Source organism: Paenibacillus daejeonensis DSM 15491, assembly GCF_000378385.1.
GTDB lineage: Bacteria > Bacillota > Bacilli > Paenibacillales > Paenibacillaceae > Paenibacillus_D > Paenibacillus_D daejeonensis.
This window is the reverse complement of the sequence record NZ_KB899660.1, coordinates 576193-633539: the sequence shown is the minus strand read 5'-3', so window position 1 is coordinate 633539 and position 57347 is coordinate 576193. Positions and strand designations below refer to the sequence as shown.

At 52.1% G+C, this 57347-nt stretch carries 60 protein-coding genes and 1 riboswitch (2 of these 61 only partly in view); of the genes, 55 read left to right on the top strand and 5 right to left on the bottom strand.

Annotation, left to right across the window (positions count from 1 at the left end; genetic code table 11):
- The 12 genes from nusB to spo0A all read left to right on the top strand — a co-directional run.
- Nucleotides 1-152, top strand: partial view of a transcription antitermination factor NusB gene (nusB, locus tag F556_RS0109895; protein ID WP_020616785.1) — the 3' end only. 298 nt of this gene lie to the left of the window's left edge; 152 of the gene's 450 nt are visible here — the last part of the coding sequence; its start codon lies off the left edge, out of view; it ends in the stop codon at nt 150-152.
- Nucleotides 153-175: 23 nt separating this feature from the next.
- Nucleotides 176-1036: a bifunctional methylenetetrahydrofolate dehydrogenase/methenyltetrahydrofolate cyclohydrolase FolD gene (gene folD, locus F556_RS0109890; protein ID WP_020616784.1), complete on the top strand. Its 861-nt coding sequence runs from the start codon at nt 176-178 to the stop codon at nt 1034-1036.
- 2 nt (nt 1037-1038) lie between these two features.
- A complete protein-coding gene (gene xseA / locus F556_RS0109885) occupies nt 1039-2409 on the top strand; it encodes an exodeoxyribonuclease VII large subunit (protein WP_020616783.1) in 1371 nt (456 codons plus the stop codon).
- Entirely contained in the window at nt 2396-2653 is a 258-nt protein-coding gene (gene xseB / locus F556_RS0109880) for an exodeoxyribonuclease VII small subunit (RefSeq protein WP_020616782.1), read from the top strand. The genes xseA and xseB overlap by 14 nt, the downstream gene beginning before the upstream one ends.
- 8 nt (nt 2654-2661) lie before the next feature.
- The gene (locus tag F556_RS0109875) at nt 2662-3564 is read left to right on the top strand and encodes a polyprenyl synthetase family protein (protein ID WP_040716310.1); all 903 of its coding nucleotides are present in this window, start codon (nt 2662-2664) and stop codon (nt 3562-3564) included.
- Nucleotides 3565-3681: 117 nt separating this feature from the next.
- Complete coding sequence (gene dxs / locus F556_RS0109870; protein WP_020616780.1) at nt 3682-5577, top strand: 1-deoxy-D-xylulose-5-phosphate synthase; 1896 nt, start codon at nt 3682-3684, stop codon at nt 5575-5577.
- Between the two features lie 21 nt (nt 5578-5598).
- A complete protein-coding gene (locus F556_RS0109865; protein ID WP_020616779.1) occupies nt 5599-6429 on the top strand; it encodes a TlyA family RNA methyltransferase in 831 nt (276 codons plus the stop codon).
- 217 nt (nt 6430-6646) lie between these two features.
- The gene (locus tag F556_RS0109860) at nt 6647-7105 is read left to right on the top strand and encodes a hypothetical protein (RefSeq protein WP_020616778.1); all 459 of its coding nucleotides are present in this window, start codon (nt 6647-6649) and stop codon (nt 7103-7105) included.
- A 23-nt stretch (nt 7106-7128) separates the two neighbouring features.
- Nucleotides 7129-7587 (top strand): transcriptional regulator AhrC/ArgR, encoded by a 459-nt coding sequence (ahrC, locus tag F556_RS0109855; RefSeq protein WP_020616777.1) that lies wholly within the window; start codon nt 7129-7131, stop codon nt 7585-7587.
- Nucleotides 7588-7799: 212 nt separating this feature from the next.
- Nucleotides 7800-9500: a DNA repair protein RecN gene (gene recN / locus F556_RS0109850; RefSeq protein WP_020616776.1), complete on the top strand. Its 1701-nt coding sequence runs from the start codon at nt 7800-7802 to the stop codon at nt 9498-9500.
- Between the two features lie 120 nt (nt 9501-9620).
- Nucleotides 9621-10943 (top strand): SpoIVB peptidase, encoded by a 1323-nt coding sequence (gene spoIVB, locus F556_RS0109845; protein WP_026297212.1) that lies wholly within the window; start codon nt 9621-9623, stop codon nt 10941-10943.
- A 282-nt stretch (nt 10944-11225) separates the two neighbouring features.
- On the top strand, nt 11226-12035 hold the full coding sequence (gene spo0A / locus F556_RS0109840; protein ID WP_020616774.1) for a sporulation transcription factor Spo0A: 810 nt from the start codon (nt 11226-11228) through the stop codon (nt 12033-12035).
- A 94-nt stretch (nt 12036-12129) separates the two neighbouring features.
- On the opposite strand, the gene F556_RS0109835 is transcribed toward spo0A, so the two are convergent.
- Entirely contained in the window at nt 12130-12918 is a 789-nt protein-coding gene (locus F556_RS0109835) for an alpha/beta hydrolase (protein ID WP_020616773.1), read from the bottom strand.
- Between the two features lie 254 nt (nt 12919-13172).
- On the opposite strand from F556_RS0109835, the gene F556_RS0109830 reads away from it, so the two are divergent.
- From F556_RS0109830 to F556_RS0109810, 5 genes are all read left to right on the top strand, one after another.
- Nucleotides 13173-14732, top strand: coding sequence for a response regulator transcription factor (locus tag F556_RS0109830; RefSeq protein WP_020616772.1), 1560 nt, complete (start codon nt 13173-13175; stop codon nt 14730-14732).
- Nucleotides 14733-14756: 24 nt separating this feature from the next.
- Nucleotides 14757-16514 (top strand): sensor histidine kinase, encoded by a 1758-nt coding sequence (locus F556_RS0109825; RefSeq protein ID WP_020616771.1) that lies wholly within the window; start codon nt 14757-14759, stop codon nt 16512-16514.
- Between the two features lie 117 nt (nt 16515-16631).
- Nucleotides 16632-18314, top strand: a complete 1683-nt coding sequence (locus tag F556_RS0109820; RefSeq protein WP_020616770.1) for an extracellular solute-binding protein — start codon at nt 16632-16634, stop codon at nt 18312-18314.
- Between the two features lie 100 nt (nt 18315-18414).
- Nucleotides 18415-19365 (top strand): ABC transporter permease, encoded by a 951-nt coding sequence (locus tag F556_RS0109815; protein WP_026297210.1) that lies wholly within the window; start codon nt 18415-18417, stop codon nt 19363-19365.
- A gap of 22 nt (nt 19366-19387) precedes the next feature.
- A complete protein-coding gene (locus tag F556_RS0109810) occupies nt 19388-20329 on the top strand; it encodes a carbohydrate ABC transporter permease (RefSeq protein ID WP_020616768.1) in 942 nt (313 codons plus the stop codon).
- 158 nt (nt 20330-20487) lie between these two features.
- Here the strand turns inward: F556_RS0109810 and F556_RS0109805 are convergent, their stop codons facing one another.
- Nucleotides 20488-20787 carry a DUF2627 domain-containing protein gene (locus tag F556_RS0109805; RefSeq protein ID WP_020616767.1) on the bottom strand — a complete coding sequence of 100 codons (300 nt, stop codon included), beginning with the start codon at nt 20785-20787 and terminating at the stop codon, nt 20488-20490.
- Between the two features lie 157 nt (nt 20788-20944).
- On the opposite strand from F556_RS0109805, the gene lpdA reads away from it, so the two are divergent.
- The 5 genes from lpdA (at nt 20945) to lipB (ending at nt 26585) form a co-directional block, all read left to right on the top strand.
- Nucleotides 20945-22372 (top strand): dihydrolipoyl dehydrogenase, encoded by a 1428-nt coding sequence (gene lpdA, locus F556_RS0109800; RefSeq protein WP_020616766.1) that lies wholly within the window; start codon nt 20945-20947, stop codon nt 22370-22372.
- Nucleotides 22373-22471: 99 nt separating this feature from the next.
- A complete protein-coding gene (locus tag F556_RS0109795; RefSeq protein WP_020616765.1) occupies nt 22472-23503 on the top strand; it encodes a thiamine pyrophosphate-dependent dehydrogenase E1 component subunit alpha in 1032 nt (343 codons plus the stop codon).
- Nucleotides 23504-23506: 3 nt separating this feature from the next.
- Nucleotides 23507-24490: an alpha-ketoacid dehydrogenase subunit beta gene (locus F556_RS0109790; RefSeq protein ID WP_020616764.1), complete on the top strand. Its 984-nt coding sequence runs from the start codon at nt 23507-23509 to the stop codon at nt 24488-24490.
- A 64-nt stretch (nt 24491-24554) separates the two neighbouring features.
- Nucleotides 24555-25865: a dihydrolipoamide acetyltransferase family protein gene (locus F556_RS0109785; protein ID WP_026297209.1), complete on the top strand. Its 1311-nt coding sequence runs from the start codon at nt 24555-24557 to the stop codon at nt 25863-25865.
- Between the two features lie 27 nt (nt 25866-25892).
- Complete coding sequence (gene lipB / locus F556_RS0109780) at nt 25893-26585, top strand: lipoyl(octanoyl) transferase LipB (RefSeq protein ID WP_020616762.1); 693 nt, start codon at nt 25893-25895, stop codon at nt 26583-26585.
- On the opposite strand, the gene prli42 is transcribed toward lipB, so the two are convergent.
- Entirely contained in the window at nt 26574-26669 is a 96-nt protein-coding gene (prli42, locus tag F556_RS37700) for a stressosome-associated protein Prli42 (protein ID WP_020616761.1), read from the bottom strand. The two genes, lipB and prli42, sit on opposite strands and share 12 nt — an antisense overlap.
- 110 nt (nt 26670-26779) lie before the next feature.
- Between prli42 and F556_RS0109770 the strand changes: the two genes are divergently transcribed.
- A complete protein-coding gene (locus F556_RS0109770; protein ID WP_020616760.1) occupies nt 26780-27907 on the top strand; it encodes a M20/M25/M40 family metallo-hydrolase in 1128 nt (375 codons plus the stop codon).
- 74 nt (nt 27908-27981) lie between these two features.
- Here F556_RS0109770 and mciZ read toward each other — a convergent pair whose 3' ends face one another.
- Nucleotides 27982-28140, bottom strand: a complete 159-nt coding sequence (gene mciZ / locus F556_RS37055) for a Z-ring formation inhibitor MciZ (protein WP_020616759.1) — start codon at nt 28138-28140, stop codon at nt 27982-27984.
- Nucleotides 28141-28226: 86 nt separating this feature from the next.
- On the opposite strand from mciZ, the gene F556_RS0109760 reads away from it, so the two are divergent.
- The 5 genes from F556_RS0109760 (at nt 28227) to F556_RS0109740 (ending at nt 32381) form a co-directional block, all read left to right on the top strand.
- Nucleotides 28227-28784, top strand: a complete 558-nt coding sequence (locus F556_RS0109760) for an NUDIX domain-containing protein (protein ID WP_020616758.1) — start codon at nt 28227-28229, stop codon at nt 28782-28784.
- Nucleotides 28784-29980, top strand: coding sequence for an endonuclease Q family protein (locus F556_RS0109755; protein ID WP_020616757.1), 1197 nt, complete (start codon nt 28784-28786; stop codon nt 29978-29980). The genes F556_RS0109760 and F556_RS0109755 overlap by 1 nt, the downstream gene beginning before the upstream one ends.
- Nucleotides 29981-30051: 71 nt before the next feature.
- Nucleotides 30052-30687 (top strand): stage II sporulation protein M, encoded by a 636-nt coding sequence (gene spoIIM / locus F556_RS0109750; protein WP_020616756.1) that lies wholly within the window; start codon nt 30052-30054, stop codon nt 30685-30687.
- Between the two features lie 161 nt (nt 30688-30848).
- Nucleotides 30849-31310, top strand: coding sequence for a ferric iron uptake transcriptional regulator (gene fur / locus F556_RS0109745; protein ID WP_020616755.1), 462 nt, complete (start codon nt 30849-30851; stop codon nt 31308-31310).
- A gap of 99 nt (nt 31311-31409) precedes the next feature.
- Nucleotides 31410-32381 (top strand): 2-hydroxyacid dehydrogenase, encoded by a 972-nt coding sequence (locus F556_RS0109740; RefSeq protein WP_020616754.1) that lies wholly within the window; start codon nt 31410-31412, stop codon nt 32379-32381.
- Here F556_RS0109740 and F556_RS33635 read toward each other — a convergent pair.
- A complete protein-coding gene (locus F556_RS33635; protein ID WP_020616753.1) occupies nt 32362-33543 on the bottom strand; it encodes a S8 family peptidase in 1182 nt (393 codons plus the stop codon). The genes F556_RS0109740 and F556_RS33635 overlap by 20 nt on opposite strands.
- Nucleotides 33544-33850: 307 nt before the next feature.
- Between F556_RS33635 and ald the strand changes: the two genes are divergently transcribed.
- The 27 genes from ald to F556_RS0109600 form a co-directional block, all read left to right on the top strand.
- Entirely contained in the window at nt 33851-34990 is a 1140-nt protein-coding gene (gene ald / locus F556_RS0109730; protein ID WP_020616752.1) for an alanine dehydrogenase, read from the top strand.
- Between the two features lie 87 nt (nt 34991-35077).
- On the top strand, nt 35078-35311 hold the full coding sequence (locus F556_RS0109725; protein WP_020616751.1) for a DUF4227 family protein: 234 nt from the start codon (nt 35078-35080) through the stop codon (nt 35309-35311).
- A 72-nt stretch (nt 35312-35383) separates the two neighbouring features.
- Nucleotides 35384-36316 (top strand): site-specific tyrosine recombinase XerD, encoded by a 933-nt coding sequence (gene xerD, locus F556_RS0109720; RefSeq protein WP_020616750.1) that lies wholly within the window; start codon nt 35384-35386, stop codon nt 36314-36316.
- Complete coding sequence (locus tag F556_RS0109715; RefSeq protein ID WP_020616749.1) at nt 36313-37488, top strand: phosphopentomutase; 1176 nt, start codon at nt 36313-36315, stop codon at nt 37486-37488. Before xerD ends, F556_RS0109715 begins: the two co-directional genes overlap by 4 nt.
- Before the next feature lie 11 nt (nt 37489-37499).
- Nucleotides 37500-38324, top strand: coding sequence for a purine-nucleoside phosphorylase (locus tag F556_RS0109710; RefSeq protein WP_020616748.1), 825 nt, complete (start codon nt 37500-37502; stop codon nt 38322-38324).
- A gap of 136 nt (nt 38325-38460) precedes the next feature.
- Entirely contained in the window at nt 38461-38643 is a 183-nt protein-coding gene (locus tag F556_RS33630) for an aspartyl-phosphate phosphatase Spo0E family protein (RefSeq protein WP_020616747.1), read from the top strand.
- A 14-nt stretch (nt 38644-38657) separates the two neighbouring features.
- The gene (locus tag F556_RS0109700; protein ID WP_020616746.1) at nt 38658-40007 is read left to right on the top strand and encodes a pyrimidine-nucleoside phosphorylase; all 1350 of its coding nucleotides are present in this window, start codon (nt 38658-38660) and stop codon (nt 40005-40007) included.
- 23 nt (nt 40008-40030) lie between these two features.
- Entirely contained in the window at nt 40031-40642 is a 612-nt protein-coding gene (locus tag F556_RS0109695; RefSeq protein ID WP_157272691.1) for a hypothetical protein, read from the top strand.
- Entirely contained in the window at nt 40642-41481 is an 840-nt protein-coding gene (locus F556_RS0109690; RefSeq protein ID WP_020616744.1) for a sugar phosphate isomerase/epimerase family protein, read from the top strand. Before F556_RS0109695 ends, F556_RS0109690 begins: the two co-directional genes overlap by 1 nt.
- 185 nt (nt 41482-41666) lie before the next feature.
- A complete protein-coding gene (locus F556_RS0109685) occupies nt 41667-42845 on the top strand; it encodes a D-alanyl-D-alanine carboxypeptidase family protein (RefSeq protein WP_020616743.1) in 1179 nt (392 codons plus the stop codon).
- A 155-nt stretch (nt 42846-43000) separates the two neighbouring features.
- Nucleotides 43001-43354, top strand: coding sequence for an anti-sigma F factor antagonist (gene spoIIAA, locus F556_RS0109680; RefSeq protein ID WP_020616742.1), 354 nt, complete (start codon nt 43001-43003; stop codon nt 43352-43354).
- A complete protein-coding gene (gene spoIIAB / locus F556_RS0109675; RefSeq protein WP_020616741.1) occupies nt 43351-43797 on the top strand; it encodes an anti-sigma F factor in 447 nt (148 codons plus the stop codon). Before spoIIAA ends, spoIIAB begins: the two co-directional genes overlap by 4 nt.
- Before the next feature lie 21 nt (nt 43798-43818).
- Entirely contained in the window at nt 43819-44571 is a 753-nt protein-coding gene (sigF, locus tag F556_RS0109670) for an RNA polymerase sporulation sigma factor SigF (RefSeq protein ID WP_020616740.1), read from the top strand.
- A gap of 156 nt (nt 44572-44727) precedes the next feature.
- Nucleotides 44728-45360 (top strand): stage V sporulation protein AA, encoded by a 633-nt coding sequence (locus tag F556_RS0109665; RefSeq protein ID WP_040716307.1) that lies wholly within the window; start codon nt 44728-44730, stop codon nt 45358-45360.
- Nucleotides 45353-45781, top strand: coding sequence for a stage V sporulation protein AB (locus F556_RS0109660; RefSeq protein ID WP_020616738.1), 429 nt, complete (start codon nt 45353-45355; stop codon nt 45779-45781). Before F556_RS0109665 ends, F556_RS0109660 begins: the two co-directional genes overlap by 8 nt.
- A gap of 43 nt (nt 45782-45824) precedes the next feature.
- Nucleotides 45825-47414 (top strand): spore germination protein, encoded by a 1590-nt coding sequence (locus tag F556_RS0109655; RefSeq protein WP_020616737.1) that lies wholly within the window; start codon nt 45825-45827, stop codon nt 47412-47414.
- A 138-nt stretch (nt 47415-47552) separates the two neighbouring features.
- Nucleotides 47553-48884 (top strand): diaminopimelate decarboxylase, encoded by a 1332-nt coding sequence (gene lysA, locus F556_RS0109650; protein WP_020616736.1) that lies wholly within the window; start codon nt 47553-47555, stop codon nt 48882-48884.
- A gap of 274 nt (nt 48885-49158) precedes the next feature.
- The gene (locus F556_RS0109645; protein ID WP_020616735.1) at nt 49159-49590 is read left to right on the top strand and encodes a peptidylprolyl isomerase; all 432 of its coding nucleotides are present in this window, start codon (nt 49159-49161) and stop codon (nt 49588-49590) included.
- 124 nt (nt 49591-49714) lie between these two features.
- Nucleotides 49715-49929: riboswitch (FMN riboswitch) on the top strand.
- A complete protein-coding gene (ribD, locus tag F556_RS0109640; protein ID WP_020616734.1) occupies nt 49927-51183 on the top strand; it encodes a bifunctional diaminohydroxyphosphoribosylaminopyrimidine deaminase/5-amino-6-(5-phosphoribosylamino)uracil reductase RibD in 1257 nt (418 codons plus the stop codon). It overlaps the preceding riboswitch by 3 nt.
- 29 nt (nt 51184-51212) lie before the next feature.
- Complete coding sequence (gene ribE, locus F556_RS0109635) at nt 51213-51899, top strand: riboflavin synthase (protein ID WP_020616733.1); 687 nt, start codon at nt 51213-51215, stop codon at nt 51897-51899.
- A gap of 45 nt (nt 51900-51944) precedes the next feature.
- On the top strand, nt 51945-53204 hold the full coding sequence (locus F556_RS0109630) for a bifunctional 3,4-dihydroxy-2-butanone-4-phosphate synthase/GTP cyclohydrolase II (RefSeq protein WP_020616732.1): 1260 nt from the start codon (nt 51945-51947) through the stop codon (nt 53202-53204).
- Between the two features lie 6 nt (nt 53205-53210).
- A complete protein-coding gene (gene ribH / locus F556_RS0109625) occupies nt 53211-53681 on the top strand; it encodes a 6,7-dimethyl-8-ribityllumazine synthase (protein ID WP_020616731.1) in 471 nt (156 codons plus the stop codon).
- A 25-nt stretch (nt 53682-53706) separates the two neighbouring features.
- A complete protein-coding gene (locus F556_RS0109620; protein WP_020616730.1) occupies nt 53707-54486 on the top strand; it encodes a segregation and condensation protein A in 780 nt (259 codons plus the stop codon).
- Nucleotides 54455-55084, top strand: coding sequence for an SMC-Scp complex subunit ScpB (gene scpB / locus F556_RS0109615; RefSeq protein ID WP_020616729.1), 630 nt, complete (start codon nt 54455-54457; stop codon nt 55082-55084). The genes F556_RS0109620 and scpB overlap by 32 nt, the downstream gene beginning before the upstream one ends.
- A gap of 252 nt (nt 55085-55336) precedes the next feature.
- The gene (locus tag F556_RS0109610; RefSeq protein WP_169447563.1) at nt 55337-55837 is read left to right on the top strand and encodes a DUF2953 domain-containing protein; all 501 of its coding nucleotides are present in this window, start codon (nt 55337-55339) and stop codon (nt 55835-55837) included.
- Nucleotides 55810-56304, top strand: a complete 495-nt coding sequence (ytfJ, locus tag F556_RS0109605; RefSeq protein WP_020616727.1) for a GerW family sporulation protein — start codon at nt 55810-55812, stop codon at nt 56302-56304. Before F556_RS0109610 ends, ytfJ begins: the two co-directional genes overlap by 28 nt.
- A gap of 187 nt (nt 56305-56491) precedes the next feature.
- Nucleotides 56492-57347 carry the 5' portion of a D-alanyl-D-alanine carboxypeptidase family protein gene (locus tag F556_RS0109600; protein ID WP_020616726.1) on the top strand. 329 nt of this gene lie beyond the right edge of the window, so only the first 856 of its 1185 coding nucleotides appear in the window; it begins with the start codon at nt 56492-56494; the stop codon falls past the right edge of the window.

The following is a 57347-nucleotide window of genomic DNA, read 5'->3' as shown; positions in this document are numbered from 1 at the left end:
AAATGGTATACCGCGAAGACGTACCGCCAAAAGCGGCGCTGAACGAGGCCATTGAACTGGCCAAGCATTTCGGAACAGATGAATCTGGCAAGTTTGTCAACGGTGTATTGGGTAAACTGCTCGGAGCGTTGGATCAACTGAAACAGAAATAAGCTTGTATGAGAGGAGACTGGTTATGAGCGCACAACGTATTGATGGGAAAGCAATATCCGCCGACATCCGTGGAGAAATCAGGCAGGAGGTAGAACAGCTTCACAGTCAGGGCATCACACCTGGACTTGCCGTTGTACTTGTTGGGGAGGACCCTGCTTCGCGCGTCTATGTAGCCAGCAAAGACAAGGCTTGTCAGGAGCTGGGCTTGTACTCCGAGGTTCACCGGCTGCCGGAAGACACAACACAGACCGACTTGTTAGCGTTAATTGACCGTTTGAATCGTCAAACGACCATCCATGGCATTTTGGTGCAGCTTCCTCTGCCAAAGCATATTGATGAAAAAGCCGTCATCGACGCCATTGCGGTTGAAAAGGATGTTGATGGCTTTCATCCAGTGAGTACAGGCAATCTCGTAATCGGTGATGAAAGTCTCTTGCCTTGTACACCAGCTGGTTGTATCGAATTATTGAAACGCTCCGGCGTCGAAATTGCTGGGAAGCATGCAGTGGTCATCGGCCGCAGCAACATTGTCGGCAAGCCAGTCGCCATGCTGCTGTTGCGTGAGCATGCGACGGTTACGATTTGCCATTCCCGTACAGCCAATATGGCAGAAATCGCCCGCACGGCTGATATTCTGGTCGTCGCCATCGGTAAGGCGAAAGCGATCGACAAGTCTTATATCAAGCCTGGGGCCACAGTCATTGATGTGGGAATCAATCGCTTGGAAACCGGCAAGCTTGCAGGAGATGTAGATTATGACGATGTCCTGGAAACTGCAGGTCTGATTACGCCTGTGCCGGGGGGCGTTGGCCCAATGACGATTACCATGCTGCTCGGTAATACACTGAAGGCCGCCAAACGACTGAACGGTATCGGAGAATAGTCATGGCCGAACAGCCGCGCATCTATTCCATCAAAGAGCTGAACCGTTATATCCGGATGAAGCTGGAATCGGACAAGCTGCTATCCGATGTCTGGTTGCGGGGCGAGATCTCCAATTTCACCCATCATTCGAGCGGTCATATGTATTTTACGCTCAAAGACAAAGACAGCCGCCTCAAGTGCATCATGTTCAGTTCGCATAATCAGCGTCTTCCCTTCATTCCGAAAGAGGGCATGAAGGTTATTGCCCGCGGCAACGTATCGGTTTACGAACGAGACGGCAATTATCAGTTCTATGCCATTCAGATGCAGCCGGATGGACTAGGCAGCTTGTATCTGGCCTATGAACAGTTAAAGCAAAAGCTTGAGGGAGAAGGATTGTTCGACAACACGCGCAAGCGCGCGCTGCCTGCTTTCCCAAAGGCAATCGGCGTCATTACCTCATCAACCGGGGCCGCGGTGCGGGATATTCTCATTACGCTGCAGCGGCGCTATCCGGTAATCCCGGTGTTTGTGGCACCTGTTCTTGTGCAAGGCAAAGGAGCGGCTCCGTCTATTGTCCGTGCGATCGAATTAATGAATCGGCTCGGTGAGGTAGATGTGCTTATTGTCGGACGAGGCGGCGGTTCTCTGGAAGAGTTATGGGCATTCAACGAAGAGACGGTCGCCCGTTCGATCGCTGGTTCTGGCATTCCTGTAATCTCGGCGGTAGGCCACGAGACAGACTATACAATTGCGGATTTTGTGGCGGACCTGAGAGCCGCTACGCCTACGGCGGCTGCTGAGCTTGCTGTTCCTCATCAGTCGGAGCTGCGGCAGCAGCTTCAGCGTCTGGAGCAGCGTCTGCAGCACTCGCTTCGCGGGCGGCTGGAACAGGACAAGCAGCGGCTCGCCCGTGTGCGCCGATCTCCAGTGCTAATTCATCCGCGCCGCTACCTACTGGAGCAGGCAGAGCGGCTTGATCGTCTGCGGGAGCTGCTCAATCATCGAGCCTTGCGCACGATTAGCGCTTCTGGAGAACGATTGGGACGTGCTCGTGCCAGGCTGGCCGGTCAGCATCCAGGTGCCCAAGCGACTTATGCCGGCAAACGCCTGAGCTCTCTGAAGCGTCAGCTGGAGCAGAGCATGACAGGCATCCAGCGAATGCGTCGTATGCAGCTTCAAGGCGTCATTCGGGGATTGGATGCGCTTAGTCCGCTCAAGGTTATGGCTCGGGGATATAGTCTGGTCTATGACGATAAGCAAGAGCGGTTGATCCGATCGATCACAGATGTTCAGCCCGGGGATATGGTTCAGGTGAATCTATCCGACGGGCAGCTGGAGTGTCATGTATGGTCGATGAGAGGAGCGGAGGATGAACATGGAGACAAGTGAGAATGTGGTAAGCTTTGAGGAAGCTATGGAGCAGCTGGAATCCATTGTAACGCGACTGGAGAGCGGTGATGTGCCTCTGGAAACGGCAATTGAGCTGTTTCAGGAAGGCATGAAGCTCTCACAGTTGTGTGGTAGCAAGCTGGAGCAGGTGGAGCGTCGAATTGAGGCGCTGATTGAGACACAGGACGGCCTGCAACGCCAACCGTTTGGAGATGCCGGCGAAATCAAAGGGGAAGAGGCGTGAAGCAGCTGATGACGATTCAGGATTATTTAGCAGACCAAGCAAAAATTATCGAGCAGGCGCTGCAAGATAGCCTGCCATCCGATTGGGATTTTCCTCAACAGCTGCGTGATTCGATGATGTATTCGATCACCGCAGGCGGTAAACGCTTGCGGCCCATCCTAGTGTTGGCAGCCGCCAAAGCGACAAGCGGCTACGATGAAGCGGAACGAGCAGCGCTGCCTGTTGCGTGCGCCATAGAGCTGGTGCATACCTATTCGTTGGTCCACGACGATCTGCCGGCGATGGATGATGATGATGTTCGCCGCGGCAAGCCCACCAATCATAAAGTATACGGAGAGGCAATGGCGATCCTGGCAGGCGATGCGCTGCTGACTCATGCGTTTCACTGTGTCACCACTGCGGCGGAGCACGAAATGGTCACGGCCGAAGCGGCACTGGCCATTACCCGGGATCTCGCCTATCTGTCGGGAGCAGCTGGCATGGTAGGAGGACAGGCAGCGGATGTGCTTGGCGAACAAGGCATCACTTCACTGTCAGATCTGGAATATATCCACCTGCACAAGACGAGCGACCTGATTGCCTTTACTCTGCTGGCAGGCGGCCGGGTTGGCGGTGCTACCCCGAGCCAATTGGATGCCCTCTCCGAGTTTGGCCGCAAGCTGGGTCTTGCGTTTCAAATCCAGGATGACATCCTTGACCTTATTGGGGACGAGCAGAAGCTTGGCAAGAAAACAAATAGTGATGTAGCCCAGAACAAGGTGACGTACCCTTATCTGCTTGGACTCGACAAGAGCAAGGAGCTTGTGGAGCAACTGACAGCCGAGGCCAAAAGCTCGCTGGCCCGTGCCGACCTTCGTGAACCTGCGCGCCTTGAGCAAATCGCCGATTATTTGATGCGGCGCGACCATTAATGACATGGTTCTTGCCCTGCAGATTGGGTTTATTATAGAAGTGTGCTATAATAGCTGAAAAAAAGTCAGACGTTCATGGACATCAGTGTTTTCAGTCCAGGAAAGCGAGGAAAACACGTGCTGCTGGAACAAATATGCGAACCAAAGGATTTAAAGGCGCTCTCGCTAGAACAATTGGAGAGTCTTGCTGGGGAAATCCGACAGTTTCTAATTGAAAAGCTCTCGGCCACAGGAGGTCATCTGGCCCCCAACCTTGGCGTAGTCGAGCTTACACTTGCCATGCATTATTTGTATGACAGTCCTAAAGATAAATTTATTTTTGATGTGGGGCATCAATCCTACGTTCATAAAATGCTGACCGGCCGTATGGACCGGTTTGATACGCTGCGCCAATATAAAGGCCTTTGCGGTTTTGTGAAAAGGTCGGAAAGCGAGCATGACGTATGGGAAGCCGGACATAGCAGTACGTCTCTGTCTGCTGCAATCGGTATGGCCATGGCTCGTGACCTAAAAGGGGAAGACCACAAAGTCGTTGCCGTTATTGGTGACGGTGCACTTACGGGCGGAATGGCGCTGGAAGCGCTCAACCATATCGGCCACGAAAAGCGCAAGCTTATTGTTGTTCTGAATGATAATGAGATGTCGATTGCTCCCAATGTCGGAGCCATTCATAATTATCTTGGCAAGATTCGTTCCGACAAGACATACAAGAAAGCCAAAGACGAGTTGCAATATTTGCTTAACCGGATACCGGCTATCGGGGGCAAGCTTGCCAAAACGGCAGAGCGTGTCAAGGATAGTCTGAAGTATATGGTGGTATCTGGCGTCCTGTTCGAGGAATTTGGACTGACGTATCTGGGACCAGTCGACGGTCACGACCTTCAGAAGCTGGAAGAGGCATTCCTGCAAGCCAATAATGTTAATGGACCGGTATTGCTTCATGTCCTGACAACCAAGGGCAAAGGCTATAAGCCTGCTGAAGCGGACTCCCATACATGGCATGGTATTTCGCCTTACAAAATCGAATCCGGCCAAGTGCTAAAAGCTGTTGGTCCGCCGATGTACACCCAAGTGTTCAGTGAAGCGCTTATTGAACTGGCCGAACAAGATGACCGGATTGTCGCAGTAACACCTGCGATGCCTGGCGGATCGGGTCTGATTAAATTTGCTGAGCGTTTCCCAGGTCGAATGATTGATGTGGGCATTGCCGAGCAGCATGCTGCGACCATGTCGGCTGCGCTTGCCATGGAAGGACTCAAGCCGGTCTTTGCGGTTTACTCGACTTTCCTTCAGCGTGCGTATGATCAGGTCGTTCATGATATTTGCAGACAGAACCTTAATGTCGTCTTTGCCATCGACCGGGCAGGCTTTGTCGGACCAGATGGCGAAACCCATCATGGCGTGTTCGATATCCCGTTTTTGAGGCATGTCCCGAATTTGGTACTTATGATGCCCAAGGATGAGAATGAGCTGCGTCACATGATGAAAACAGCCTTGAGTTATGATGATGGTCCGATTGCTGTCCGATACCCGCGTGTAAGTGGTACAGGGGTAGACATAGATGCGACGATGGCTCCAATTCCGATTGGTACATGGGATGTGATTCGTGAGGGTGAATCAGCCGTTATCGTAGCTGTAGGGCCAATGCTGCAAGTAGCTGAAGAAGCTGCAGAGCTGCTCAAGCGCGATGGTCTCAGCATCCGAATCATCAATGCCCGTTTCATTAAACCGCTTGACGAATCCATGCTTCTGCAGCTTGCTAATGAAGGCCAACGGGTCGTTGTATTGGAAGAGGGAGCGCAACACGGCGGCTTGGGCAGTGCGGTATTGGAGTTCTACTCGGAACGTGATATTCACGATATGGCCGTCCGCATTATCGGAATTCCGGACGAATTCATTGAGCACGGTTCAATCAAGGAACAGCGTAGAGATGCGGGACTTACTGGTGAGCGCGTGGCTGCTGAGTTGATAAAACTGATGCCTCGCCAGCATAAGAGCGTATCTACGCAGTAAGGTACGGACCAGGAGAACAACATGACGATATTGAAAGAACGAATTGATCTCTTGCTTGTTGAGCAGGGATTTTATGAGAGCCGGGAGAAGGCCAAAGCTGCATTAATGGCCGGCCTCGTGCTAGTGGACGGGGAACGCATTGAAAAAAGCGGTACAAAGGTACCTCGTACGGCTACAATAACAGTGAAAGGCTCTGTTCACCCTTATGTAAGTAGGGGTGGCCTTAAGCTGGAAAAAGCACTGAAGCATTTTTCAATTGATATGCAAGGTCTGACAATGCTGGACATTGGCTCCTCTACGGGTGGTTTTACAGACTGTGCGTTGCAGCATGGCGCGTCTTATGTATATGCCATCGATGTCGGCTATAATCAGCTGGATTGGTCTCTGCGCCAAGACGAGCGTGTATGTGTGATGGAGCGAACCAATTTCCGTTATATGCAACCCGAGGATTTAAAGGGGCCAGCACCCGGATTTGCTACGATTGATGTGTCGTTTATCTCACTCCGCATTATTTTGCCTGCACTTAGCGGTTTAATTGGCAAGCATTCGGGTGTGATGGCGCTTATCAAACCGCAGTTTGAGGCCGGGCGGGAAAAGGTGGGCAAGCATGGAGTCGTTCGTGAGTCCTCTGTCCATGAGGAAGTTCTGACACAGGTACTCGGCTATGCTTCGGAGCTGGGTTACTCATTGCAGGGTCTGACTTTTTCACCGATTACGGGTGGAGAAGGCAACATTGAATTCTTGGCCTATTGGCACTGGCTGCCGGGCGGGGATGTCATTGCTCCCGACGCAATTCAGATTGCCACTGTGGTCAAGGAAGCAGCTGAGGCATTCTCCAGCGCCAAGAAATGAATAGAATGACAGAAACGATGCGAGAATAAAAACGCATCGTTTTTTTTTATTTTGGGTATAGCCATCCGGGCAACAATTTGGTACACTGATAGCGAAGCAAACAAGCGTTCGCTAACAAATGTTCTCAGGAACGAACGTTCGTTAGTGGATATACAGGATTTTTACAAACCCGTATCGAAGTGTATGGTACATCCATTCACGAAAGAGGCGGTGGGGAATGGGCAATTACAGCGACTGGTTTGTCATGATTGTGGTTGGCCTGCTGTTTGTCATTTGGGTTTACAAGCGCTTCTATACCTGGCTGCATGAGCCAGTGACCTCCCGGCTAGTATTGCTGGACGGGGGAGAGGAGCCGGATGCCTCAGATGAGAACGTTAGGCTGCTGGAAACCGCTGGCTATACCGTGAGCTCGGCCAGACACCGAATTCCGGTGAGCGTCGGGTTGGACGGAGAGCTGCTCGGCAGCAGGCTCTACATTGATTATGTCGCAGAGAAGGGCAGCGAGCTGTATCTGGTCAAGACGGCCAGAGATCGTATGCCCATGGACTGGACAGGCAGCGGCGTCAGAGATCGTCTTCTGGTCTACGCTCTCCTGGTACCCCACAGCGCCGGTATATTGTATGTGGACGCCAAGAACGGCGGCATCCGTACAATTACGTTTCATGTGAATGAATGACACCTACAGAACGGGGGAAGGGCATGAAGGGCTACAGGCATATCAAGATCAGGGAGCTGATCGCAAAGCATGATATCGAGACGCAGGACGCGCTGGTCGATATGCTGCGCAGCAGCGGGATGCAGGTTACTCAAGCGACAGTATCAAGAGATATCAAGGAATTGCAGTTAATTAAGGTGCCTACTGAATCAGGCGTTTACAAATATGCGATGCCACAGGAGCAACGCTCATTTCCAATTCACAAGCTGAAGCGCGCATTATTGGATCATTTCGTTCATATCGACTACACGGATCATCTGGTTGTAATGAAGAGTCTTCCAGGTACGGCTAATGCATTCGGATCTTTGATTGACAACATGGAATGGGAAGAAATAATGGGTACCATCTGCGGGGACGATACAATTCTAATTATTTGCCGCAAGATTGAGCATAGCAGTGAAGTTGTGGAGCGGATTCTCGCTTTGATGAATCATGAATCGTAAATTGTTTCTATAGTGAGAGTTCAAAAGGCTCAGTGGTCAGCACCGAGAAGATTGGAGGCAGGAGGAAATGAGGAGCGGAGCGTAGGTAAACCTACGTGAGCACCGGAAGTTCCGACTGCATTCAATATTCGACGTCGAATTTGCTACTTAGGTATACTTCGTGATCAACAGTGAGCTTTTTGAACAACCTTACAAGTAAAGGAGAGGTTAACATGCTTCGGGAATTGTCCATTCGAAATCTGGCCGTAATCGAGCACGTTGTCGTTGATTTTCACCAGGGCTTTCATGTCTTGACGGGAGAGACAGGCGCAGGCAAGTCTATTCTAATCGATGCGCTGGGGCTGGTGGCTGGCGGTCGTGGCTCGGCTGATATGGTGCGGCATGGATGCGATAAGGCAGAGATCGAAGCCATGTTTGACCTGCCTGAGGCTCATCCGGTATGGGAGGTCCTCTCTAATCAAGGCATTACGGGTGACCCATCTGAACTCCTCATCATCAGGCGCGAGGTTTCGGCGCATGGCAAGAGTGTCAGCAGAATTAATGGCCAGATTGTCAATCTGACGATGCTCAGAGAAGTTGGGGAATGTCTGATCAATCTGCACGGTCAGCATGAGCACCAGTCCCTTATCAAGACGGAGAAGCATCTGGAGTGGTTGGACCTCTATGCAGGAAATCCGCTGATGGAGAAGAAACGCCAATACCAGAACGCGTATCGCAAGCATCAGCAGATACGAACGAAGCTGAGAGAGCTTGAGGATAGCGCCCGTCAGAACATGCAGATGCTCGATCTCTATAAATTTCAAATAGAAGAGATTACGGCCGCTGCCTTGGTGATTGGGGAAGATGAATGTTTACTGGAAGACAAACGCAAACTAACGCATGCAGAGAAACGATTGGACCATGCAGCAGAAGCCTATTCGCTGCTGCAAGCTGCTGGGGGTCTGGAGTCTTTAGGTACGGCTCTAGCCCGCCTAGAAGACATCAGAGCCTATGACCACGCGGTACTGGATCCCTTGGTCGAACAGCTACAATCGGCTTTTTATCAGGCTGAGGATGCCGCATTCCAGCTTAGGAGCTATCGGGATAGTATTGAGGCGGATCCAGAGCGGTTATCCGAGATTGAAGAGCGGCTGGATCTGATTCATGCACTTAAACGCAAATATGGTGAAAGTATTCCCGAGATTCTATCTTACCTGGAGAAAATCACCGAGACGGCAGACAAACTGGAGAATCGCGATGAATATCTGCAGCAGCTTCGTTCGGAAGAACAGGCGGCTTATGATACAGCGATGTCCCAAGCCTTGACTCTATCCGGGCTGCGTCGCCATGCTGCGGTACGTTTGGCTGAAGCGATTGAAGCCGAACTCAAGCAGCTACAAATGGGGCGTACTTCGTTTCATGTCCATCTGGATCAGCTGCGTGTTGGTGAAACGGTGCGTCTGACTGCACAAGGTGCTGACGAAGCTGTCTTTATGATCGCTCCAAATCCGGGTGAACCGCCAAAACCTCTGAACAAGATCGCTTCCGGGGGCGAAATGTCACGGATCATGCTGGCCCTGAAAGCCATTTTCGCTGGCATTGATTTGGTACCTGTGCTTGTATTCGATGAAGTCGATACCGGGGTTAGTGGCCGCGCGGCACAGGCTATTGCCGAGAAAATGTCTGCCTTATCCAAGCGCTGCCAGGTTTTCTCGATCACGCATCTGCCACAAGTTGCTTGTATGGCAGATCATCATTATGAAATTTGCAAGAACATCATTGAAGAGCGCACTTCCACATCAGTGACGGAATTGCAGGTGGTTCGTCGTATCGAGGAATTGGCCAGAATGCTGGGGGGCGTCGAGATTACCGAAAAGACGCGGCATCATGCACAGGAAATGTTGGATCTTGCAATCCGGCAAAAAGGGGCTTAACGAAGCCATTTCGGGAATGTTTTGTGGGACATAAAAGGGTGTTGGCGGGGTTACCTTATAGGTACGCCATTGGCGGTGTCCGCATCGTCATGCGATGGAACCATAGGGAGCGTGAAATCATTGAACTCCAGTCAACGAAAGCGTTGGTTCGGTTTGGCATTGGCTCTCATCGTTTGCCTAATCGGACTTTCCTCCCCGTTTCAACATTTTGCATCTTTTCCGAATGAACTTCGCTTGTTTGCGGGCCAACTCCGGCAGCTTGATTACGCCATGCCTGTGCATGCCCAGCTTACGGTCGACCCGGATGTCGTCCGCGTCAATGGATCGAAGGATCGTTCCGTTCAAGTGAATTTGAACCAACCGCTTGCACTGGAGCCCCACGGGAGCGGTCAGACCCTTATGACCTTGAAATTATTCGGTAAGATTCCTTTCAAGACCGTCAAAGTCAATGTTGTTCCTGATCTCAAGGTCATCCCTGGAGGTCAGACGATTGGAGTCAAAGTGAAATCAGCTGGAATCATGGTTGTAGGTCACCATCAGGTTGCAGCTGCGGACCAGAAGCTATCGCCTGGCGAAGCAGCCGGAATTCAAGTAGGGGATCTTATTGTTAAAGTGAATGGGATTCATTTAAATGAAGTGGCTAAAGTTGCGGACGTTGTGAAGAAGGCCGGAACGGCTGGCAAACCGCTCGATCTTGTTATTAAGCGGAAAGGGCAGTTAATGAACAAACAATTGCTGCCTGTCTTTGATGTAGAGGATCAAGCCTGGCGACTTGGTCTATATATCCGGGACTCTGCTGCGGGAGTTGGCACGTTGACCTTCTATGCGCCTGATCAAGGGGTATATGGAGCATTAGGGCATGTCATTACGGATATGGAGACCCAATCGGCTATTGAAGTCGGAGACGGGGAAATCGTACAGTCCAATGTAACGTCCATTAACAAAAGTCAACATGGTGAACCGGGAGAGAAGCGGGCTCACTTTCTCAAAGGCAGTAAAGTGCTCGGGAACGTGAAGCGGAACACAGCCTTTGGTATCTTTGGACAGATGAGCGAACTGCCATCACACAGCTATGATGTCAAGCCGGTACCGATTGCTTTTGCTGAAGAGGTAAAGGAAGGACCTGCGGAGATTCTGACTGTGCTTGATGGTCAAAAGGTTGAGCGGTTCAAGATCGAAGTCGCTCATGTATCCAAACAGTCGTCTCCAGCAACCAAAGGTATGGTCATCAAAGTCGTCGATAAACAGCTGATTGAGAAAACAGGCGGGATTGTTCAAGGGATGTCTGGCAGTCCAATATTGCAGGACGGCAAATTGATTGGGGCAGTCACTCACGTGTTCGTCAATGACCCTACATCCGGGTATGGTTGCTTCATTGAATGGATGCTGCAAGACGCAGGCGTGCTTCTTGGTCCATCCACCTCCAAACTCAAGGCGAGCTAATAGCCCGCCTTGAGTTTGTTTTATATTCGCGCTTCATTGTCGAAAAAAAAGGAATCGAAACGAAAAAAGACGAGCCATGGAATAAAATATTTATTATAAAGCATTGCAAAAAAAAAATAAAGAAAAATAATTTTCGACAGAAGGAATTCAATCACAGGTGTCGAAAATGTGTAGTACGAGCAGAAGAAATTGGCATATTACACGCAGCCATATTCTGCGTTTATCTAACACTCATCCAGATTCACACCTTGTGGAAATCAGAACTTAAGGGAGGACCAACCATTGCAAAAAGTTGAAGTTCTATTGGCGGATGATAATCGGGAGTTTACAAATTTGTTATCAGAATATATTTCTGAGCAAAATGACATGGTGGTTACAGGTATTGCATACAACGGAGAAGAAGTATTGCGTCAATTAGAGGAGATGGAACAGGTACCTGATGTTCTCATTTTGGATATTATTATGCCCCATTTAGATGGACTTGGTGTATTGGAACGCCTGCGTGAGATGAATTTGCCGAGCATGCCCAAAATCATCATGCTGACAGCCTTTGGCCAAGAGAACATTACTCAAAAAGCAGTACAACTGGGCGCCTCCTATTACATCTTGAAACCGTTCGATATGGAAATCTTGGCTAACCGCATTCGTCAGTTGGTTGGCAACTCTTCCGTCACCTCCAGCTCTGGTTTCAGCACAAGCAGTGTACCTAAATCCAATGTCGTCCCTCTCGCAAAGGGAAAAAATCTGGATGCCAACATTACCAGCATTATTCATGAAATTGGCGTACCTGCTCACATTAAGGGGTACCAATATTTGCGGGAAGCCATCACCATGGTCTACAATAATATCGAAATTTTGGGTGCGATTACGAAAACCTTGTATCCAGCAATCGCCGAAAAATTCAAAACGACGCCATCCCGCGTCGAACGTGCCATTCGCCATGCTATCGAGGTGGCTTGGACGCGTGGCAATATCGACAGCATCAGCCACCTGTTTGGCTACACTATTAATATCAGTAAGTCGAAACCGACGAATTCTGAATTCATTGCCATGGTAGCTGATAAGCTGCGGATCGAGCATAAGGTGTCTTGAAAGGGCAAGGATTGACCTGTTAAGGTCAATAATAACCATTGAATGCCGCATCGCGCAGGCTTCCCGCCTTCGCGATGCGGCATTTTTTTTGGGCTTATTTGAAAATACGCTGGGCAAAATGATACAAATCCCGCTTCCAGACCTCCCAATCATGCCCGCCTGCTTCCTCAATCCATAGATGCGGAATCCCAATCTCCTCAAGATAATGATGGGTTCGGTCACTGATTGGCTTGAGCCGGTCATCCAATCCGCAAGAAATCCAGAGTAGCGAGAGATCCTCAACCAGACGCTCCGGTGATGAAATCAGTACCTCAGGCTCTCGTGTATTGGGTGCTGGTGAGAAGGCACCTACCCATGCAAATCGGTCGGTGTGCTGCAAGCCAATGTTCAATGCTTGCCCGCCACCCATTGATAAACCGGCAAGCGCACGATGCGCCGAGGTCGTATGAACAGGATAGGTAGATTCGATAAAGGGAATAAGATCCTGAAGCAAGTCGCTTTCAAACGTTTCAAAAGCTTGAAGCTTCGACGCCTCGAATAGATCGCCAGTTGCCCTGTCGTCTGTCATTGCCCGTCCATTGGGCATCACCACAATCATGGGCGACAGTGCGCCTCCGAGATGCAGATTGTCTAGAATCTGTTGTGGGCATCCATGGTCCATCCATTCTCGTTCGGTTCCTCCAATGCCGTGCAGCAAGTACAATACAGAATAAGAGGCTTGTTCTGAAAACCCTGGCGGTGTATACACAACTGCTTTACGTTTTATGCCTACGGTGGAAGAAGGATATTCAATAGGATTCAATGAACCGCGATGATTTGATTCCTTCGGCTGGTCGAAACCTTCCGGAGCTGTATTCCATTGCGCTTGAAGCTTCTCATTCATCGTGCATCCCCCTGATTCATTCATTTTGTCTATCGTAACTGGAGGAATGTACGGGAGCAACCTGTGAAAACATGGTTTTTTTTGAAACGATCTCATATGTGGTTACTGCCAAGTCTAACTTGTTGTATAGTAAAAGAAACCTGTCGCATGCATGCCTATAATTAACAAAGCTTTTTCTATACTTCCTAAAGTCAATCTCGATAAGAATTAAGTTATACTGATTGAAAGCGGTTACGACTGGGGGAGGGGACAACATGTTCAAAGTGGTGCTGGTTGATGATGAAATCTATGCCCGACAGGGTCTGAAGCAGTTTACCGATTGGAGAAAACATGGATTTGATATCGTTGCCGAGGCCGCCAACGGGGAAGAAGCACTTCATATTATCGAGCAGACCTCACCAGACTTGGTTGTCACCGATATCCGGATGCCGGAACTGGATGGCCTGCAGTTAATTCAAGCGGTCAAAGAACAGACGGCCGCCAAACCGATCTTCGTCATCGTTAGTGGTTATAACGATTTCAGATATGCTCAGCAAGCGGTAAGGTTCGGGGTGGAAGACTTTATTCTTAAACCTATTGATGAAGATGAAATGGAGCAGCTTCTTGCCAAATTAAATGCAGTGTTAACTAAGCAAAGTGAGGAGAACGCGGAACGGAGCCGGGTTCAGGCACAGTTTTATTTTGAGCAGCTGCTAAATGGAAGGATGCCGCCTGGCGTTGCCACAGAAGCGGAGGAAATTCTCCAGCTGCATGGGTCGCAGATGAGATATGTAGAAATAGAATTCAACAATTGCGATATGCTCACTGGTGTCACCTGTCATTCGGCAGAGGTACAGGATTTAATCTGCCGCCAATATGGCGCCGGAGACATCTACGTTCATAAACGCCGCTCCGGATTATATGCCCTGGTCATGAGCTTTTCTGAAGAGGAACTGATCAAATCGGGCTGGCAGTCCAGGCTGGTCAACTTCTATCACCGTCTAAGGGAAACATTTGGGGACCATGTCTATGTCTATGCGGGTGGAAGGGTTAGCGGGGCATCCGAGCTGCATGATTCTTATCGGAATACTGCTCAGATGAGGGCTTACAAATATGCCGTACCGGAACAGCAGCCATTTCTTTTTGAGGCGATGCAGAGCGTATCGTTACAGTATAGCGATCTAGAAGACCGGTTATTTCGCAAGTGGCTAGAAGCGATGGAGGAACAGGAGCTAGTGACGGCTACTGAACTGCTGGACTGTATTTTTGTGAGCTTTCGGGATCAACATTATGCCGAGTCGGCAGTCAATCGGGCAGTATCGAGAATGCTCTACGGCGTAGCCGGAATTGTAGAGGCGATGCAGGGGGACGTGCGAGAGGTACCCTCATTCCATGCAATGAATGAATGGGCACAGTCGCCCGTCACTTTGGATGGATTAAAGGTGATCGTTGTTCAGTTCATGGGAGAAAGCATCCGCTTAATCGGTGAGCTGCGTCGTGTAAATGGCAAGGGCAATATCCAAAAAATCCGACAGTATATAGAAACGCATTATAATGAGTCCATCAGTTTGAAGACCATTGCAGCTCAATTCTACATGAACCCTGTATATCTGGGTCAATTGTTCAAGAAAACGCAAGGCATGTATTTTAACGATTTTCTCCTGCTAACCCGGATGAGGGAAGCGAAGCGGCTGCTGCGACAAACGGAATTGCGCGTGTATGAAATTGCAGATCAAGTCGGATTCAGCAATGCTGATTATTTTGTCACCCAGTTCGAAAAAGTAGTTCATAAAACGCCAAGTGAATACCGTAATGAGCTACATGCCAAATCCTAAAAATCCGAACCAAGAGGAATGTGTATGATCAGACTAAGCCTAAACCACGTCAAGCTGCGCGATAAAATGCTGCTTATCTATTTTCTCTGTGTGCTGATCCCCATTGTATTGACCAATGTGATCTTCTACCAAGTTATCTCCAATAATGTTAAAGCCCAGCGAATGCAGGATTTGGCTCTGACAGCAGAAAAGGTAGCCAACGATCTCCGTGACCAATTCGAGATTGCGATTGGTATCTCCGAAGTGCTGAATACCGACTATTTTCTCAATGAAAGCTTGGAGCGTCAGTACTTGACGGATAATGAATATGTGGACAGCTATAACACCAACGTCTTCTGGATTCTGAACAAGTATAGTCCGGCTTATAATTCGATCAAGCAGATCCGGCTATACACGGACAACCCGACCATTATCGGCGGTGGATACGTCTTGCCCATTACCGAACAAGTGAAGCAGAGTACATGGTACCGTCAATTAAACAGTTCCAGCCATGCCATCATTGTCCGTCATTTGGAACAGGGCGCCTTTGGTGTTGAGAACAATTATAGCATTGTGCGCAAATTAAATTACTTGGGCAATTTTGAACGCTGGAGTAAAATCGTCAAAATCGACATCCATCAGAATGCAATCCGTCAAGCTGTCGGTTCTGCGACCCTTGATGGTGACGTCTATCTGCTGAACGAGGATAACGTAATTCAATATACGGACCGTAGCGACCTGGAGTGGATGACCCAACCGGTCGCTTTTGAGCCTTCTTTACTTGCTGAAGATGTGATTACCTTTACGCATCCCGCCGGAGTCAACAATTTGGGCAACTGGTCAATTGTACTCGCGGTCGCCGAATATTCGGTGCTGGAGGAAGTGAGTAAATCCAAATCGTTTGTGCTGTACTTGGCTATCTCTAATTTATTGGTGACCACACTCGTCATTATCTGGATTACCCACTCGCTAAGTACGCGTTTGGTGCGCTTGGTCCGGCATGTCAAGCAGGTGAAGCACGGGTCGTTCGAAACGGTTGCGCATGGGGATCATCGTGACGAAATCGGACAGCTGACAAGTGAGTTCAACCGGATGACCAGACAGATTGGAACACTGATTGATGACGTCTATGTCGCTGATATTCAGAAGAAGGATCTGGAGCTCAAACGTAATCAAGCTCAGCTGCACGCGCTGCAAAGCCAAATCAACCCGCACTTTTTGTTTAATGCGCTGGCAACAATTAGAACAAGAAGCCTGATGAAAGAAGAGCATGAGACCGCCCGGATCATTCATAATATGGCGAAAATTTTCCGCAAATCGCTCCAATGGAATCAGGATTGGGTGTCCATTAAAGAAGAAATGGATCTGGTGCTATGCTTTTTGGAAATCCAAGTGTACCGGTTTGGAGACAAGCTGGAGTATGATCTGAAGGTTGATGCATCAGCTGAAATGTGTAAAATTCCGAAGATGGTTCTGCAGACTCTTGTTGAAAATGCAAGCATTCACGGAATCGAACCAAAGAAACAGGCGGGGCGGATCGAAATATCCATTGCACGCTCCGAAGGATTTCTGTTGTGCACGGTCAAGGATAACGGTGTTGGAATGAAAGAAACCCGGCTGCAGGAACTCATGCGGTCGCTTCATACCGGCGAAGAAATTGGAGACAACGTTGGACTGAAGAATTTATACTACCGTCTTCAGATGCATTATGGGGACCGTGCTTCGTTCGAAATGAGCAGCGAACCGTGCGAAGGCACGGAAGTGAGACTGAAATTACCGGATATACCTCCAGATAACGACTAACATATTTGTTTTTTTAAGTAAGGCATATAGTTTATCGGGTGCCCTGAAAATGGCTTTCAAATTATACTGAAAGTGCTTACAAATAATATAGGAATTCGAAAGGGGATTGCAAAACCAATGAACAAAAGATGGTTGATGCTGACGCTGGCCGGTATGATGATCGCCACAGCCTGCAGCAACGGCAACGATGGCAACGGCAACCCGCCGGCTGCTGGAGTTGACACCCCAGATAACGGTGAAAAGCAGGTAGAGAAAGCTTCCTTCACCATATTTAATGCGGCTGGTGCAGCAAAGGATGTCAATACGAATGAAACGACGATCGGTAAAATTCTTGAAGAACAAACAGGGGTTAACTTCCGACTAGAGCATCTCGTTGGGGATATTAATACAAAGATCGGCACGATGATTGCTTCCAATGAGTATCCGGATGTTCTCATCCCGGATGCCGCGATCGATAAAATTTTGGATGCAGGGGCCTTTATTCCATTGAATGATCTGATTGAGGAGCATGGACCGAACATCCAACGCGTCTATGGCCCATACTTTAATCAGATGACAGCGGAAGATGGCAATATTTATTTCCTTCCCTTCTCTAACCTAGTGAATGAATTTGTGCCGGATCCTAATATTAACCAAGGCGCCTTCTGGGTCCAACGCCGGGTTCTGAAAGAAGCTGGTTACCCAGAAATTCGCAAATTGGACGATTACTTCGATCTGCTTAGAGATTTTCGGGCCAAGCACTCCGGTGAAGATCTGACAGGATTTGTAGCCCTGACGCATGATTGGCGTTTCTTTGCCACTTCGAATCCGCCAATGCACTTGGAAGGCTATCCAAATGACGGCAATGTCATTGTTGATATGGATACACATGAAGCTAAAGTCTATGCAGCTACTGATTCCACGAAGCGCTGGCTGAAGGCGCTCAATGATCTGAACGCAGAAGGCATGTTCGACAAAGCTTCGTTCGTAGACAACTACGATCAATACCTGGCTAAACTGACATCCGGCAAAGTCCTCGGATTCTTCGACTACGGCTGGCAGATTGGCAATGCCACTAATGCACTGAGGGATGCTGCTATTGCCGATCCATCGCAGGATGATTACCGTTACTTCCCGCTTCCGGTAACCTTCGATGGTCAAAAAGACCAATACCTGGACCCTCCAGGCTTTGTTAAAAACAGAGGCATCGGGATTACGGTAAGTGCACAAAATCCCGAGCGCATCATTCAATATTTCGATAATCTGTTGACGGATGAGAACCAGGCTCTTGTCATGTGGGGTATTGAAGGCGAGACGTACGAACGCAATGAGGAAGGCCGTATGTATCGCACAGAGGAGCAAATCAACAAAATCGACGAAGCGTTTAATGAATCGTTCGGATTTAAATATTACAGCTGGAACTGGCCGCGTTACGGCGGCGGCTCGACCTTTGCCGATGGCAACTCGCTTGGACCTGGTGAACAGCCAGAGGTATTCCAAATGAGTCTGACGGAAGGCGACAAGAAAATTCTTGAGGAATATGGAGTCCAAACGTATGCTGAAATGTTCGCGGCTCCGGACGACCGTCCTTGGTTCCCTGCTTGGGGCATTCCAAAAGAGCAAGGCTCTCCGCAACAGCTCTGGGAGACACAGCGTGAGGAGCTGACGAAGAAATACTTCCCTCGACTGGTACTCTCGACACCAGCAGAATTTGAGGCGATCTGGACAGAGTATACGACCGAATTCGGCAAGCTGGACACTGAAGCGTATGAGCAATGGACGACGGAAGAAGTTAAAAAGCTGATCGAACAGAATGGATAGGCAATTGTAAAGAGAGGACGGGCAGGCGGCCGCAGGTCGCCTGACACCGTACCTTGGCGAATCAAGCCGGAAGGAGTAGATTGAAGTGGAGAATACCCCTGTGGGAACGTCACCCCTAAAGACGGCGGCAGGAAAACCGGCTGGGTTTTGGACCAAACTGTTTCGGCAGCGTTCCCTGGTTTACATGTCCATTCCTTTTCTCATTTGGTTGTTTGTGTTTAAATATGTGCCCCTGTGGGGCTGGACGATTGCATTTCAGGATTTTAAGCCGGCCAGAGGTCTCTTTGATCAACAATGGGCCGGGCTTAAACACTTCGAGTTTCTGTTTCAGGATGAACGCTTCCTACGCGTCCTTCGCAACACACTAGCGATGAGTTTTATTAACCTCGTGCTTGGTTTTGTGACAGCGATCGGTTTGGCGCTGTTGCTCAATGAAGTCCGACATATCGTGTATAAAAGGGTCGTTCAAACGGTCAGTTACCTGCCTCACTTTATCTCTTGGGTAGTAGCCGCAAGTCTTGTCCAATCGACTCTGTCGCCTGACGGAACGATTAACCAGCTGCTCCTCTGGGCGGGCATCATCGACAAAGGCAACGAAATCCTGTTTCTCGGGATTGGCGAATACTTCTGGGGATTATTCGGTGCTGCATCGGTATGGAAGGATGTTGGGTGGAATACCATTGTCTACCTGGCAGCGATGACTATGATCGATCCAGCCCAATATGAGGCTGCTGAAATAGATGGCGCGTCACGACTGCAACGCATTTGGTATATTACGTTGCCAGGCATCAAGCCTGTCATTATTGTTTTGCTGATTATGCAGATTGGTTATCTGCTGGAGGCTGGCTTTGAGCCGCAATATTTGCTGGGGAACGGAATGAATGTCGATTATTCCGAGGTTATTGATATCTTCGTTCTGAAGTACGGGATTGCGCAAGGCAACTTCTCGCTCTCGGTAGCAGCGGGCATGTTCAAGACCGTCGTCAGCTTCGTCCTGCTGTTCGCCGCCAACCATCTAGCCAAGCGAATGGGAGAAGCGCGGTTGTTCTAACCAGAGAAAGGAGGCCAGCACTATGTCTGCTGCATCAACTAGCAAGGCGAAAAAGACGTTCCGCAGATATTCCTCGCGGGAAGACCGTATTTTTGACATCTGCAACTATACATTTCTGTTCATCTTGATGCTTGTTACGCTGTACCCATTTATCAACACGCTGGCTGTTTCCCTTAACCAGGCGACGGACTCGATCCGGGGCGGCATCACCGTCTTCCCCCGGGCGTTCACGTTTGATAACTATGCTTATATTTTCAAAGAAAATAGCGTTATGCACGCCACCATGATATCTGTGCTGCGCAGTGTAATCGGAACCGTTCTAACCGTGTTCTGTTCGGCTATGGTGGCCTACACCATGAGCCGGCAGGAATATGTGCTTCGCAAATTTGTAACGATTGCTTTTATTCTCACCATGTATTTCAATGGCGGATTGATTCCGAATTACCTGTTGATTCGCGAGCTGAATCTGATTGGCACCTTCTCGGTGTATATCATTCCTGGACTGATCGGTGTATTCAATCTGATTATTATCCGTTCCTTCATCGACGGCTTGCCAGAGAGTATCATCGAGTCAGCCCGCATCGACGGCGCGGGGGAATATACGACCTTTATGCGCATCATCCTGCCGTTATGTGTGCCGGTGCTTGCAACCGTAGCACTGTTCACCGCGGTCTACCAATGGAATTCCTGGTTTGATGTGTTCCTGTACAATTCCTCTTATCCTAATTTGAGTACACTGCAATACGAGCTGCAGAAGATTCTGCAGAATTCCAATGCTTCGATGACGAGCCGCACGGCAGCCGATGCTTTTGCAAGCTCGGGCAACGTCCATGCCAACACGGTGACTCCACTCTCGATTCGGGCCACCATGACCATTGTAGCCAGTGTACCCATCATTATGGTGTATCCGTTTCTACAGAAGTATTTTGTAAAGGGTATGATGGTAGGCGGGGTCAAAGGCTGATCCTGACAAATCCAGACAAAAGAACCCCGTTGACTGGGCTGCCAGGTAGGGTATACTGTACTCAACCAAGATAGTTGCCCGTCCACACACTTATATCAGCACACACGAATAATGGATGGCTCCGTCATGGAGCCATCCATTTGTATGTTGTACGTATGCTATGAAGATTGATCCGGCCTCGGTGGGCGTGGTCGCTTGGGCTTGAAGCGGGATGACAGGTAGTTGCGCTTGCGGTCGCGGAAGAAAATCCAGCCACCGATAAAAGCAATCCCTGCCAAAAATAAAATGGCGCCTATGATGAATCGGATCCAACCAAAAGACGGATTAATCAGATCATTACCAAAAGCTGAAAAGTAATCAAAAATTGCATTTTTCATAGCTAAGAATCCATACGTTGCTGCGACACCGGGAATGGCGAGCAGCAATACCGCAATAAAACGCGATATTAACAATCTCATTTCCGTTCCTCCTCCAACAAAACTGCCAAGCAGCAGCTAGCACTATCATAACCCGATTGCCCTGTTCCTGTCCAATGAAGACGTTTTGCTTGCCTCTCTGAAAACAGGTACAATAGAAAAGAATGATAGCCGTAGGTTGAATGTGGAGGCGTGATACATGACGATAGAGGTAGACATTGCTATATTGGGTGGCGGACCTGCCGGATATACGGCTGCCATCCGTGCTGCTCAGCTGGGAAAGCGAGTAGTGGTTGTAGAGATGGGACGATTAGGCGGCACGTGTCTTCATCAGGGCTGCATCCCTAGCAAATCGTTGCTTCGCAGCGCAGAAGTATATCAGACGGTCAGACAAGCGGAGCGCTATGGCATCCATGTGTCTGCCGATCGTATAGAATTGGATTATACCCGTGTGTCGGCCCGCAAGCAGGAGACGGTCGACCAGTTGCATAGAGGCTTGCAGTCCTTGATGCGCAAGCATGAAATCCCCATTATTCAGGGCAAGGGAAGAGTGATCGGCCCTTCGATCTTCTCCCCGCGCAGCGGCTCGCTCGCGGTTGAGCTTGAGGATGGAGAGATGGAGACGGTCGTGTCCAAGCATCTGATTCTGGCTACAGGATCGAAGCCCCGCCGCTTGAAGGGGCTGGAGCCGGATGGACACAAGGTCATGAGCAGTGATGATGCAATCGTCATGAAGGAGCTGCCGCGCTCATTGCTCATTATTGGCGGCGGGGTCATCGGTGTTGAATGGGCCTCCATGATGAGCGATTTTGGCGTAGATGTCACCTTGATTGAGGCAGCATCCCGATTACTGCCCGGGGAAGACGCCGAAGTGTCGGCAGAGGCGGACAAGCTGCTGCAGCGGCGAGGCGTCCGCGTGCTGACAGGCATTACGATCGATCTGTCCACCTTCAAGACCACAGAGGAGCAGGTCAGTATCCAGGTTGACACAGAGGCTGGCCGCGTCCAGCTGGAGGCTGAACGTGTACTCGTATCTGTTGGTAGAGATGCCAGAGTACAGGGAATCGGTCTGGAGAATACCGACGTGCGGACGGAAGGCGGCGTTATTCCTGTCAATAGCATGATGCAGACATCGGAGCCGCATATTTATGCTGTCGGCGATGTTAATGGCGGGTTGCAGCTTGCACACGCAGCAGCTCATGAAGCCATTATTGCCGTGGAACATATTTGTGGACTCGCGCCGCAGCCTCTGGAGGCACACCGTGTTCCGAGGGCCATCTATAGCCGTCCGGAGATTGCCTCTATTGGATACACAGAGTATGAGGTCGCCAAACGAGGCTACGAAATCAAGACAGGGAAGATCCCGTTTGCTGCCATTGGCAAGGCATGGGTCCGCGGCGAGACAGAGGGGTTCGTCAAGGTGATTGCAGACCGGGCTACAGGTGATATCCTGGGTGTACATATTATCGGTCCGGGCGCAACCGACATGATCTCAGAGGCGGCACTCGCGCAATTGCTTAATGCAACGCCTTGGGAAGCTTCCCAAGCCATCCGCCCTCATCCGTCTTTATCGGAAGCACTAGGCGAAGCGATGTTGGCCGTAGACGGCCATGCCTTGGCATATTAAGTATCTTTTTTGCCGGGGAAGGTTTATAATAGGCAATACCTAGTCTTAGTACCTGGTAACAATTGTGTGCCAGTTTATTTACTGAAGGAGGACACTTGTATGACCCAATCTGGATCTGTGAAACAAACCTTCAGACATCATGAGCTGGGCCTGACTGATGATCAGGCCGTCGATATGTATACAAAGATGCTGATGGCCCGAGCTTTTGACGAGCGCTGTCTGCTGCTTCAGCGTGCCGGTAAGATTAACTTCCATGTCTCAGGTATTGGCCAGGAGGCTGCCCAAGTCGGTGCAGCTTTCGCGCTTGACCGAGATCAAGATTACTATCTGCCGTATTACCGCGATTATGGTTTCGTGCTGTCCGTTGGCATGACCCTGCGAGATCTGATGCTCTCTGTTTTTGCCAAGGCGGAAGACCCCAACAGCGGAGGTCGCCAGATGCCCGGACACTTCGGCAGCAAGAAGCTGCGCATCGTGACGGGTTCTTCTCCCGTTACGACCCAGGTTCCCCATGCCGTGGGACTGGCACTGGCTGCCAAGATGAAGCGCAAGTCTTTTGTTTCCTTCGTCACGTTTGGGGAAGGGTCCAGCAACCAGGGGGATTTTCACGAAGGCGCCAATTTTGCAGGTGTGCACAAGCTGCCTGTTATCTTCATGTGCGAGAATAATCAATATGCGATTTCGACTCCGCTCCACAAACAAATCAGCGGCCGTATTAGTGATCGCGCGGCAGGCTATGGGTTTCCCGGCATTCGGGTAGACGGCAATGACCTGCTTGCCGTATATGAAGCGGTCAAACAGGCTCGTGATCGGGCAGTAGCAGGTGAGGGGCCGACGTTGATTGAAGCGCTGATGTACCGAATTTCTCCGCACTCCACATCGGATAACGACTTGATGTACCGGACCAAAGAGGAAGTCGATGAACATCGCGGCAAGGACGGTATTATGCAATTCAAGCGCTATTTGACGGAATGCGGGATCTGGTCGGAAGAGCGTGAGCAGGCTCTGCTGCGCCAGCTTCGCGAGGCGATCGATGACGCGACCGCCTATGGTGATGAGGCGCCTTTCCCGGAGCCGGAGGATATCCTCCTGCATGTATACGGGGACCAGGCTGGAGAAGGGAGAGCATAACGCATGCCACAGATGGAATATATCGATGCGATCCGACTGGCTATGGCCGAAGAGATGGCGCGTGATGAAGATGTATTTGTACTTGGCGAGGACGTCGGCCACAAGGGCGGCGTCTTCACGACAACCAAGGGATTGCTGGAGCAGTTTGGAGATACCCGGGTTATGGATACGCCGCTGGCAGAGTCTGCAATTGCTGGCGTTGCCATTGGAGCGGCGATGTATGGGATGAAGCCGATTGCCGAAATGCAATATTCGGATTTTATGTTCCCTGCAACCAACCAGATTATTAGCGAAGCGGCCAAGATCCGTTATCGTTCCAATAACGACTGGACATGCCCGATAGTCATCCGTGCACCTATCGGCGGTGGCATCTTCGGAGGATTGTACCATTCCCAATGTCCGGAGTCGGTTTTCTTCGGTACGCCCGGTCTGAAGATTGTTGCCCCTTATTCTGCGTATGATGCTAAAGGTTTGCTCAAGGCAGCAGTCAGGGATGCCGATCCAGTCCTGTTCTTCGAACATAAAAAATGCTATAAACTGATAACTGGCGATGTTCCCGATGATGATTATATTGTCCCAATCGGCAAAGCCAACGTGCTGCGCGAAGGCGATGACTTGACGGTTATCGGCTATAGTCTGCCGCTTCATTACACAATGGAGGCGGCGGCCGAGCTCGAGAAAGAAGGGATCTCGGCCCACGTGCTGGACTTGCGTACCATCCAGCCGTTGGACAAAGAAGCGATTCTCGAAGCAGTCCGCAAGACAGGCAAAGTGCTCATTATTCATGAAGACAATAAGACGGGCGGCGTCGGTGCAGAGGTCGCTGCCATCATCGCGGAAGAGCTGCTGTACGAGCTGGACGCGCCCATTATGCGCCTCACGCCGCCTGATGTGCCGGCGATGCCAATTAATCCGCCCGGCGAGAAATTCTATATGCTGAACAAGGATAAAGTGAAAAAGGCCATGCAGCATCTGGCTTTATACTAGCATGACCATAGAAATGAGAAGTCTGGAACAGATTATTGCGGTCTAAGCCGCAAATGCACGGGAGATGAAGACAATGAAATCGTTGACGGAAATCGTCATGCCGCAGCTAGCCGAATCGCTTGTCTCGGCCCAAATCGACAAATGGCTCAAGCAGCCCGGTGATGAGATCGAGGTGTATGAGCCCATCTGCGAGGTGTTGACCGATAAGGTGAATGCAGAGCTGCCTTCGACAGTCAAGGGCAAGCTGGTCAAGATTCTTGTTGGGAACGGTGAAAAAGTGGATGTCGGCGCGCCGATCTGTCTTATTGAGACAGAAGGTACGGGCTCACCTCCTCAGAGCGCCGGTGGCGGGCAAGAAACGGTCAGCAGGGTCAGCGGCGATGAAGATCCGTCAGAGGATTCTGACCAATCGATGCGACACCGGTATTCGCCTGCTGTGCAAAAGCTGGCTGCCGAACATCAGGTCCCGCTGACAGCGCTCAAAGGCACGGGGCTCGGCGGACGCATCACCCGCAAAGATGTATTGGCCTATATTGATGGCAATCCGCGCGGCCGCGCAGATGCATCATCCGATGTTAGTCTGGATCCGAAAATGGCTTTGCGTACGACCGGTCTCCATCTGACGGAACCGCCACGCGTGCCGGAAGTCGAGGTCGAGGAAAAATCCGATGGCCGCCGGGGCGAGTATTTTATTGATGTTACTCCGATCCGTAATACGATTGCCCGGAACATGCGGCAAAGTGTGACCGAAATTCCACACGCCTGGACAACGATTGAAGTAGATGTCACGAATATTGTCGTGCTCCGCAACAAGATGAAGGAAGAGTTCGCGAAGCGGGAAGGTGTTAACCTCACCTATCTGGCCTTCGTTATGAAGGCTGTTGTCAATGCGATCAAAGACTACCCGATTATGAACTCGGTTTGGGCTGTAGATAAAATTATCGTGAAGCGCGATATTAATATCTCTCTGGCTGTCGGGACAGAGGATGCCCTGCTGACCCCGGTGATTCGCAATGCGGACCACAAGACCATTGCCGGTCTGGCCCGCGATATTGATGATCTGGCACGCAAGACACGGGAAGGCAAGATCACACTGAACGACCTGCAAGGCGGGACGTTTACGGTGAACAACACCGGCTCTTTCGGCTCCATCCTGTCGTATCCGATCATCAACTATCCGCAAGCCGCCATTCTGTCCTTTGAATCAATCGTCAAGCGTCCGGTTGTCATCAATGATATGATTGCCGTTCGCTCCATGGCCAACATCTGCCTCTCGCTGGATCATCGGATTCTGGACGGCGTAATCTGCGGACGGTTCCTGCAGCGGGTCAAGGAGAATCTGGAGAGCTACAACCTGGAAACCAAGCTTTACTAAAACTGCACCTGAAGAGGGTATGTGCACATGAGTACGACGGATCGGGTGCTGGACGCCCATTACTACCCGATGATCGGGTATGCCGAAGCGTGGGATTTACAAAAAAAACGGGTTCGGGAAATCGATGAGGGCAAGCAGGACGAAACGATCCTGCTTGTACAGCATCCGCCGACCTATACCATCGGCTCGCAGCGGCATCCGGAGCATTTGTTGTTGTCCGAGGAACAGCTGGCGGAACGGGGGATTGAGGTCTTCCAGATTGATCGTGGCGGAGACATTACGTATCACGGTCCGGGCCAACTTGTCGGCTATCCGCTCATGTATCTGGATTCCGTAGGTTTGGACCTGCATGCTTATCTGCGTGATCTGGAACAAGTCATTATTGATTGGCTGGAGACGTATGGGATTCAGGGAGGACGCAAGGAAGAGTACACAGGGGTGTGGGTAGGCGAGGAGAAAATTGCGGCGATCGGTGTAAAGTTCAACAAATGCCGTCATCGCAGGGGCTTCGTGACGAGTCACGGGTTTGCGCTCAATCTGCATGCAGGGCTTGCCGAGAGCGGGTTTGCCGGCATCATTCCGTGTGGAATACAGCAATACGGGGTGACCTCGCTTGCTGAGCTGAGCGGGCGCGAGTTGACGCTGCGGCAGGCGGCAGACGAAGTGCTGCCGCATTTCTGCCGTATCTTTGGCGTCACGGCGGGCCGCTTACAGGATTAGGCCGATACCCATCACCAATGTAGACAGCAGCATAGAAGCGATGATGAGGTAGACCACTAATTTTATCCATTTGTTGTTCTGCATGATCGGTCTCCTTTCGGACAAGTTATCGAGATAGATTGCATCAAGCATGACCAGTAGCTCGAGCCCATATGTTTCTATTGTATACGAACAACAGGGATGGAGGAAAGTCTATGATCAATAAAGATCGTTTAGTGAAGGATTTCATGGCACTTGTCCAGGTGGACAGCGAGACGAGAAACGAGGCAGAAATCAGCAAGGTGCTAACCAAACGTTTCGCTGAGCTGGGTCTTGAGGTGGAAGAGGACGACACAGCCGCTGTGACTGGGCACGGTGCCGGCAATTTGTTCGCTACTCTGAAGCCAGCTGACGGACAGGGCGGCAAGCCGATTTTCTTCACCTCACATATGGACACGGTCACTCCAGGCAAAGGCATCAAGCCCCAGCTCGACAGTGACGGGTATATCCGCAGTGACGGCACAACAATTCTCGGGGCTGATGACAAGGCAGGAATCGCCGCCATGCTGGAAGCGATCGCGGTGATTCGCGAGAATAACCTGCCGCACGGGCCGGTACAGTTCGTTATTACGGCCGGAGAAGAGGCCGGTCTGTATGGCGCACGGGCGATGGATCCGAGTCGGCTGCACGCTGAGCTCGGGTTTGCCCTCGATTCCAATGGAGAGATCGGTGACATCGCGGTAGCTGCTCCGACACAGGCCAAGATTACAATGAAGGTCATCGGCAAGTCAGCTCATGCGGGCGTGAATCCGGAGGACGGAATCAGTGCCATCCAGGTGGCAGCCAAAGCCATCTCGCGGATGTCGCTGGGACGAATCGACAAAGAAACGACCGCGAATATCGGCCGTTTTGAAGGCGGCGGCGCAACCAACATCGTATGTGATCATGTCACGCTGGATGCCGAGGCGCGCAGTATTGTCCAGGATAAGCTGGATAAGCAGGTGGATGCGATGCGCGGTGCGCTAGAGAGTGCAGCAAACGACTACGGGGCGCAAGCCGAGTTTGAGAGCGAGATTATTTACCCGGCCTTCAATTATACAGAGAATGATGAAGTGGTTACCTTGGCATCTGAAGCGATCACCGCCATTGGCTGTACGCCACGAACCTTCCACTCTGGCGGCGGCAGCGACGCGAATATCTTTAATGGTTTTGGTATTCCAACCGTCAATCTGGCCGTAGGCTATGAGCATATCCATACGACCAAGGAGCAGATCAAGGTGGAGGATTTGGCGAAGACCGCCCGGTTGGTCGTGGAGATTATTACGCGGGCAGCTTCGGCGTAGTTGCCATTCGAAGACAGGTTAATCGCAGACGCTTGCGGTTGACCTGTTTTTGATGCAGGGCTAATGGCAGAATCCTATTTGGCTTTGGCGGAATTTGCTTTTCCGCTCTGCTGGAGATAGCCGCGCAATGTCGCTCCTTGCCCGCCGGAACGTGCCAGCTTGCGCAGGGTATGGCGAACCTCCCAGGCCTTGCCTACAATTCGCAGCTGCTGTTCGCTCATTTCTCGTTTCATTCCAATTCCCCCTGTGAAATGTACTGTACTAATAGATATGTACCAGCGGGACAAGTATGCCTGTTGAACAAAGGAGAGATGATCTAATGACAAAAAGACCCGAGCTATGGCGAGAAGAGACCGTCTCCACAAGACCGGTATTCGACGGACAGGTGATCACCCTGCAGGTGGATACGGTCAGGTTACCGGATGGCGACACGGCCACTCGTGAGATTGTCCGTCATCCTGGTGCAGCGGCCATCGTGGCCCTGTTGGAGGATAAGCTGCTCGTTGTCGAGCAGTACCGCAAACCGATGGAGAAGTTCCAAGTGGAGATTCCGGCAGGCAAGCTGGATGCCGGTGAGGATCCCAAGGCGGCGGCTTTTCGCGAATTCGAGGAAGAGACCGGATACCGCGCCCGTTCCATGAAGCTGATCAGCGCCTTCTACACCTCACCTGGATTTGCCGATGAGAAGCTTTATCTCTATTGGGCGGAAGGGTTGGAGAAGGGCGAAATGAAGCTGGACGAAGAGGAGTTTTTGGCGGTCAGCGCCATTACCTTTGAGGAAGCGCAGCGCTACATTCAGGAAGAGCGGATCAGCGATGCCAAGACGATCATGGCGGTCTATGCCTGGGAGCGGTATCGCCTGACAGGAGCCGTTTGATGACGCTTCAGCAGATTTTTGCCGATTTGCATCTGCATATCGGACGGACCTCCGCGGGAGAGCCGGTTAAAATCAGCGCCAGCAATCAATTGACCTTCCAAGCCATCGCTCATGAGGCTGCAGTGCGCAAGGGCATCTCGCTCCTTGGCGTCATCGATGCACATGCACCAGGCGTGCAGCGCGATATTGCAGCACTCCTGGAGTCTGGCGAGATGTCCGAAGTTCAAGGTGGGGGCATCCGTTACCGCAACACGACCATTCTGCTTGGCTCTGAAATAGAGGTGTATGACGACGGCGCTCGTGGACCTGCCCATTATTTGTGCTATTTGCCCGGCTTCGCAGACATGCAGAGTTTTACGAAGTGGATGGCAAGGTACATGCGCAACGTCAATCTCAGTTCCCAGCGTATTTATGTCTCGGGTAGAGACCTGCAGGCAGAGGTGAAGGCAAGAGGCGGCCTGTTCATTCCCGCTCATATCTTCACACCCCACAAGAGTCTGCTGGGCAGCAGTACAGACCGGATCGCCGAGGTGCTGGACCTGGAGCTGATCGATGCAGTGGAGCTGGGACTGAGCGCAGACAGCCGGATGGCGGGCTGGATCGAGGAACTGGACGCCTACCCGTTCCTGACCAATTCGGATGCACACTCCCTCTCCCGTATCGGGCGGGAATATAATGAATTGCTGCTCGCTGAAGCCAGCTTCAGCGAGCTGAGGTTGGCGTTGACACATCAACAGGGACGCAGCATAGAGGCCAACTATGGACTCAATCCGAGACTGGGCAAATATCACCGTACCTGGTGCAAAGCCTGTGGTATTGTGCCAGCAGAAGACACAATAGCGCTGGACGGCTGTCCACAATGCGGCGGGCGCAAGCTGGTACGGGGCGTAATGGACCGAATTGAGCAATTGGCTCGTTTGAGCGGACGTCAGGAGGCCTATGTGCCCGAGAACCGCCCACCCTACAGATATCAAGTGCCGCTGGAGTTTATGCCCGGGATTGGCCCTGTCATGCTGGAGAAGCTGCTCGGACGTTTTGGAACGGAGATGGATATTCTCCATCACGCCGATCTGGATGAGCTGTCAGCTGCCGCTGGGAAGAGCGCAGGCGCGCTGGTGGCAGCGGCCCGCCGAGGGGAACTGCACGTCAGCTCCGGCGGAGGCGGCCGTTACGGCAAGGTTACGGAGGGGCGCTGAGGGCCAAATGACATAGTAGCAGGGCACGGCTCATACACTGGAGTATCCGGACAAGTGTAGGAGTGGGTCGCATGAAATCATCCTGGCTGCAGCCGCTGGTCAAGGACCAGCTGTCTCTGTATGTATTCGTATCTGTGCTCCTGGTCGTCGGCGTTATTTTCGGTACCTTAATGGTTCATGCCCTCACATTGGAACAGCAGGAGGATCTCGCTGGCGATGTGAATCATTTTGTGCAAATGCTCAGCTCCGGCATGGGGCCGGACCAAGTCCAATCCTTCTGGGACCGAGCCTGGCTGCATACTCGCTGGCTGGTGTTGATCTGGCTGCTTGGCATCTCCGTCATCGGTATGCCCCTTGTGCTGGCGCTGGACTTTCTCAAAGGCGTGCTAATCGGCTTTACTGTCGGGATACTGATTCAAGGTCATGGCTGGCACGGAGTATTATTCTCTTTGCTGTCCGTAGCCCCGCCCAACCTTATTGTGCTGCCTGCTTTGCTGATCGTCAGCGTTTCGTCGATCTCGTTCTCAATCCATCTGGTGAAGCAGCGTCTCATGCTAAGGCAGGGCAAGCTTCGTCATCCGTTCCTTTCCCATGCCTCAATCGCGTTTATGATGCTGGCGGCATTATGGGCTGCTGCACTACTGGAAGCCTATCTCTCTCCGCATCTGATGAGTTGGGCCTCCGGATTCTTAAGTACGGGCTCCTGAAGCTGGAATTCGGTGTCAAAGCAATTGACTTTCCCTGCGTTTTGCCCCTATAATGAAGACAAATGTTTGCTAGAAGTGTGTGTTTCAAAGCTCGGTCATTTGCACGAGGACGTTTGAACACCCGCTAGTATGGGCACGGTATGGACGCAGGGGGGGACATTATGGAAGCCCGAATCGATAAAATCAAACAACAGCTGCAATCTCAGGGCTATAAGTTGACTCCACAGCGTGAAGCAACCGTACGGGTGCTGCTTGAGAACGAAGAGGATCATCTCAGCGCGGAGGATGTATTCATGCTTGTTAAGGACAAGGCGCCGGAGATTGGTCTTGCAACGGTCTATCGCACATTGGAGCTGCTGAGCGAGCTTCATGTGGTCGAGAAGATGAATTTCGGAGACGGCGTTGCGCGATATGACTTGCGTACGGATTCGAACAAGCATCACCATCATCATTTGATCTGCGTACAATGTGGTACAATGGATGAGATTATGGACGATTGGCTTGGACCGCTGGAGGAGCGCTTGGAAGAAGAATACGGCTTCTCGGTGATTGATCACCGATTAGATTTTCAGGGCGTCTGCAGACGCTGCCGAGACAAGAATGACAACAAAGAACCATCGTAAGTTTGACGGCCTGCTCCACCCCCGTTGGGGGGTGGGCAGGCCGTTTGTGCTATACTAGGCAAGTACATAACCGTGAAATGAATCAGGGAGGCGTTCAAGATGAAGCCAAAGGTCTATGTGGCGGCGAGACTGCCAGAAGAAGCAGAGGCATACCTCGCACAGCATTGTGAAGTGAGCAAATGGGGAGGGGAGCGCTCCATCACCACCGAACAACTGGCACAGGAAGCACAGGCTGCCGAAGGCATCCTGCTTACAGGTGTCGGGGTGGATGAAGCCCTGCTGGAGAAGCTGCCCAACTTGAAGGTAGTCAGCAACATGTCTGTCGGTTACAACAACTTTAGCATTGATGCCATGAAGCGCAAGGGTGTAATCGGGACACACACTCCTTATGTCTTGGATGCTACCGTAGCAGATCTGGTATTTGCCCTGATCTTATCGGTTTCCCGTCGTATTGCCGAACTGGACCGTTTCGTAAGGGCCGGCCGATGGGTAAAGGGCAGTGATGTCAACCTGTTCGGTACTGATGTCCATCATACAACGCTGGGAATCATCGGAATGGGGCGTATTGGTGAAGCGATTGCGCAACGTGGCAAGCTGGGGTTTGACATGAATGTGGTTTATCATAACCGCAGCCGCAAGCCGGATACCGAAGAACGATTGGACATCACCTATCTGGAGCTGGACGAGCTGCTGGAGCAGTCGGATTTTGTTGTGCTGATGACCCCGCTTACCAAAGATACGGAAGGCTATATTGGGGCAGAAGCGTTTGCCAAAATGAAACAGACCGCTTTCTTTATCAATGCTTCGCGGGGACAAACCGTAGACGAGGCGGCCTTAATTGAAGCGTTGCGCACTGGCGCAATTGCGGGTGCGGGACTGGATGTATTTGACCAGGAGCCGGTGTCGGCAGACAATCCTTTGCTCCAGATGGACCAAGTCGTACTTGTCCCTCACATTGGTTCTGCTACGGCAGCTACCCGATTTGACATGGCCATGCTCGCCGCCCGCAATCTCGTGGAAGCCTTGCGTGGCGGCGAGGACGTTCATATCGTCAAGGAGCTGCAACCTTAGCCCGTTGACGGCGTGCACAGCGATTACTGCAAGGCAGCGTGCGCTGTAGGGCGCAGGCGCTCTGCAACAATCCTCGGCCCTCGGCGATGCTGGTCGCTCCCCGCAACCGCTTGGCGCTCGTTTCCAATGCCTGCCGGACTTGCTTCGCATTCAACCGCGGCTTGGCACTCAGCAGCAAGGCAGCCGCGCCAGCCACATGGGGTGTGGCCATACTGGTACCGGAGAGAATCTTGTAGCCGCCGCCCGGCCACGTCGAGCGGATGTTCTGACCGGGTGCGGTCAGACCAATCCCGCTGCCACGACTGCTTAATGCTGCAACGCGGCCGCTGCGGGTAGACGCTGCGACAGCAATCGGCTCGGGATAGCTGGCAGGCGAATCGATACCGCCTGAAGCCACTCCGGCATTGCCCGCTGATGCTGCCATGACGATGCCGCTGCGGGCCGCGCGCCGGATCACATCCCGAAGGGCCCGGCTGCGCACGCCTGGCTCCAGGCCGAAGCTCATATTCATCACCTGCATCCGATTCCTGATGCACCAATCAATGCCTTCGACGATATCTGAAATGAAGCCGAAGCCGTAGCTATCCAAAACCTTGACGGCATAGAGCCGGACACGTGGAGCCACCCCTGCCTGCCCGCCATGGGCACCCAGTCCTGCGGCAATCCCGGCCACATGCGTACCATGGCCATTGTCATCGTAGTAGGAACGGCCGCCTAATGTATTGATTCCCCCGGCAATCCGCAGATCCGGGTGGCGCGCGATGCCGGTGTCGACGATAGCCAGGCGTACACCCTCGCCCCGGCTTACAGGCCAGACGCGCGGCGCCTGCACCTGACGGATATTCCAGGTGACGCGGGGAGCCGTGGCTTTGGCGATCTTGAGTACACCGGCGGCCGGATGTGCTGTGGCCCTGCGGTCTGCTTCAACATACCGGACGGCTGGATGATTACGCAGTCCTTCCCACGAGACGCGCGTGTCCAGATGACAGCACAGCATCGAAGACCCTTTCACATGCTTGATTGCTTGCACACCTTGCTTGCTCAGATGAGCATGGCAGGCACGGCAATCGGCTTCCTTATGAAAAACAATCAGCTGTCTGGCCGTGTGCTTCGACGGCTTATGCCGGGCACAGCGGCATAGAATCGTTCCGAGATGCGTCAAAGAGATCCCTCCTGAACTCGATACCCTACCATATGGCAGGGGAGGGCGAAGTGGCATAGGTATCTGTCCCCATACATATTATCGAGCGAGTTGAATTAGATTACTGAGGAGGGATGGTTGACCCCGAAGGGCCAAAGAGGCACGGAATCGAATCTGGAGAAGCGAAGCGTTCGCCTTTGTCCCCGGATTTCAATCGCTAGAGCGGTTAACAATCAAGAAATCCGGGGACAACAGCGATCGGAAGATCGATCCGTGACCATAGGCGCCTTTGTGGGGCAACCACTTAAGCAGAGGAGGGTGCATCAACGTGAGGATAGGCGTGCCAACCGAAATCAAAAGCAATGAAAGTCGCGTGGCCCTGATTCCGGCCGGAGCCGGCATGCTGCGGCAGGCGGGACATGAGGTGCTGGTTCAGCAAGGCGCAGGCGAAGGCAGCGGATTTGCGGATGAGTTGTATGAGCAGGAAGGGGCCATCATTGTTCCAGAAGCAGCCCAGGTGTGGCAGCAGGCGGACATGATTCTGAAGGTCAAAGAGCCACTACCCGAGGAGTTCGGATATTTTCGCCCGGGGCTGATCTTGTTCACGTATCTCCATCTTGCGGCCGCTCCGGAGCTAACGAAGGCATTGGCAGATCAAGAAGTAACAGGGATTGCCTATGAGACAATCCAATTGCCAGGCGGCGGTCTGCCGCTGCTGACACCGATGAGTGAGGTCGCCGGACGGATGGCTGTCCAGGTCGGCGCGCAATTTCTTGAGGCTTTTTATGGCGGAAGGGGAATTCTCCTTGGTGGTGTTCCAGGTGTTCCTCCGGCTGAGGTCATTGTCATCGGGGGCGGCATCGTCGGCATCAATGCAGCCCGTGTGGCGCTCGGTATGGGGGCTAGCGTCGTTATTCTGGAGCGCAGCGCCGAACGGATGCGCTATATTGATGAACAATGGGGCGGGCGAATTCGAACGCTGATGTCCAATCCGTATAACATTAGTCAGGCCGTCCGCAAGGCAGATCTATTGATCGGTGCGGTTCTGATCCCTGGCGCGCGCGCGCCGCGGCTCGTGACCGAAGAGATGGTGCAGACGATGAAGAAGGGCGCCGTCATCGTTGACGTAGCCATTGATCAAGGCGGTTCAATTGAAACGATCGACCGGGTGACGACGCACAAGCAGCCAGTCTATATCAAACATGGCGTTCTGCATTATGCGGTCGCCAATATGCCGGGCACCGTTCCGAGAACCTCCACACTGGCGCTGACCAATGTGACCTTTCCCTATGTTCTTGAGTTGGCCGACAAAGGCGTGGAAGCAGCAATATCCGTCAATGAGCCGCTGCGCAAAGGCGTGAATACCCATAAGGGACATGTAACCTATCTGCAGGTGGCAGAGGGCGTAGGCTTGCCTTATATGCCAATCGAGCAGGCGGTTTCACCTTCGACCTTTCCCGGTTCCTAGAGACTTAACCCCAGCCCTCCAGGGTACTATTCCCGTGCCCAAGGTCATACTGTGATAAGAAGACAACCTGTGACCGGAGGGAATCCGATGATTATTTCATTGCGCAAATGCTGGTCGGTGATTCAGTTTCTGGTATTGTTTGTGATGTTGACGGTCATTGCTGTGACATTGTATCGCTGGGCTGCGGAATGGGTAAACCCCGCCAATCCCTATGCACTTCCACATGGGCAAGCGCTTAAGGTGTTCCAGGCCGATTCCCCGGCATCGGACTACCGAAGCATGCTTGAACGCTTGCAGTGGTTTTATTGGATGGGAGAGTAGTTTTTTTTCAGCAGGAAACCGGGGGCGGGATGTGGAATAGTAGGGTAACGCTTTGGTGAAAGGAACGGTTGTGTGGAAGTGCAAGTACAATCTTTTATTGAATATTTGGCCGCTGAACGCAGATTAAGCACCAGCACGTTGGACGCCTATACCCGGGATGTAACGACGTTTGTCGATTATATGAAAGCCGCCGGCGTGCAGGAGATTTCATCCATCAGTCGTCATCATATGGCCCGCTACATGCTCCATCTCAGGCAGAAAGGACGGGCCAGTGCCACCATTACCCGGACCATTGTTTCGCTGCGGGCTTTCTTTCATTATTTAATCCGTAGTGGGCAGCTAATGCAAGATCCGTCCATTGAACTGGAGTCACCCAAGCAAGAGAAGAAACGTCCTCATATTCTGACGGTCGATGAAATTCATCGATTGCTGGAGACACCGGACCGGAGCGAGGGACCGGGCTGTCGTGATGCGGCGATGCTGGAACTGATCTATGCTACAGGCATCCGGGTAACGGAGCTGATCATGCTGGATGTGGAAGACCTTCATCTGGAGTTGCGCTTTCTCCGGTGTACTGGCAATAATGGCAATGAGCGCATCATTCCGATCGGGGAGAGCGCCATGCTGGCCTTGCAGCGTTATCTTGATGAGGTCAGACCGCAACTGCTGCGTTCCGGTGCAAGCAGCGATGCCCTGTTTCTGAACCAGCAAGGGAGCCGGATGACCAGACAAGGATTCTGGAAGCTCATCAAGAAACATGCCCAGGCTGCAGGCATTGCCGCCGACATCACACCGCATTCGTTGCGTCATGCCTTTGCAGCCCACCTCCTGGATGGAGGAGCAGACCTGAGGGCGGTTCAGGAGATGCTCGGCCATGCCGATATCTCGACCACTCAGATGTATATGGGGACAGGCAAGGTTCGGATGAAGGATGTGTATGATCAGGCGCATCCCCGAGCTGTTATTCGTGCGAGAGCTTCGGACCAGAAGGAGGAACAATCATGAGATTCAAACGAATAACTGTCATTGTCTTAGACAGCGTAGGAATTGGCGCACTGCCAGACAGTGCGGATTTTGGGGACGAAGGCACACATACACTAGGATCCATTGCAGCCAGCAATCCCGGCTTTGATCTTCCGAGACTGCGAGAATGGGGACTGGCCCATATTGCTCCGATACATGACTGGACGCCGGAGGGCAAGCCGTTGGCTGCGTATGGGAAGATGGCTGAAGCGTCGGTAGGCAAAGACACCATGACGGGTCACTGGGAGCTCGCAGGCCTTCGTATCGATGTGCCCTTTCAGACCTTCCCGGACGGGTTCCCGGCGGAGCTGTTGACGCGCTTCGAAGAACAGACCGGACGCCCTGTCATCGGCAACAAGCCGGCCAGCGGAACCGAGATTCTGGATGAGCTGGGTGCGCGGCAGATGGAGACGGGAGCCTGGATCGTCTATACTTCCGCAGACAGTGTGCTTCAAATCGCCGCCCATGAGGATGTGATTCCACTCGAAGAGCTATACCGTGCATGCGAGATCGCCCGGGAACTGACGATGGAGCCTCGATTTGCCGTTGGCCGTGTCATCGCCAGACCCTACATCGGACAACCTGGCGCATTTACTCGAACGTCCGGACGGCATGACTATGCCGTCTCGCCTCCTGAACCAACGATTCTGGATCGTCTGGCGGAGGGGGGCTACGATGTGTGGTCTGTTGGCAAGATCAACGACATCTTCAGCGGCCATGGAATTACTGAATCCATGCCGACCAAGAGCAACGAAGACGGGATTAACAAGACGCTGGATGCAATGAGTCGTCCATTCCAAGGCTTGCTCTTTACCAATCTTGTTGATTTTGACTCGCTCTATGGTCACCGACGGGATCCGGCTGGCTACGCAGGAGCGTTAGCGGCGTTTGACCGCAAGCTACCAGAGCTGGCAGCGGCAACTGGGGAAGAGGATCTTCTCATCGTCACCGCTGATCACGGCAATGATCCGACGCATACTGGTACAGACCATACACGGGAATACGTGCCCTTGCTCGTATACAGTCCGTCGCTGCGTCAGCCGGCAGCGCTGGGCACCCGTTCGACCTTTGCCGATGTAGCAGCAACGATTGCTGACAATTTTGGCATAGCCGGAACAGGCAGGGGAACAAGCTTTTTAGATGAATTGAAATAGGAGGAAACGATATGAATCAACTAACGGTATCGCATATTAATGAAGCTGTAGAATACATTCGCTCTCAGACCGCTGACCGTCCCGAGGTGGGCCTCATTATGGGGTCTGGACTTGGAGTACTGGGCGATTATATGACTGATGTAACCGTAATTCCTTACCATGAAATTCCACACTTCCCGGTCTCTACAGTAGAAGGGCATGCTGGTGAATTGTTAATCGGTGCTCTTGCCAACCGTACCGTTATTTTAATGCGGGGTCGTTTTCATATGTACGAAGGGTATGGCCCGGAGCTGACTGCGTTTCCCGTGCGGGTGATGAAGGCGCTGGGCGTGCAGTCCATCGTCGTCACCAATGCCGCTGGCGGGATAGACACTGGCTTTGGCACAGGCGATCTGATGTTGATCACCGATCACATTAATCTCACCGGACGCAATCCGTTAATCGGACCAAATGATGATGAGCTGGGACCGCGATTCCCGGATATGTCGGAAGCGTACAGCAAGCGTCTGCGCCAGATTGCACTGGATCAGGCGGCAGCGCAGGGCTTTGAATTGCGAAGCGGGGTTTACGTGGGTTTGCAGGGGCCTTCCTACGAAACGCCAGCCGAGATCCGGATGCTGCGTATTTTGGGCGCTGATGCCGTCGGCATGTCGACAGTGGCTGAGGTTATTGCTGCAAGACATAGCGGCATGGAGGTTCTTGGCATATCTTGTATCAGTAACATGGCTGCAGGTATTCTGGATCAGCCGTTATCCCATGTTGAAGTGATGGAGACGACGGAGCGTGTGAAGACCAAATTTCTAAATCTTGTGCTTGCAGTCATCCCACAAATCTAGACCTAGTTTTTTCTTCTAAATTTTGTTACATAACTGTAACATTTGGGTCGACGCATTGTGACATTTTTTGTTCGGAGATGCTCGTATAATGTTCCATGATGAAAGACGACCGAAAAAACATGGAGTGAAATGAGCGATGGACAAGCAATGGACAATGCAAATGGAAAGTCTGCGTAAACAAATGATTGATACGGCGCTGGGCAAGCAGTCGCTGCTGCACCGTGATGTGCTGCGGCTCAGTCAGACGCTGGACCGGTTGATTGTCAAAGTCCAAGCCGAAAAGCTGGCTGCCCGCAAACGCCAAAAACCAACTTGGTAGGAGGGCGACCCCGGATGCGGACTGTAGATATCATTCGAAAAAAGAGGAATGGCGGCGAGTTGTCGCAAGCTGAGCTTTCCCATCTCGTCCAAGGGTATTGCAGCGGCGACATTCCCGATTACCAGGCAGCAGCCTGGGCAATGGCCGTCTATTTTCAGGGACTCACGGCGCGGGAAACAGCTGATCTCACCGGACTCATGGCAAGCTCCGGCGATCAATTGGATCTCAGTGATATCCCGGGTGTCAAAGTGGACAAGCACAGCACTGGCGGTGTGGGCGACAAGACAACCCTTATTATCGCTCCGCTGGTTGCCGCGGCAGGAGTTCCGGTAGCCAAGATGTCCGGCCGCGGTCTGGGCCACACAGGGGGAACGATTGACAAGCTGGAGTCCATCCCTGGCTTTCGGACCGAGCTGGAGCGTGGAGATTTTGTGTCGCAGGTGAAAGAGATCGGACTGGCGGTTATTGGACAGAGCGGGAATATGACGCCAGCCGACAAACAACTCTATGCTCTGCGTGATGTGACGGCTACCGTCGACTCCGTTCCGCTGATTGCCAGCTCCATTATGAGCAAGAAGATCGCGGCGGGCGCGGACCGCATTGTACTGGATGTCAAGGTCGGCAGCGGTGCCTTTATGAAAACGGTTGAAGCGGCAGAAGAACTGGCGGAAGCTATGGTTGCCATTGGCGAACAGGTTGGCCGCAATACGTCTGCCCTTATTAGTGATATGGATCAGCCGCTTGGCTTCGCCATCGGCAATGCACTTGAAGTGGAGGAGGCTATTCGTACGCTGCGGGGCGAAGGTCCTGAGGATTTAACCTCTCTCTGTCTGGAGTTGGCCTCGCAAATGATCGTCCTCGGGGGCAAATCTGACACGATTCAGCAAGCCAAAGAGCTGCTTACAGCGCTGTTGAAGGATGGCCGGGCACTGGACAAGTTCCGTGCGTTTGTCGAGGCTCAGGGTGGAGATCCTGGTGTCGTTGATGCTCCGGAGAGCATTCTTCCAGTTGCCGCTACCCGGACGGAAGTTCGTTCAACCGAAGCGGGCATTGTACAAGCGATCGATGCCGAGCAATTGGGCGCTGCAGCGATGCACTTGGGAGCTGGAAGGGCAACCAAGGATGATAGGATTGATCCGGCTGCGGGGATTCTCATGGTCAAAAAGGTAGGCGATGCGGTTGCGACGGGAGACGTGCTGGCGCTACTATGCCACAACCGAACGCCATCGGAAGCGGAAGAAGCAGCCCGGCTCGCTGCAGCTGCTTACCGAATGGAACACAAACCGGTTGCGGATCGTCCGCTTGTTCTGTCCATTGTGACATCCAACGGCGTCCAGCGACTATCTGATAAGGACAGCATGTGAGGGGAAGCCGGATAATATGGCTGGTGTTTTGGCTTGTATTTGTCAGCTATGCACTGATACTTGCGCCGGGAGGCAGGGGTGGAGAGGACCCGCATCTTCTCCCGCTCCTTACCCTTTCGGATGAGCATCCCCTGCTGCTCGCTGTATTTTCTCTATTGGGTCTCTTCCCCATGGCCTACGCTGCACTGCTGTTGAGGGAGGATAGCGCCCGCGTGCCAGCGTGGCCTTTTTCCCTAGCAGCGTTTGGTCTTGGCGCATTTGCTTTAATACCTTACTATATTGTGAACCGCTCCCTAGCACCCGAGGTTCAGCCCCGTGTGCCAACCCCAATTGCAAGCGTTATCAAGAGCCGCACTTATCTAATCGCAGTCTCATTGCTGACCCTTGTAGTCGCCGGATACGGCCTGGGGGCAGGGCGGTTGTCTGAGCTTACGGATGCCATGACAACATCGCAGTTTGTTCATGTCATGACCATTGATCTAGTGGTGCTGTGGTTGTTCTCCATATACTGCATCCGCAGGGATGCCAGGCGCAACGGGGCCAGCCCGCGGCTGGCTTGGTTGGGACTTCTGCCGATTATTGGCTTATGTTTGTATGTAGGATTAGGGAAAACCCGTGAAGGAGGTCGTGTGTGATGAGATTAGCAGGACCCGTGTTTGTACCAAAGAGCGAAATGGAGCCTGGACGGTGGATTGCAGCGCTGCAAGATGCCGGATATCGTGCAGCAGTCTGTCCGGTCGGCAATGACGCCGATGAGAGGACGGTAGCTGAATACCGGAATGCGGCAGCTGCGGCGGATATTGTAATCGCTGAAGTCGGTGCCTGGAGCAATCCGATTAGTCCCGATGACGAAGTCCGTAAACAAGCCATTGATCATTGTATCCGGCAGCTGGAGCTTGCTGAGCGGATTGGCGCCAGGTGCTGTGTCAACATTGCCGGTTCACGCGCATTGAAATGGGATGGGCCGCATGCAGATAATTTCAGTGACGATACCTTTGCTCTAATCGTCGATACCGTGCGTCTCATTATTGATCAGGTCAACCCGCGACATACGTTTTTTACGTTGGAGACGATGCCCTGGATCGTTCCGGATAGTGCGGACAGTTATTTGGCTTTGGTTCAGGCGATTGATCGCGCCTCCTTTGCGGTTCATTTTGACCCTGTCAATATGATTACCAGCCCCCGCATCTATTTTCAGAACGGGGCCATGATTCGCGATTTTGTCCGCAAACTGGGGCCTCATATTAAAAACTGTCATGCGAAGGATATTCACTTGGCGGATCAACTTACCGTGCAGCTGACTGAGGTCATACCTGGTACAGGAGCGCTGGACTACGCGGTATTCCTGCAGGAGTTGAATCAGCTGGATCCTGATCTGCCTCTCATCCTTGAGCATTTGTCGAGCGAATCAGACTACCGCCAAGCGGCAGCTCATGTAAGAAAGACGGCGAGCGAATTGTCGATTCCGCTCTAGCAACTCCAATCGATCACCTGCACCAGCCCGATAAAGGTTGGGGCAGGTGGTTTTTTTATGGGCAAATCGAGGCTCGCCCTGACAGATGGGAATATTATGCATGGATTCGGTCAACACTGGTGAGGAGAATGAAGCCGGATGATGAAGAGACCTTGCCCCGGCTCTGATACCAGGAGGGAAGCGTTATGATCAAATCGACAGCTTACAAGGGATTGCTCCTTACCATTATGATTGCCTTACTGGCCGCAACGAACGTGCGTGCCGAAGAAAAACCGGGTGCTTCCGAAGCTCCTGAGCTGGCGCCCTCGGCCATGTCTGCCATCTTGATGGATGCCGACAGCGGGACGATCATTTTCGAGAAAAACAGCCATGCCAAGCTGCCTCCTGCGAGTATTACCAAAGTGATGACGATGCTGCTTATCGTCGAAGCGCTGGATGCCGGCACGATTAAACTGACCGATATGGTCCAGGCAAGCGAATATGCGGCTTCGATGGGTGGGTCCCAAATTTTCCTGGAACCGGGAGAAGAGATGACGGTCGAAGAAATGCTCAAAGGCATTGCCCTAGCCTCTGGCAATGATGCCTCGGTCGCTATGGCCGAGAAACTGGCCGGAACGGAAGAAGCCTTCGTCAAACGGATGAACGAAAGGGCAGCGGAGCTGGGACTGAAAAATACGCATTTTGTGAACTGTAACGGGTTGCCAGCGGAGAACCATTATTCGTCGGCCCATGATATTGCCGTCATGTCCAAGGAACTGCTCAAGCACGAAGAAATTACTCGCTATACGGGATTGTATCAGGACCATTTGCGCAAGAGCTCGGATAAGCCCTTCTGGTTGGTGAATACCAACAAGCTGGTCCGATTCTACAGTGGTGCAGACGGCCTCAAGACGGGTTATACGAATGAAGCGAAATTCTGTCTTACGGCAACCGCCAAGCGCGATAATCTGCGTGTTGTTGCAGTTGTGATGGGTGAACCGAATACGAAGACGCGCAACAATGAGGTATCGCAGATGCTGGATTATGCGTTTGCGCAATACACGAATCACCCGATTTTCAAAACTGGCGATACGATGGGTCAGATGAAAGTGAATAAAGGCGAGCAAGCCGAGCTGCCGATTCTCGCCAAGCATCAATACAGCGTTCTCCTGAAAAAAGGGACGCCGGTCGCTGACATCCGGCACGAGCTTCGTCTGGATGGTCCGCTGCAGGCGCCGGTTGAGGTCGGACAACCGATCGGTAAACTGATTGTCTTCCAAAAGGACAAGATTCTCGGGGAATTTGAAGTGACCGCTCCGCAATCGGTCGACCGGGCAGGCTGGTGGACGATGCTGAAGCGTGTGACGGGCGAATTGTTTGACTGATGCGCAGCATTGCAGCCTCCTGTCATGAATCCAAGCAGGAGGCTGCAGTTTTTGTCGCTCTCTAGCGCCTTGCTTCTAGTTTTGTCGCCGGGCAGGAATGTGCGTCCGGTATGTGGAATCCCTCTCTATCCACAGGGAGGAGAGTGCAGGTTAACATGAGTCTTCAAATGGAATTGGAACACAATCGCAATGTGCTGATTGTCCGACTGCGCGGCGAGCTTGATCACCATACCGCGGATACGGTACGTCATCGGATGGAAGAAGCGATCCTGCGCGGCAACAGCGATCACGTCATCCTCAGTTTGAAGGAACTGGCCTTTATGGATAGCTCGGGCCTGGGCGTCATTCTGGGCCGCTACAAGCTGCTCAAGGGCAGGGGTGGCAAAATGGTCGTTTGCGATGTGAGCAAGAGTGTACACCGGCTGCTTGAACTGTCAGGTTTGTTCAAAATATTGACGATTCACGATAATGAGCGAATGGCGCTCACAAGTCTGGAGGTCGTATCATGAGCGGAACGAACTTTATGACCCTCTCGTTTGCTGCCCGTTCGGAGAATGAAGCATTCGCCAGGGTAGCCGTAGCGGCGTTCGTCTCCCAGTTGGACCCTACGATGGAAGAACTCAATGATCTGAAGACGGTTGTATCGGAAGCGGTAACCAATGCTATTATTCACGGCTACGACGGCAACCCCGAAGGGGTAGTTACCATCGAAGCTGCGATTGAAGCAGATACGGTATCGATTACCATCATGGACCGTGGCCGCGGCATTGAGGATCTGGATCTGGCCAGACAGCCGCTCTATACATCCAAGCCAGAGCTGGAGCGTTCGGGGATGGGGTTTACGATCATGGAGAATTTCATGGACAAGTTCGAGGTGGACAGTGCACATGAGCAGGGGACGCGGATCGTGATGGTGAAGCGTATTGAATCGAAAAAGGCGCTGTACAATTAGGCGCGTAGGGGTTGGGACCTCATGGATGTACAAATGAAGCAGACGCAGCATTATCTGGATGATAGCGAAGTAAAACGGTTGATTGCCCTGAGCCAGACAGGTGATAGCGGGGCCCGCGATACACTGGTGAACTGCAATATCCGGCTTGTGTGGTCGGTGGTGCAACGGTTTATCAATCGTGGGTATGAGCCCGAGGATCTGTTCCAGATCGGTTGTATCGGTCTGCTCAAGTCGGTGGACAAGTTCGATTTGTCCTATGATGTCAAATTCTCTACCTATGCGGTGCCCATGATTATCGGAGAGATTCAGCGTTTCCTCAGAGATGATGGCACGCTCAAGGTGAGCCGCTCGCTCAAGGAGCTAGCCAACAAGGTCCGCAAGACTCGTGATGAGCTGTCCCGGCAGCTGGGGCGAATGCCTACCATCAAGGAAGTGGCGCATGAGCTGGGGATTACCCCGGAGGATGTAGTGCTCGCCCAGGAGGCCAACAAGCCGCCGACATCCATTCATGAAACCGTCTTTGAAAATGATGGCGACCCCATTACACTCATGGACCAGATCGCGGATGATTCGCAGGATAAATGGTTCGAGAAGCTAGCCTTGAACGAAGCGATCGAGACGTTGTCCGAGCGTGAAAGGCTTATCGTGTATCTGCGTTATTACCGGGACCAGACACAATCAGAGGTTGCTGCGAGACTGGGGATCTCTCAGGTGCAGGTGTCCCGTCTGGAGAAAAAAATATTGCAATCCATTAAAGATCAGATCGCCCAATAGGCGGTCTTTTTTTTGTTTTTCTTTTTCGGGGGCCTCGCAAAATTTTACCACAAAAGTCATGAGTACCCGCAGCTGGGTTATCTCATACTATCGATAGAGGATGTTCTGTGTAGGAGAACCGAACATTGCCGAAGGAAAGGAGTGAGCGGTGTGGACATGCACAAGGGGGGTACCGTCTACCTGCGTCTTCGCAAACGCATCACCATAACTCCCGGGACCGAGCTGAAGCTGGGGGACGTTGCGCGCATCGTGGCAACCGGGCAACGTACACGTCGTCTCAGTTCACTGCCAATTTACAAGCATGCACCCGAGGACGGCAACCGATACGTCATTGACGTGCTCTATATCATTCAGCGCATCCGTGCGGCAGAGCCGAGTCTGACCATCGAGCCCTATGGGGACCCGCAGGTGCTTGTGATGATCTCCGATAAACCGAGCAAGCCCAAAATCATTGTGCTCGTATTCGCTTGGCTGCTCCTTTTCTTCGGCTCGGGATTGGCTATTATGAACTTCCATGCAGATGTGAACATGCAGCAAGTCCACGTGCGTCTCTCGGAGTTGATCACTGGCAAGGCGATCCAGCATCCCTTGTGGTTTCAAATCCCCTATTCCCTGGGCATTGGCTTTGGCATGATGGTGTTTTTCAACCATTTGTTCCGCAAACGGCTTAATGAAGAGCCGAATCCGCTGGAAGTTGAGCTCTATATGTATCAAGAAAACGTCAATGCATACGTGATTGCAGATGAAATGCGTAAGAAACAAGCCACAAAGGATGAGGGGGATGACTGAGTGGCTGGCTTATCCGTTGCTCATCTTCCTTGGGCTTGCGGGCGGTGTTGCTGTTGGAAGCGGAATGGTGGCGCTGCTGGTCATCCTTGACCTGATTCCGCGGCTGGCCCAGTTGGCGAATGCCTTTCGAAGATCCATCTGGTTTGAAACGGCTATTACCTCAGGCGCGGTCTATTGGTCTTTTGCTGATTTTTTGGATTGGCGGCTGCATATGCCGGGGGTGGTTCAATTGGTGGGGATCGGACTGCTGGATGGGATTTTTATCGGCATGCTGGCTGCCGCCTTGACGGAAGTGTTAAATGTACTGCCCATTCTGGCCAAGCGTCTCCATTTGAGCCGGTTTATTACGGCCCTGGTTATGGCAATGGTTTGTGGCAAACTCGCCGGGTCGCTGTTCGACTGGCTGATCTTTCAAAGGTAAGTTCCTATGAAAACAAGTGATATTAAGGAAGAGGTGTACGCGTATGGATGAGCAACAGACCGAGATGGAACAGGAAGCCTCAGCTCCCCCTCCAGGACTGGATGTACAGCCGGAGAACGAGCAGAAGAAATCGTCCACGGATGAGGAGCAGCGGCGGTTACCTGCCGATCTGGAGACATTCAAGCGGATGCTGGAAGATCAAGTAGGGCTAGGCAAGAGCTTTGACGTGGTGGCAAGGGAAATGACCTTTGGGGGACGCCGGACGGTGCTGTTCTATATGAATGGCTTCGCCAAGGATGAGGTTCTGACCGACGTGCTGACACGTCTAACTTATCTGGAGGACGACGAGCTCTCTGCCCATGCAGTACATGGCTTTTTGCATCACTATGTGCCGGCAATCCAGGTCGAGACTGAAGAGCAATTTGATGGCGTTGTGGACGCGGTTATGGCAGGCAATACCGCGCTATTTATTGAGCATGAGCGTACGGCGCTAATTATTGATGCCAAAAACTTTCCTGGACGTTCACCGGATGAGCCCTCCCTGGAACGTGTCGTCCGGGGCAGTAGAGACGGCTTCGTCGAGACGCTGATGGTCAATATTACACTTGTGCGCCGGCGACTGCGTGATCCTGGACTGCGCTATGTGATTACGCAGGCAGGGCGACGGACACAGACGGATGTATGTCTGGCTTACATTGAAGATATCGCAGATCCCGAGCTCGTCAAATCGATCCGAAGCAAAATTGACGAGGTGGAGCTGGATGGATTGCCGCTGGCGGACAAGCAGCTGGAAGAGGCGACGGTCAAGCGGGGGTGGAATCCGTATCCGCTGGTCCGTTATACCGAACGTCCCGACGTCGTCGCTGCACAACTGATGGAAGGGAACGTGGCGGTCTTCGTCGATACCACCCCCAGCGTGATGCTGCTCCCAACGACATTCTTTGACCTGGTACAACACGCGGAGGAGAATCGGCAGACCCCGTTCATTGGGACGTATTTGCGCTGGATTCGCTACTTCGGCATTCTTTCCTCCTTGTTCTTGCTGCCGTTGTGGGTTTTGTTTGTTATGGAGCCCGCTTTGAGACCTGCTTTTTTGTCTTTTATCGGCCCGCAAGATATGGTCAAGCTGCCGTTAATCATGCAATTTATCATTGCTGAGGTTGGTGTGGACTTGATGAGAATGGCTTCCGTTCATACCCCAACCCCCTTGGCCACCGCGATGTCGCTGATTGCCGCAATCCTCATCGGTGACATAGCTGTACAAAGCGGTTTTTTTGTCAACGAGGTGGTCATTTATATGGCGATTGCCGCAATCGGGATGTTTGCTACCCCAAGCTATGAGCTGGGACTGGCCAACCGGATTGTAAGGCTGCTGCTGCTAGTCGTGGTTGCCGTTTTCAAGCTGCCGGGATTTCTGATTGCCACGACCCTTGTGTTTATTATTCTTGTCAACGAGCGTTCCTTCAACCATCCGTATATGTGGCCGTTCATCCCGTTTGATGCGCGAGGCATGCTCAACATTATCATCCGGGTGCCGGTCCTATTTAACCGTACCCGACCTAATCTGCTGAACCCGAAGCAGCTCAACAAGATGCCCGAGCACAAGGGTGGCGGCGGGGGCCCATTGCAATAAATACAAATCAACGGTGAATAAATCCATTTCGCTCGCGCTGCAAATGCGGTATACTTGATGTCATATGGCGTCAACTGCGGTTCTTATTCTGAACCGACTGTACCAGACTTCCAGATTGCAGAAAGCGGAGGGAAAGCTATGTATTTGCATGGGACAAGCAAAATCAACGATAAAGGCCACCTGGAGATCGGCGGCAACGACGTTACCGAGCTGGCAGCCACTTATGGCACGCCGCTCTATATTGTAGATGAGGCGCTCGTGCGTCAGCGCGCGCGTGAATATGTGGAAGCCTTCCGTGCTTCCGGATTGAAATTTCAAGTAGCATATGCCAGCAAAGCGTTCAGTGTTATGGCAATGTGCGTCATTGCAGAGGAAGAGGGCTTGTCGCTCGACGTCGTATCTGACGGAGAGTTGTACACAGCACTTAAGGCAGGCTTCCCTGCCGAGCGAATTCATTTCCACGGCAACAACAAAACCCCGGATGAGATCAATATGGCGCTTGATGCGGGAATCGGTTGTTTTGTCGTAGACAACTTCAACGAGCTGCAATTGCTAAATGCTTTGGCGGCTGACAAAGGCAAGAATGTTAAAATCCTGCTTCGGATTACGCCAGGCGTTGAAGCTCATACGCATGAGTATATTTCGACCGGTCAACAAGATTCGAAATTTGGCTTCGACCTGGGCAATGGTGCGGCATACCAAGCGATTCAGGAAGGGATCTCGCTTGCCAACATCGACGTGCTTGGCGTTCACTCCCATATTGGATCGCAGATTTTCGAGGTTGAAGGCTTCCGTATGGCAGTAGACAAGGTATCCCAATTCGCATTGAAGGTGAAGGAAGAGCTGGGCTTGACGTTCCAGGTCATCAACCTTGGCGGCGGCTTCGGCATTCGCTACACCGAGGAAGATTCCCCGCTTCAAGTTCGTGAATATGTTGAAGCCATTACAGATTCGATCAAGTCCAACTTTGGCGCAGCAGGACATCCGCTGCCTGAGATTTGGGTTGAGCCGGGCCGCAGCATGGTCGGCGATGCCGGAACGACACTGTATACGGTCGGCACCAGCAAGGATATCCCGGGCGTGCGCAAGTATGTCGCCGTTGACGGCGGCATGACAGACAATCCGCGTCCTGCGCTTTATGAGTCCAAGTATGAAGCTGTATTGGCTAACCGTGCCAATGAAGCGGCGGAAGAGACGGTATCCATTGCCGGTAAATGCTGCGAGAGCGGCGATATGCTGATCTGGGATCTGGAATTGCCGAAGTCCCAGAGTGGCGACCTGCTAGCCGTATTCTGCACAGGCGCATATAACTACGCAATGGCGAGCAACTACAACCGGATCCGTCGTCCAGCCGTCGTGTTCGTCAAGGACGGTCAGTCGGATCTCGCGGTGAAGCGGGAGTCGCTGGACGATATTGTCGGCAACGACGTCATTCCTGCTCGTCTGCTCAAAGCATCTGCGGTTAAATAGAAATACAAACACGGGCGGTCGTCTGACCGCCCTTTTTTAAACTGTTGAAGAAATGCCGGAGAGGCACGGAATCGAATCTGGAGAAGCGAAGCGTTCGCCTTTGTCCCCGGATTTCACCCCTAAAAGGGTAAAAATCAAAGAAATCTGGGGACAACAGCGATTGGAAGATCGATCCGTGACTGTAGGCATTTCTTTTCCAACAGTCCGATTTTTGCGATTGCGCTGCAATTGTAGTAAGATGGTACCATACATACGATATCAAGGAGTGATTGGCATGGCAAAACAAGCAAAAATCAAAATGGAAAACGGCGCAGAAATCGTTCTGGATCTTTTCGATACAGACGCGCCCAACACAGTAGCCAACTTCGAAAAATTGGCCAATAGTGGTTTCTATAACGGATTGAACTTTCATCGCGTGATTCCAGGCTTTGTCGCGCAAGGCGGCTGTCCTGACGGCACTGGCGCTGGCGGACCTGGGTACCAGATCGATTGTGAGATCAACCCGAACAAGCATGAACGCGGCACACTGGCGATGGCTCATGCAGGACGGAACACAGGCGGCAGCCAATTCTATATTTGCTATCAACCGCAACCGCATCTTGACGGCGGTCATACAGTTTTTGGCAAGGTCGTTAAAGGCATGGAGCATGTGGATGCATTCAAAGGCCGCGACAAGATGGAAACAGTCGAAGTAGTCGAAGCGTAAATTTTGTTAGTAAACCAATGATGGGATCTTTCATTGGTTGTAACGACAAAATGAGTCGTAGTTGTGACAAATGACATTGCTTTTTAAAGCATTCAGTGGTAATATTACTTACAAAAGTAATGCAGCTTTCCTTCGGGGTAGGTGAAATTCCTAACCGGCGGTGATCGGGAGCAGGTTTATCGTCCATGAAACCAACAGGTTCCTTGGACAACCTGCTTCCGTCAGTCCGTGACCCGGTGGATCGTGCGGTGTACCTCACATGAGGTCACCGGCTGATCCAACGGTGGACCTGGTGCAAATCCGGGACCGACAGTACAGTCTGGATGGGAGAAGGAGATGCTTGAAGATTTCATATTCTGCGGCTTGCTAGGATTGTTCTTTTTTTCACAATTCTGCAGCTTGTTTGAATTTGCCATCATCATGTATCCCTACATCATCTCACCCCCGGAGGCAGCTGCTCCGGGGGTGTCTGTGTTGATCGATATTATTAATGATGAATATTACATGCGGCTCGCGTTGGATATTGCAGCCAAGGCCAAGGGCCAGACCGGTATCAACCCGGTCGTGGGCTGTGTGGTCGTCAAGGCGGGGCGTATTATCGGGATTGGAACACATCTGAAGCGCGGTGCTGGTCATGCCGAGGTGCATGCGCTGGATATGGCCGGTGAGGAAGCCAAGGGGGCGACGGTCTACGTGACGTTGGAGCCTTGCAGCTATCATGGCAAGACGCCACCTTGCTCGGAGCGAATTGTTGCCGCACAGGCCGCCAAGGTTGTTGTCGCTATGGAGGATCCCAATCCGAAGGTAGCAGGTCGGGGTATCGCGCGGCTCAGGGAGTGCGGTGTGGAAGTAAAGGTTGGCGTGCTGGCTGCTGAAGCACGAGTTTTGAACGAGGCCTTTATCAAATATATTACGACCGGCCGGCCTTTTGTAACGCTGAAAACAGCGAGCACGCTGGACGGCAAAATCGCTGCAAAAAGCGGTGACAGCCAGTGGGTGACAGGGCCCAAAGCGAGGGAAATGGTTCACACGCTCCGGCATCAGCATGAAGGCATTATGGTCGGCGTCGGCACGGCACTCACAGATGATCCGCTGCTGACGACAAGACTGTCGGTTCCCGCGATTAGTCCGGTCCGTATTGTTGCAGATTCGGCTCTGCGTCTTCCCAGTACGGCACGCTTGCTGCAGGATGGCGCGACGCGCACGTACATCCTGACAACAGAGCGGGCTGACCCAGCCAAGATCAAGGCGCTGGAAGCAGCCGGAGTTACGGTGGTCGCAAGCGGGGCAGGCAAACATGTCGATCTGAGAATTGCGATGAAGCGGCTTGGCGAGCTCGAGATCGGATCCATCCTGCTCGAGGGCGGCGGACGGCTCAATGGTGCCATGCTGGAGGCTGCTTTGATTGATAAGGTCATGCTGTTCTACGCGCCCAAGATTATTGGCGGAGCTGCAGCGCCGGTGAATTTTGCACTGAACGGCTGGGACCGGATGGCTGATGCGGTGCAGATCGGCCAGATGCAGGTAGAGGTTGTCGGGGAGGATATTTGTCTGACCGGTTATCCGGTCTATCCCGGACAGTCCAAGCGTTAACGAGGAACGAGAGAAGGAGGCGTCAAGCTATGTTCACAGGTTTGATTGAGGAGATCGGCCGCCTGAAGCATACCGGCAGGCAAGGAGAAGCGATGCTCCTCACCATCGAGGCCTCGACGATGCTGGAGGATGTCAAGCTGGGCGATAGCATCGCCGTCAATGGTGTGTGTCTGACAGTCGTAGCTTACGACAAGACGAGCTTCACTGTCGATGTCATGCCGCAGACGTACCGACATTCCAATCTGAAGGATATGCGAAGCGGACATCTCGTCAACCTGGAGCGGGCGATGCTGGCTGGGGGACGGTTCGGCGGACATATCGTTCAAGGTCATGTCGATACAACGGGAGTTATCACCGAGCGCAAGCAGGATGCCAATGCTGTCGTCTACCGCATTATGCCTGCCCAAACCGATGCCATGCGCTACATCATTCCCCAGGGCTCCATCACGCTCGACGGCATTAGTCTGACGGTCGTCACAACGGATCAGGATGCGGTGACCGTATCGATTATTCCGCACACCCTCAAGCAAACAGCCCTGCAATACAAGGGCCAAGGCGATACGGTGAATATTGAGACAGATGTGCTGGGCAAATACATGGACCATCTGTTGCATTATGGCAGCCGATCAGCAGCAGGGCCCTCTTCATCTGAAGGCCGGCAACCGGCAAGAAGCGGATTATCGGCGGCATTCCTATCCGAGAACGGATTTATGTAACGATAGACGATTTCCATTACTAGTTAGCCGAAGGAGCGAAGCGCGATGCAGGACGCCGTTTCATTTGACGCCATAGAAGAAGCCATTTATGATTTGATATTGGGCAAGTCGATCATTGTCGTGGATGATGAGGACCGTGAGAATGAAGGAGATCTGATCGCGCTGGCGGACAAGGCTACACCGGATCTGATTAACTTCATGATCAAGGAGGCACGGGGGCTTGTGTGTGTGCCGATTACACCAGAGCGCGCGGAGGAACTGGATCTGCCGCCGATGGTTTCGCACAACACCGACTATCACGGCACAGCCTTTACCGTATCCGTTGACCATATCTCAACTTCCACAGGAATCTCGGCCCCTGAGCGTGCAGAGACAGTCCGCCGGTTAATTGACCCTGACACCAAAGCGGGGGATTTCCGGAGACCGGGCCATATCTTTCCGCTGATTGCCAAAAAAGGCGGGGTGCTGCGGCGTGCAGGCCACACGGAAGCTGCGATAGACCTTGCACGGATGTGCGGTTCCAAGCCGGCTGCCGTAATCTGCGAAATCATCAAGGAAGACGGAACCATGGCCAGACTGCCTGACTTGATCGAATTCCGTGAGAAGCATGGATTAAAGCTGATTACGATTCAAGATCTGATTCACTACCGCAATGAGAAGGAAAAGCTCGTCGAGCGCATCGTTGAAGTGAACATGCCGACTGACTTCGGTGTATTCCGGGCAGTTGCATACACAAATGAGGTCGATGGTAAAGAGCATGTCGCCCTGGTAAAAGGACAAATTGACCCGGATCAGCCGGCGCTGGTACGTGTGCATTCCGAATGTTTGACCGGCGATGTGTTTCACTCTCACCGTTGCGACTGTGGTCCCCAGCTTGCAGCCGCGCTTCAGCAAATCGACGAAGCCGGCAGAGGCGTGCTTCTCTATATGCGTCAAGAAGGCCGCGGTATTGGGCTTATCAATAAATTGAAAGCTTACGCCCTGCAGGAGCAGGGATTGGACACCGTCGACGCGAATATTAAACTTGGTTTTGCTCCTGATTTGCGCGATTACGGAATTGGCGCTCAAATTCTTAAGGATCTGGGCATTAGCAAGATGCGTCTGTTAACCAACAATCCCCGCAAAATCAAGGGACTCGAGGGCTATGGCATCGAGGTTGTAGAGCGGGTGCCGCTGCAGATGCCGGAGAATCAGGATAATTCCAAGTATTTGCATACCAAGCAGGCTAAACTTGGCCATATGCTGCGTTTTGATGAAGCAGAACCACTCCCCATCAATCAAGAGATTGAACAAAAGGAAGGATGAGATAGAATGACACGCATGTATGAAGGTCAACTCGTTTCCCAAGGATTGAAGTATGGCATAGTTGTCGGTAGGTTTAACGAATTTATTACCTCGCGTTTGCTGAGCGGGGCCCTCGATGCCCTGAAGCGTCATGGCGCAACAGACGAAGAGATTGAGGTTGCCTGGGTACCAGGAGCATTTGAAATTCCGTTGATTGCCCAAAAAATGGCCGAAAGCGGCAAATATGATGCGGTCATTACGTTGGGTACGGTTATCCGTGGATCTACACCGCATTTTGATTATGTCTGCAGCGAAACAGCCAAAGGTGTAGCTGCCATCAACCTGAAAACTGGCGTACCGACGATCTTCGGCGTCTTGACCACTGATTCCATTGAGCAGGCCGTCGAGCGTGCCGGTACCAAAGCGGGTAATAAGGGCTGGGAAGCGGCCGCTTCTGCCATCGAGATGGCGAACCTGACCAAGGCGCTGGAAAACTGATTCGCCGCAGCGGGAGGATACCCACGTGACGATGCTCTATAAGCTGGAGAGCTTTGAAGGACCACTGGATTTGCTCCTCCATCTGATTGACAAGGCCGAGATCGATATTCATGAAGTGTCCCTGAGCGACATCGCGGATCAGTATGTCGCGTATCTGGAGGCGATGCAGGAGCTGGAGCTCGATGTGACCAGCGAATTTTTGGTCATGGCAGCCACACTGCTGTCCATCAAGAGCCGACAGCTGCTGCCGAAGCCGCCCATTGTGGATGAAGTATACGACGAGTGGATGGATGACGGCCTCGATCCGCATGATGAGCTCATTCAGAAGCTGGTAGAGTATCGGAAATACAAGCTAATTGCGGAAGAACTCCGTACCAAGGAGTATGAACGCAGTCTTGTGTACACCAAGGAGCCCGAGGATTTAACGCCATTCCTCCCAGAGATCGTGGAAAACCCGGTCAAAGGTCTTGGCGTGTCGGATCTGATCGCCGCTTTTCAGAAAGCGTTGAAACGGGCTGCCAGGCGGTCATTTGTTGCAACAGTGAGAAGAGATGAGATCTCAGTGAAAGACCGGATTATGGATATCGTCGAACTGCTCAAGGAGAACCAGATGGTCCGTTTCTCGCGGCTGGTCCGCAAGGATTTGGACCGGCATGAGATTGTTGTGACGTTTCTGGCCATTCTGGAGCTGATGAAGATGAAGCAGGTTCACTGCTTTCAGCATCAGTTGTTTGACGATATCGTGATTCATTGGAGAGGGGAAGCAGCAGAGAGTGGACTTTCCGAAATTGAAGTCGATTATTGAGGGCTTGCTCTTTATGGTCGGCGATGAAGGCATAACAACTAAACAGATGGCCGAGGTCACGGGGCAGGAGGCCCAGGTTGTATCCGAGGCGCTGTCAGAGCTTCGCAAATCCATGGTAAAAAACAAACGGGGTATCCGCATTGCCGAAGTAGCGGGTGCCTACCGTTTGACAACCAATCCGGATCATGCGATTTATTTTGAGCGACTGGCGCATTCTCCTAGTCGTGCAAGTCTGTCCCAGGCTGCCCTCGAAACCCTGTCGATCGTTGCCTACCGGCAGCCGATTACCCGGGTAGAAATTGAAGAAATTCGGGGCGTCAAGACGGATCGCGCGCTTCATACCTTGGTGGGCAAGGACCTCATAGAGGAAGTCGGGCGCGCCGAGGCAATCGGCAGGCCGATCCTGTACGGGACCACAAAAGCATTTTTGGATTATTTCGGCTTGTCCGACCTCAATGCACTGCCAGAGCCTGCCGCTATGGATGCCGAGGACATGCTGGATGAGCAGACACAGGCTTTGTTTGAGAAGCTGGATGAACGCCAGCTCACCTTGGATGAATATAACGAAGAAGACTCTGATCGTAACGACAACGTATGAGACGTGCCAGATTAGCCTATACTACATCTATCCAGATTCAGGAAACGGGGTGAACCGCTGATGCGAGGGTTCCCGGAGGGGTGGATAGTGTGGCTAATCGCGGCGGGTCTCTTTTTTTTGGCCGTTGTAATCCTATGTTCCTCTCATGTTGTTGCAATAGGAAGACTGACCCGAAAAAACGAGGATGACCAACTTTCTTTTCATATTCGGGCGTTATTTGGGTTGATTAATTATGTGTGGGAAGTACCCATCATGACAATGGCTCCCGGCGCGGTGGATATTAAGACAAAAACCAAAAACCAGCGACAAGAGGGCTCCACAACCGAATCTGAAGAACGAATCGGTGTAAAGACAGTGATGAATCGGCTGGAAGAGTACAAGCTATTAATTCAGCACACCGATCGAATGTTTAATTGGGTCGGCAGGTCTCTTCGTCATGTGAAGCTGGAAGAATGGCGTTGGCAGACTGCTGTAGGAACAGGAGACGCTGCATGGACAGCGATGGCTTGCGGTGCGATGTGGACAATCCAGAGCACCTTGCTTGGCGTATCCTCGCAATTTACTAGACTACGTGCGGTTCCCTACATGACCGTGACGCCGATTTACAGCCATAGTCATTTTTCAACGGAGTGGTCTTGTATAGCAAAAATCCGGTTCGGTTATGCTATAGTTGCCGGACTGCAATTACTGGTTCGTATACGAAGGGTGAAAGGAGGCCTCACCACATGGCAGAACATCCTATTCAAGGGTTAATGCAAACGGCTATGGAAAACATCAAGGAAATGGTGGATGTAGACACAATCGTTGGAAGTCCTGTACAAACTCCTGACGGCAGCGTGATCATGCCAATTTCCAAGGTGGGCTTTGGTTTTGTGGCTGGAGGTAGCGATATCGGCTATGGCACCAGCAACAAAACTCAAGCACAAGCCGCGGGTAATCAGGAAGGTCAGCATACGGGCAACAATCAACCATTTGGCGGCGGCAGCGGCGGCGGGGTGTCCATTACTCCGATAGCATTTCTGGTCGTCGGTACACATGGCGTGAAGGTCGTTCCGCTCGATAATCAGACCCATCTGATGGAACGAATTATTGATTCGGCGCCACGAGTCATCGATAAACTGCAGACGATGTTCCGTTCCGAACGTACGCAAAATGACGAGCATATCGAGGATCTGGAAGACCTTGTACATCTTAGTGATGAAAAAGGGCATCTCATCTAGTCTATTGCAGATCAGGGTGCCAAGGGCAGTCACATGCTTTGGCAGGCGAACCGCAGCCCGGCGTAGCTGGAGCTGCGGTTTTTGGCGTGTCAGTGAACATCGGACATATCCGCAAGGCCCGTACATATAATGTACAAGACTGTGGCAGCCTGGGCGGCTGCCTATAGAAAGCGAGGGTAAACATCATATGCTGAAGCGATTGCTGCTTATTGTCATTGCCATATGTGCCGCTTGGCCGGTGCTGCCTGCAGTCTATCCCGTGTATGGAGCGGCCCCTGCCATCTCCACTCATGCCCACGCGGCGGCCGTGATTGATGTGCAGTCCGGCAGAATCCTGTATTCGCAGCGCGGAGACGAGCCGAATAAAATCGCCTCCCTGACCAAAATAATGACGGCCATTGTTGCTATCGAACATGGTAATTTGGCGGACATTGTCAAAGCCGGCAAAGGTGCGGTAGGCAAGGAAGGCTCCTCTATCTATCTGCAACTCAACGAAGAAATGAGTCTTCACCATTTGTTGTATGGACTGATGCTCCGCTCAGGCAACGATGCAGCTACTGCCATTGCAGAGCATGTCGGCGGTTCGGAAGCAGGCTTCGTTCATCTCATGAATGAAAAAGCGACCTGGCTTGGACTCGAACAGAGTCATTTTATGAATCCGCACGGACTGGATCATCCAGAGCATTATTCCTCAGCCAATGATCTTGCCAAATTGACAGCTTATGCGCTGCGCAATTCCGTGTTTCAAGAGATCGTCAAAACCCGTATCAAAAAAGTACCCAATCCTCATGATCCCTGGGACTACACATGGACTAACAAAAACAAAATGCTCGCCATGTATGAAGGAGCGGACGGCGTCAAAACGGGCTATACCAAGCAGGCGCTGCGCTGTCTTGTCTCGTCGGCCACCCGCGAAGGTCAGCAGATTGCGGTCGTTACGCTTAATGACGGGGATGACTGGGCGGATCACCGCAAGCTGCTGGACTGGGCTTTCGAGCACTACCCCAGCGCGGACCTGATCCGGATCGGTCAGAAGGTGACGG

Excerpts from the sequence above, each read along its gene's own strand:
- spoIIAB (WP_020616741.1), top strand. The coding sequence starts at position 43,351 with ATGAGCGGAACGAACTTTATGACCCTCTCGTTTGCTGCCCGTTCGGAG.
- xseA (WP_020616783.1), top strand. The coding sequence starts at position 1,039 with ATGGCCGAACAGCCGCGCATCTATTCCATCAAAGAGCTGAACCGTTAT.
- F556_RS0109665 (WP_040716307.1), top strand. The coding sequence starts at position 44,728 with ATGCACAAGGGGGGTACCGTCTACCTGCGTCTTCGCAAACGCATCACC.
- F556_RS0109805 (WP_020616767.1), bottom strand. The coding sequence starts at position 20,787 with ATGAGATTGTTAATATCGCGTTTTATTGCGGTATTGCTGCTCGCCATT.
- spoIIM (WP_020616756.1), top strand. The coding sequence starts at position 30,052 with ATGAAATCATCCTGGCTGCAGCCGCTGGTCAAGGACCAGCTGTCTCTG.
- F556_RS0109865 (WP_020616779.1), top strand. The coding sequence starts at position 5,599 with ATGACGATATTGAAAGAACGAATTGATCTCTTGCTTGTTGAGCAGGGA.
- xseB (WP_020616782.1), top strand. The coding sequence starts at position 2,396 with ATGGAGACAAGTGAGAATGTGGTAAGCTTTGAGGAAGCTATGGAGCAG.
- F556_RS0109630 (WP_020616732.1), top strand. The coding sequence starts at position 51,945 with ATGCAGGACGCCGTTTCATTTGACGCCATAGAAGAAGCCATTTATGAT.
- fur (WP_020616755.1), top strand. The coding sequence starts at position 30,849 with ATGGAAGCCCGAATCGATAAAATCAAACAACAGCTGCAATCTCAGGGC.
- F556_RS0109610 (WP_169447563.1), top strand. The coding sequence starts at position 55,337 with ATGACAATGGCTCCCGGCGCGGTGGATATTAAGACAAAAACCAAAAAC.
- lysA (WP_020616736.1), top strand. The coding sequence starts at position 47,553 with ATGTATTTGCATGGGACAAGCAAAATCAACGATAAAGGCCACCTGGAG.
- F556_RS0109860 (WP_020616778.1), top strand. The coding sequence starts at position 6,647 with ATGGGCAATTACAGCGACTGGTTTGTCATGATTGTGGTTGGCCTGCTG.
- ribD (WP_020616734.1), top strand. The coding sequence starts at position 49,927 with ATGCTTGAAGATTTCATATTCTGCGGCTTGCTAGGATTGTTCTTTTTT.
- F556_RS0109740 (WP_020616754.1), top strand. The coding sequence starts at position 31,410 with ATGAAGCCAAAGGTCTATGTGGCGGCGAGACTGCCAGAAGAAGCAGAG.
- F556_RS0109655 (WP_020616737.1), top strand. The coding sequence starts at position 45,825 with ATGGATGAGCAACAGACCGAGATGGAACAGGAAGCCTCAGCTCCCCCT.
- F556_RS0109810 (WP_020616768.1), top strand. The coding sequence starts at position 19,388 with ATGTCTGCTGCATCAACTAGCAAGGCGAAAAAGACGTTCCGCAGATAT.
- F556_RS0109760 (WP_020616758.1), top strand. The coding sequence starts at position 28,227 with ATGACAAAAAGACCCGAGCTATGGCGAGAAGAGACCGTCTCCACAAGA.
- F556_RS0109795 (WP_020616765.1), top strand. The coding sequence starts at position 22,472 with ATGACCCAATCTGGATCTGTGAAACAAACCTTCAGACATCATGAGCTG.
- prli42 (WP_020616761.1), bottom strand. The coding sequence starts at position 26,669 with ATGCAGAACAACAAATGGATAAAATTAGTGGTCTACCTCATCATCGCT.
- F556_RS0109785 (WP_026297209.1), top strand. The coding sequence starts at position 24,555 with ATGAAGACAATGAAATCGTTGACGGAAATCGTCATGCCGCAGCTAGCC.
- ribH (WP_020616731.1), top strand. The coding sequence starts at position 53,211 with ATGACACGCATGTATGAAGGTCAACTCGTTTCCCAAGGATTGAAGTAT.
- recN (WP_020616776.1), top strand. The coding sequence starts at position 7,800 with ATGCTTCGGGAATTGTCCATTCGAAATCTGGCCGTAATCGAGCACGTT.
- F556_RS0109715 (WP_020616749.1), top strand. The coding sequence starts at position 36,313 with ATGAGATTCAAACGAATAACTGTCATTGTCTTAGACAGCGTAGGAATT.
- F556_RS33630 (WP_020616747.1), top strand. The coding sequence starts at position 38,461 with ATGGACAAGCAATGGACAATGCAAATGGAAAGTCTGCGTAAACAAATG.
- F556_RS0109755 (WP_020616757.1), top strand. The coding sequence starts at position 28,784 with ATGACGCTTCAGCAGATTTTTGCCGATTTGCATCTGCATATCGGACGG.
- F556_RS0109660 (WP_020616738.1), top strand. The coding sequence starts at position 45,353 with ATGACTGAGTGGCTGGCTTATCCGTTGCTCATCTTCCTTGGGCTTGCG.
- F556_RS0109690 (WP_020616744.1), top strand. The coding sequence starts at position 40,642 with ATGAGATTAGCAGGACCCGTGTTTGTACCAAAGAGCGAAATGGAGCCT.
- sigF (WP_020616740.1), top strand. The coding sequence starts at position 43,819 with ATGGATGTACAAATGAAGCAGACGCAGCATTATCTGGATGATAGCGAA.
- lipB (WP_020616762.1), top strand. The coding sequence starts at position 25,893 with ATGAGTACGACGGATCGGGTGCTGGACGCCCATTACTACCCGATGATC.
- folD (WP_020616784.1), top strand. The coding sequence starts at position 176 with ATGAGCGCACAACGTATTGATGGGAAAGCAATATCCGCCGACATCCGT.
- F556_RS0109830 (WP_020616772.1), top strand. The coding sequence starts at position 13,173 with ATGTTCAAAGTGGTGCTGGTTGATGATGAAATCTATGCCCGACAGGGT.
- F556_RS0109725 (WP_020616751.1), top strand. The coding sequence starts at position 35,078 with ATGATTATTTCATTGCGCAAATGCTGGTCGGTGATTCAGTTTCTGGTA.
- ahrC (WP_020616777.1), top strand. The coding sequence starts at position 7,129 with ATGAAGGGCTACAGGCATATCAAGATCAGGGAGCTGATCGCAAAGCAT.
- ribE (WP_020616733.1), top strand. The coding sequence starts at position 51,213 with ATGTTCACAGGTTTGATTGAGGAGATCGGCCGCCTGAAGCATACCGGC.
- F556_RS0109645 (WP_020616735.1), top strand. The coding sequence starts at position 49,159 with ATGGCAAAACAAGCAAAAATCAAAATGGAAAACGGCGCAGAAATCGTT.
- F556_RS0109835 (WP_020616773.1), bottom strand. The coding sequence starts at position 12,918 with ATGAATGAGAAGCTTCAAGCGCAATGGAATACAGCTCCGGAAGGTTTC.
- F556_RS0109700 (WP_020616746.1), top strand. The coding sequence starts at position 38,658 with ATGCGGACTGTAGATATCATTCGAAAAAAGAGGAATGGCGGCGAGTTG.
- F556_RS0109820 (WP_020616770.1), top strand. The coding sequence starts at position 16,632 with ATGAACAAAAGATGGTTGATGCTGACGCTGGCCGGTATGATGATCGCC.
- F556_RS0109770 (WP_020616760.1), top strand. The coding sequence starts at position 26,780 with ATGATCAATAAAGATCGTTTAGTGAAGGATTTCATGGCACTTGTCCAG.
- F556_RS0109685 (WP_020616743.1), top strand. The coding sequence starts at position 41,667 with ATGATCAAATCGACAGCTTACAAGGGATTGCTCCTTACCATTATGATT.
- F556_RS0109710 (WP_020616748.1), top strand. The coding sequence starts at position 37,500 with ATGAATCAACTAACGGTATCGCATATTAATGAAGCTGTAGAATACATT.
- lpdA (WP_020616766.1), top strand. The coding sequence starts at position 20,945 with ATGACGATAGAGGTAGACATTGCTATATTGGGTGGCGGACCTGCCGGA.
- F556_RS0109875 (WP_040716310.1), top strand. The coding sequence starts at position 2,662 with ATGACGATTCAGGATTATTTAGCAGACCAAGCAAAAATTATCGAGCAG.
- spoIIAA (WP_020616742.1), top strand. The coding sequence starts at position 43,001 with ATGAGTCTTCAAATGGAATTGGAACACAATCGCAATGTGCTGATTGTC.
- mciZ (WP_020616759.1), bottom strand. The coding sequence starts at position 28,140 with ATGAAACGAGAAATGAGCGAACAGCAGCTGCGAATTGTAGGCAAGGCC.
- F556_RS0109790 (WP_020616764.1), top strand. The coding sequence starts at position 23,507 with ATGCCACAGATGGAATATATCGATGCGATCCGACTGGCTATGGCCGAA.
- F556_RS0109825 (WP_020616771.1), top strand. The coding sequence starts at position 14,757 with ATGATCAGACTAAGCCTAAACCACGTCAAGCTGCGCGATAAAATGCTG.
- ytfJ (WP_020616727.1), top strand. The coding sequence starts at position 55,810 with ATGGCAGAACATCCTATTCAAGGGTTAATGCAAACGGCTATGGAAAAC.